Source organism: Pseudomonas syringae pv. tagetis (assembly GCF_022557255.1).
GTDB classification, from domain to species: Bacteria; Pseudomonadota; Gammaproteobacteria; order Pseudomonadales; family Pseudomonadaceae; genus Aquipseudomonas; species Aquipseudomonas caricapapayae.
This window is the reverse complement of record NZ_CP092923.1, coordinates 2,002,973-2,060,643: the sequence shown is the minus strand read 5'-3', so window position 1 is coordinate 2,060,643 and position 57,671 is coordinate 2,002,973. Positions and strand designations below refer to the sequence as shown.

General features: G+C 61.1%; 32 protein-coding genes, 1 other RNA gene and 1 pseudogene (2 of these 34 running past the window's edge). 16 read left to right on the top strand and 18 right to left on the bottom strand.

The genetic code is table 11. The features are described from left to right. Positions 1 to 1,329 carry the 3' portion of an acid phosphatase gene (locus MME58_RS09305; protein ID WP_055006230.1) on the top strand. 357 nt of this gene lie to the left of the window's left edge, so 1,329 of the gene's 1,686 nt are visible here — the last part of the coding sequence; the start codon falls outside the window, past its left edge; its stop codon occupies positions 1,327 to 1,329. Positions 1,330 to 1,336: 7 nt separating this feature from the next. Here MME58_RS09305 and MME58_RS09300 read toward each other — a convergent pair whose 3' ends face one another. After that, positions 1,337 to 2,461 carry a mechanosensitive ion channel family protein gene (locus MME58_RS09300; RefSeq protein ID WP_054985242.1) on the bottom strand — a complete coding sequence of 375 codons (1,125 nt, stop codon included), beginning with the start codon at positions 2,459 to 2,461 and terminating at the stop codon, positions 1,337 to 1,339. A 331-nt stretch (positions 2,462 to 2,792) separates the two neighbouring features. Between MME58_RS09300 and MME58_RS09295 the strand changes: the two genes are divergently transcribed. Further along, positions 2,793 to 3,446, top strand: a complete 654-nt coding sequence (locus MME58_RS09295) for a DUF1826 domain-containing protein (protein ID WP_055006249.1) — start codon at positions 2,793 to 2,795, stop codon at positions 3,444 to 3,446. Between the two features lie 181 nt (positions 3,447 to 3,627). Here the strand turns inward: MME58_RS09295 and ffs are convergent. Further along, positions 3,628 to 3,724: signal recognition particle sRNA small type (ffs, locus tag MME58_RS09290), an RNA gene on the bottom strand. A 226-nt stretch (positions 3,725 to 3,950) separates the two neighbouring features. On the opposite strand from ffs, the gene MME58_RS09285 reads away from it, so the two are divergent. Further along, positions 3,951 to 4,439, top strand: a complete 489-nt coding sequence (locus MME58_RS09285) for a GNAT family N-acetyltransferase (protein ID WP_054985243.1) — start codon at positions 3,951 to 3,953, stop codon at positions 4,437 to 4,439. Positions 4,440 to 4,500: 61 nt separating this feature from the next. Here the strand turns inward: MME58_RS09285 and MME58_RS09280 are convergent, their stop codons facing one another. The 5 genes from MME58_RS09280 to MME58_RS09260 form a co-directional block, all read right to left on the bottom strand. Further along, on the bottom strand, positions 4,501 to 5,667 hold the full coding sequence (locus MME58_RS09280) for a zinc-binding metallopeptidase family protein (RefSeq protein ID WP_055006250.1): 1,167 nt from the start codon (positions 5,665 to 5,667) through the stop codon (positions 4,501 to 4,503). 297 nt (positions 5,668 to 5,964) lie between these two features. Beyond that, on the bottom strand, positions 5,965 to 8,328 hold the full coding sequence (ligA, locus tag MME58_RS09275; RefSeq protein WP_055006231.1) for an NAD-dependent DNA ligase LigA: 2,364 nt from the start codon (positions 8,326 to 8,328) through the stop codon (positions 5,965 to 5,967). 130 nt (positions 8,329 to 8,458) lie between these two features. Further along, positions 8,459 to 9,328, bottom strand: a complete 870-nt coding sequence (gene zipA, locus MME58_RS09270) for a cell division protein ZipA (protein WP_054985245.1) — start codon at positions 9,326 to 9,328, stop codon at positions 8,459 to 8,461. A 250-nt stretch (positions 9,329 to 9,578) separates the two neighbouring features. Further along, on the bottom strand, positions 9,579 to 13,067 hold the full coding sequence (gene smc / locus MME58_RS09265) for a chromosome segregation protein SMC (RefSeq protein WP_055006232.1): 3,489 nt from the start codon (positions 13,065 to 13,067) through the stop codon (positions 9,579 to 9,581). Between the two features lie 4 nt (positions 13,068 to 13,071). After that, a complete protein-coding gene (locus tag MME58_RS09260; RefSeq protein WP_055006233.1) occupies positions 13,072 to 13,731 on the bottom strand; it encodes a GntR family transcriptional regulator in 660 nt (219 codons plus the stop codon). Between the two features lie 275 nt (positions 13,732 to 14,006). Between MME58_RS09260 and xdhA the strand changes: the two genes are divergently transcribed. The 4 genes from xdhA to guaD are packed head-to-tail and all read left to right on the top strand — an operon-like array spanning position 14,007 to position 20,101. Then, positions 14,007 to 15,461, top strand: coding sequence for a xanthine dehydrogenase small subunit (gene xdhA / locus MME58_RS09255; protein WP_055006234.1), 1,455 nt, complete (start codon positions 14,007 to 14,009; stop codon positions 15,459 to 15,461). Continuing rightward, positions 15,454 to 17,925, top strand: coding sequence for a xanthine dehydrogenase molybdopterin binding subunit (xdhB, locus tag MME58_RS09250; RefSeq protein WP_055006235.1), 2,472 nt, complete (start codon positions 15,454 to 15,456; stop codon positions 17,923 to 17,925). Before xdhA ends, xdhB begins: the two co-directional genes overlap by 8 nt. Beyond that, positions 17,922 to 18,791 (top strand): xanthine dehydrogenase accessory protein XdhC, encoded by an 870-nt coding sequence (xdhC, locus tag MME58_RS09245; protein WP_055006236.1) that lies wholly within the window; start codon positions 17,922 to 17,924, stop codon positions 18,789 to 18,791. Before xdhB ends, xdhC begins: the two co-directional genes overlap by 4 nt. After that, the gene (guaD, locus tag MME58_RS09240; RefSeq protein ID WP_054988470.1) at positions 18,788 to 20,101 is read left to right on the top strand and encodes a guanine deaminase; all 1,314 of its coding nucleotides are present in this window, start codon (positions 18,788 to 18,790) and stop codon (positions 20,099 to 20,101) included. The genes xdhC and guaD overlap by 4 nt, the downstream gene beginning before the upstream one ends. A gap of 158 nt (positions 20,102 to 20,259) precedes the next feature. Here guaD and MME58_RS09235 read toward each other — a convergent pair whose 3' ends face one another. Together MME58_RS09235 and uraH are read right to left on the bottom strand one after the other, a co-directional pair. Further along, positions 20,260 to 21,003 (bottom strand): GntR family transcriptional regulator, encoded by a 744-nt coding sequence (locus MME58_RS09235; RefSeq protein ID WP_055006237.1) that lies wholly within the window; start codon positions 21,001 to 21,003, stop codon positions 20,260 to 20,262. 111 nt (positions 21,004 to 21,114) lie between these two features. Then, a complete protein-coding gene (uraH, locus tag MME58_RS09230; RefSeq protein WP_054988472.1) occupies positions 21,115 to 21,468 on the bottom strand; it encodes a hydroxyisourate hydrolase in 354 nt (117 codons plus the stop codon). Between the two features lie 400 nt (positions 21,469 to 21,868). Between uraH and puuE the strand changes: the two genes are divergently transcribed. From puuE to MME58_RS09200, 6 genes are all read left to right on the top strand, one after another. Beyond that, positions 21,869 to 22,798 (top strand): allantoinase PuuE, encoded by a 930-nt coding sequence (gene puuE, locus MME58_RS09225; RefSeq protein ID WP_055006239.1) that lies wholly within the window; start codon positions 21,869 to 21,871, stop codon positions 22,796 to 22,798. Then, a complete protein-coding gene (gene uraD, locus MME58_RS09220) occupies positions 22,795 to 23,310 on the top strand; it encodes a 2-oxo-4-hydroxy-4-carboxy-5-ureidoimidazoline decarboxylase (RefSeq protein ID WP_055006240.1) in 516 nt (171 codons plus the stop codon). Before puuE ends, uraD begins: the two co-directional genes overlap by 4 nt. Positions 23,311 to 23,351: 41 nt before the next feature. Next, entirely contained in the window at positions 23,352 to 24,347 is a 996-nt protein-coding gene (alc, locus tag MME58_RS09215) for an allantoicase (RefSeq protein WP_055006241.1), read from the top strand. A gap of 211 nt (positions 24,348 to 24,558) precedes the next feature. Beyond that, positions 24,559 to 25,071 (top strand): ureidoglycolate lyase, encoded by a 513-nt coding sequence (locus tag MME58_RS09210; protein ID WP_055006242.1) that lies wholly within the window; start codon positions 24,559 to 24,561, stop codon positions 25,069 to 25,071. A 5-nt stretch (positions 25,072 to 25,076) separates the two neighbouring features. Beyond that, the gene (locus MME58_RS09205; RefSeq protein ID WP_055006243.1) at positions 25,077 to 26,351 is read left to right on the top strand and encodes a urate hydroxylase PuuD; all 1,275 of its coding nucleotides are present in this window, start codon (positions 25,077 to 25,079) and stop codon (positions 26,349 to 26,351) included. Positions 26,352 to 26,717: 366 nt separating this feature from the next. After that, positions 26,718 to 27,503 (top strand): outer membrane protein OmpK, encoded by a 786-nt coding sequence (locus MME58_RS09200; RefSeq protein WP_055006244.1) that lies wholly within the window; start codon positions 26,718 to 26,720, stop codon positions 27,501 to 27,503. A gap of 77 nt (positions 27,504 to 27,580) precedes the next feature. On the opposite strand, the gene MME58_RS09195 is transcribed toward MME58_RS09200, so the two are convergent. Together MME58_RS09195 and MME58_RS09190 are read right to left on the bottom strand one after the other, a co-directional pair. Further along, positions 27,581 to 28,489, bottom strand: coding sequence for a DUF808 domain-containing protein (locus MME58_RS09195; RefSeq protein ID WP_054988479.1), 909 nt, complete (start codon positions 28,487 to 28,489; stop codon positions 27,581 to 27,583). Positions 28,490 to 28,634: 145 nt separating this feature from the next. Next, positions 28,635 to 29,141, bottom strand: a complete 507-nt coding sequence (locus MME58_RS09190; RefSeq protein ID WP_054988480.1) for an Lrp/AsnC family transcriptional regulator — start codon at positions 29,139 to 29,141, stop codon at positions 28,635 to 28,637. Between the two features lie 186 nt (positions 29,142 to 29,327). On the opposite strand from MME58_RS09190, the gene MME58_RS09185 reads away from it, so the two are divergent. Beyond that, entirely contained in the window at positions 29,328 to 30,344 is a 1,017-nt protein-coding gene (locus MME58_RS09185; protein ID WP_054988481.1) for a 1-aminocyclopropane-1-carboxylate deaminase, read from the top strand. A gap of 51 nt (positions 30,345 to 30,395) precedes the next feature. Here MME58_RS09185 and MME58_RS09180 read toward each other — a convergent pair whose 3' ends face one another. Next, the gene (locus MME58_RS09180) at positions 30,396 to 31,250 is read right to left on the bottom strand and encodes a LysR family transcriptional regulator (RefSeq protein ID WP_055006245.1); all 855 of its coding nucleotides are present in this window, start codon (positions 31,248 to 31,250) and stop codon (positions 30,396 to 30,398) included. Positions 31,251 to 31,324: 74 nt separating this feature from the next. On the opposite strand from MME58_RS09180, the gene MME58_RS09175 reads away from it, so the two are divergent. Continuing rightward, positions 31,325 to 32,257 (top strand): DMT family transporter, encoded by a 933-nt coding sequence (locus MME58_RS09175; protein WP_122297193.1) that lies wholly within the window; start codon positions 31,325 to 31,327, stop codon positions 32,255 to 32,257. A gap of 29 nt (positions 32,258 to 32,286) precedes the next feature. Here the strand turns inward: MME58_RS09175 and MME58_RS27780 are convergent, their stop codons facing one another. Together MME58_RS27780 and MME58_RS27775 are read right to left on the bottom strand one after the other, a co-directional pair. Further along, the gene (locus MME58_RS27780) at positions 32,287 to 32,991 is read right to left on the bottom strand and encodes a methyl-accepting chemotaxis protein (protein WP_395514274.1); all 705 of its coding nucleotides are present in this window, start codon (positions 32,989 to 32,991) and stop codon (positions 32,287 to 32,289) included. A 201-nt stretch (positions 32,992 to 33,192) separates the two neighbouring features. Further along, positions 33,193 to 34,215: pseudogene (locus MME58_RS27775) on the bottom strand (methyl-accepting chemotaxis protein); the annotation flags it as partial. Between the two features lie 364 nt (positions 34,216 to 34,579). On the opposite strand from MME58_RS27775, the gene MME58_RS09165 reads away from it, so the two are divergent. Then, positions 34,580 to 35,095, top strand: a complete 516-nt coding sequence (locus MME58_RS09165; RefSeq protein ID WP_055006704.1) for a GNAT family N-acetyltransferase — start codon at positions 34,580 to 34,582, stop codon at positions 35,093 to 35,095. 41 nt (positions 35,096 to 35,136) lie between these two features. On the opposite strand, the gene MME58_RS09160 is transcribed toward MME58_RS09165, so the two are convergent. The 4 genes from MME58_RS09160 to MME58_RS09145 form a co-directional block, all read right to left on the bottom strand. Next, on the bottom strand, positions 35,137 to 36,006 hold the full coding sequence (locus MME58_RS09160; RefSeq protein WP_055006705.1) for a TauD/TfdA dioxygenase family protein: 870 nt from the start codon (positions 36,004 to 36,006) through the stop codon (positions 35,137 to 35,139). 94 nt (positions 36,007 to 36,100) lie between these two features. Beyond that, entirely contained in the window at positions 36,101 to 45,262 is a 9,162-nt protein-coding gene (locus MME58_RS09155) for a non-ribosomal peptide synthetase (RefSeq protein WP_082427557.1), read from the bottom strand. After that, on the bottom strand, positions 45,259 to 49,371 hold the full coding sequence (locus MME58_RS09150; protein WP_055006707.1) for a non-ribosomal peptide synthetase: 4,113 nt from the start codon (positions 49,369 to 49,371) through the stop codon (positions 45,259 to 45,261). The genes MME58_RS09155 and MME58_RS09150 overlap by 4 nt, the downstream gene beginning before the upstream one ends. Continuing rightward, positions 49,368 to 57,671, bottom strand: partial view of a non-ribosomal peptide synthetase gene (locus tag MME58_RS09145; protein ID WP_055006708.1) — the 3' portion only. It continues 717 nt past the right edge of the window; the window shows 8,304 of its 9,021 coding nt (coding positions 718–9,021); its start codon lies off the right edge, out of view — the gene reads right to left on this strand; it ends in the stop codon at positions 49,368 to 49,370. Before MME58_RS09145 ends, MME58_RS09150 begins: the two co-directional genes overlap by 4 nt.

Here is a 57,671-nt window from a genome sequence, read left to right as displayed (position 1 = left end):
GTGCTGCAGGTCGGGCCACAAACGGTTGACGGCGTAACCTACCCGGTCGGCGAACAGTTCCAGAAAGACCTGCCCAACGCGCCCTTCCCGCTCAAGGGGCCAAACGGCGAAGACCTGCCGCTGAGCCTGGTGACTCGCGACCTGTGGCATGTCTTTTATCAGAACCAGATGCAGATCAACGACGGCCGGAATGATCGATTCGTGGCATGGGCCGACGCTGGTGGCCTGACCATGGGTAACTACGCACAGACTCAGTATTCGCTGCGCCTGTGGGACGTCGCCACAGAGTTCGTGCTGTGCGACAACTTCTTTCAGGGTGCATTTGGCGGCTCGTTCCTCAACCACCAGTACCTGATTTCCGCCACCGCCCCTATCTACCCCAACGCGGCCGAATCACCGGCGAAATCCCAGATCGCAACCCTGCAGAGCTTCAACCCGCAGGATCCGCGCCTCAAGCCTCTCGACAAGTCGCCTGCCAGTGCGATGGAAGGGCCACCACAGTTCGGCCCCAGCGCCATCACCCCGGATAACTACGCCGTCAACACCATGGCTCCGCCTTACTGGCCCACCTGGCTGCGCGACCCGCAGAACCCCGATTACTCGAAACCGGATCTGCCTAACGTGCTGGTGCCGCAAAGCCACGAGCACATCGGTGACAAGCTGTCGAAAAGAAATGTCGACTGGGCATGGTACGCCGGTGCCTGGCAAGTCACGCTGGACGAGTTCAAGGATTCCACCGGTATCCCGAAGATCCCTAACTTTCAATACCACCACCAGCCGTTCAACTACTTCAAGCAGCAAGGCCCGCAGAACCCTGAAGAACGCAAAAAGCGCCTGCGTGACGGCGGTCTGGGTGACGAGTCAAGCACCAACCGCTTCCTCGCCGATGCCGAAGCAGGCAAATTGCCCGCCGTGACCTTCTATAAACCCCAGGGCAACCTGAACATGCACGCCGGTTACGCAGACGTGGCGGCGGGCGACCGGCATATCGACCGGGTGATCAAGGTGCTGCGCAAGAGCCCACAGTGGGACAACATGGTAATTGTGGTCACCGTGGACGAGAACGGTGGCTGGTGGGACCACGTCGCGCCCCCCAAAGGGGACCGTTTCGGCCCTGGCACGCGCATTCCGGCATTGGTAATTTCGCCGTTCGCACGCAAGGGCAAGGTGGACCATACCGTTTATGACACGGCCTCGATCCTGCGCCTGATTACCCGCGTGCATGGCCTGGAAAAGCTCGACGGACTGAAACGCCGCGACGACGCTATGGTTGCGCGCGGACAGGTGCCCATGGGCGACCTGACCAACGCACTGCACTTCCCCGCCTGAGACTGCTTCAGGTACTCGCGTCGGCTGCTTCCAGTGCAGTCGGACGTGAGGTTTTCACCGGTGGCAGGGACGCCACATACACCGTGCGAGACGGGAACGCAAAGCGCACATCCAGCTCGGCGAACGCCTCCATGATCTTCAGATTGATCGCCTGCTGCACATCCATGTAGACGTTGTAGCTGGGGTCGAGAACGATGAAGACGGTCTCGAATTCCAGCGACGTCTCGCCAAAACCGCGAAAATGCGAGCGGTCGAAACGTGCCAGCTCCTGCGCATTGATGATCGCCTCGACCTTTTTTGGCACTTCCCGTATCTGATCGACAGAGCAGTCGTACGTAAGCCGGAATTCGAAGACAATGCGCCGCTCCTGCAGGCGTTTGTAGTTCTGGATCGTATTGTTGATCATGTCGGCGTTGGCCATCACGATCTGCTCGCCGCCCAGGCTGCGGATGCGCGTGGTCTTCAGGCCGACATGCTCGACCGTACCTGACAGCGCACCGACGACGATAAAATCTCCGACCTCGAAAGGCTTGTCCACGGCGATGGACAGCGAGGCAAATACATCCCCGAGAATATTCTGCACCGCCAGCGCAACCGCGATACCTCCCACCCCGAGGCTGGCGACAAACGCGGTGATGTTGACCCCGACGTTAGACAGCATCGCCATCACCACCGTGGCCCACAGCAATACTTTCGCGCCCCACAGGCTCAACGTGGCCAGCGCACTGCCCTGAAAGGTGCCGTTGGCATTATGGCGAATAAAGTAGCGTTGCAATGCCAGCGCAATCGCGCGGTTCGCCCACAACCCGACCTGCAAGGCGGCAACCACGAACCATAGACTGCTGACCCGCCCGAGCCAGCGATCCGGCAGATCGAGCATGCCGACCCCGATGAGAATCGAGGCCAGCAGCAACAATGTATTACTGGTACCCGACAGCACCTGTACCACGATGTATCGCATATGAGTTGTGGGTGCATCCGCTCGCGAACGCATCTTTCTGAGCACGAATCCGATCACGCCTCTGACCAGGATAAAACTCAGGGTCGACGCGACGATGGCGAGTATCCAGTTAGCGAGCGAAATGCCCAGAAATTGCGAGTCTGTGAAAAATCTGATGATGTCCTGTTCCATCCGGCCCCCGGCTCCACTGCTGCGAGACGCCTGACCGAAAAGCCTGTGACACCCGCAGCGACCTGAATTGCCCCTTGCCGTAAAACGGTTTCAAGCGACGCGTAAGGGGTTAGGGGATGTGTGGGAGTGAGGGTTCAGTTTGATTTGGCTGCTGGCAGGACACTGGAAATCACACCACGGCCTCTCCTGATTGCCGAGCTGGCCGGCATGGAACCATTCTTCTACTCATCGCCACTCAAAAGCCTGCCGTGGCGGAGCCAGAACAACACTCGCCCAACTGGCCACAAGGCTACCCATGGTTAAAGATCACATCACCCCAGAGGAAATATTCATGACCTTTAGCATCCGTGGCGGAGCCGGACCATCGACGTATTACACCCAACCCCAGCCCTTTGATGAGTTGAAGCTGGAACCCGAGAAAATTCAGCAAAAGACTGCAAAGCTCAAAGAGGAAGGATATTTCAGCGTTCGCATGTCGGAGCACACAAAAAGCTATTTGCTTGAGCAAAGCCGTCTCAGTAACCCTGCCTGGCGAAACGAAACCGTCGGTAAAGTCGTTGACCTGCGGACGACCGAGCATGAGCGCTCGGTAACGGCAGCCGCAAAAGACATCGCAGCCTCGCTCACGGGAAGAAAACAACAATTACGCCCCCACGAATTTCAACTGCGGCGCGCCGACAATCCGCGCTCGGAGCAATGGCATCAAGACAGAGCACCGATGAAGGTCATTTGCATCTCAGCGATAGAGGGCCGCGGCACAGAGTTCGTCACGTCGCCGGAGTCAAAAGCCGTGTTTACGAACGGGGAATATGCAGAAATGAACCCTGTGAGCGCTGAGGTGGTCGCACAAAAGACCAAAGAAGCCAAGCAAGACCGCTTCTATTTCTTTGCTGGCAAAGGCATTACCGAAGAAAGCATTCCTAAACTGGTGCATCGCTCACCGAGTGAGACCGGCAGGTCCATATTCATGGCGCGATGGAAGTAAGGCAGTCCACACAGGATTAACCGCCGGGCCAGAGACATCCGGCGGTTTCATCTCCGTGCCGGGCAGACTGTTTTTACAGACGCACGAAGTTCTCGCCAGCGCAGGGCGCAGTCGAAACAGGAACAGGCTGTTGTTTTTACGAGCAGTCCCGTTTAAGAAAGGACCTTGATATAGGTGGTGCCCCCACCAGCCACACCCCGGCACACAATGTTCCCGCTGTGGCTGCTCCCTTCCGGGCCTGACCAGGTTAACGGGTAATCGTTGCGGGGGGACCGATGGGGTCACCATAACGACGCTCACCAGTTGGCGAGCCGCGCCATTGTACCGGTCTGGCGCGAGTTTACAACCGTTGCTTCGGATAAAAATTTCGAGGAGGCTCAAGCACTTGTGTGCCGGGGCTGAAAGGCAAATGCGCATCGGTCATCGGTGGCGGAAATCCTAGAAACCCCCTCGTTCGATCCTGTACCCTGCCCGCCTTACCAATAATCAGCCGGCAGGTTGCTCATGCAGACTCGATTGGTCGACTACCACGACCTCAGCGCCCCTCAACGCCAGCAGCTCGGACACCTTGAGGTCACGCAGGAACAGACACAGTTCTCCGGCGACATTTACACTGCCCTCAACACCCTTTTGGTCAACCCCAATCCGAATGTCTGCGGTTTTGTACTGTTGGGTGATGACAGGCCTGTAGGGTTTTTCCTGCTCAAACGTGGGGACTGCCTGCCGCATTGGGCACAGGAGGATGGTTCGGCGACACTGCATGCCTTGCAGATCGATCATCGTGAACAGGGCAAGGGGCTGGGCAAGGCTTGCCTGCAGTCACTGCCGGCAGCGCTGCGCCTGAAATGGCCGGACATCAACCAATTGATGCTGTCGGTGGATGCAGACAACTCGGCTGCGATTGGGCTGTATGCAGGCCAGGGCTGGATCGATACCGGTGAAGCGTATCGCGGACGGATCGGTTTCGAGCGCAGGCTGGCCCTGAAGCTGTAAGCCTGTACGTGAGCAGACACCTGACACGCCGCTGTGCGCATTGTGTCAGGCAGCGTCTGCATTACTGGGCCTGCAACACCTCGTCAGCCTTGCCACCGGCATCCTGAATCACCAGATGGATGAAGTGCAGTTTGGCGATCACCGCAGGAGGCAGCACGAACGGATAGAAGTCCGGTTGCCCCATACTGCGTGACAGCTCGTTGAGCATGCTGGCCAGTTCGATCCAGGCGTTGACGAACGATAGGAACGCCGGACCACCGGGGTGCTGCGGGTCGTAGAGCACTTCCAGCGGAAACGGCTGATAATCGAGTTCCATATCCCGAGCGCTCATGCCAAAACCCAGCGCAGTATCGACCGCATCCATCATGTGCAGGTAGTGAGCCCAGGTTTCGGCCCAGTCTTCCCACGGGTGCATGGTGGCGTAGGCACTGACGAAGCTTTCCTGCCAGTGGTCCGGCGCGCCGTTCTTGTAGTGGTGATCGAGTGCATCGGCGTAACTGGCGCGCTCGTCGCCGAACAGATTGCGGCAGGCGTCCTGCCAATGGGTATTGGCAATAAGCCGATCCCAATAGTAATGGCCGACTTCATGCCGGAAGTGGCCAAGCAAGGTGCGGTAGGGTTCGTGCAGTTGCACACGCATTGCTTCGCGGTGTGCGTCGTCGGCTTCTTCGATGTTCAGGGTGATCAGGCCATTGGCGTGGCCTGTGGTCGGTAAATTGCCTTCCATATCGACACCGACAAAATCGAAGGCCAGGCCGGTTTCTTCGCCGACCGACTTGGGGATGACTTGCAGCCCCAGAGAAATCAGCTGCGCGACCAGACGCCGTTTGGCGGTCTCGACCTTGCGCCAGCGCTCACCGTTTTCGGCGATAGACAGATCGGGAATGGTGCGATTGAGGCTACACGCAACGCAGAACTCACTGGCGTTGTGCTCCGGAAACAGCCAGTTGCAGGCTGCCGGGGTATCGAGATTGGCGCAACGCCGGTACAGACCGGCACCCGGCTCATCGCTCAAACGCCAGATAGTGGGCTCAGGCCCCGCCTCAAGCGTAGCGATGCGCCCTTGCTCGGGCAGATAGCCCAACGCCGCCGAGCAGGCCAGACATTGGGTATTGGGGAAAAACACCGACTGGCCGCAGGTGCACTGCCAGACCTTGCTGTTACGTTTGGATTCGCCGACAAATGGGGCGGTAATGCGTGAACTCAATTGCTCGAAAAAGCGATACATGGCGATCTCCCGTTGGCCTTGCATGGACTAGATCATGCCGACGCTTCAGGGGTTCAAAATATTATCGAGCAGCGGGGACGGATAGCATCGACGGCGTTTGCGTGGGCGAAAACGGTGCGCCGCACGCTGGTTGGGATGATCGTTCCGCACGCTCCAGCGCAGAAATGCAGTGCGTGACGCTCCACGTCACAGATCTACGCCGCAGCATCACGCTCGATATCGGACGCAGAGTGTCCAGAACGGCATACGACGCGGAGCGTCGCACGATAATCAGGGCATACGGAGCGCAGGCCCTCCTCAATCAACCGCCACGCCCAGCTCGGCCAGGCGTTTGAACAGCGCATCTTCGTCCAGCACGGTCAGGCCCAGCTCGTTGGCCTTGGCCAGTTTCGAGCCGGCACCCGGCCCTGCAACCACGGTGTGGGTCTTGGCCGATACCGAGCCCGACACCTTGGCACCCAGGCTTTCGAGTTTTTCCTTGGCGACATCACGACTCATGCGCTCCAGCGAACCGGTCAGCACCCAGGTCTGCCCGGCCAGTGGCAAGCCTTCGACGGTTTTTTTCTCACTGCGCCAGTGCATGCCGAAGTCCTTGAGCTGTGCTTCGATAGCGCGGGCGCGCTCGGCGTGCGTGCTGTCGTCGAAGAAATCACGTACCGACTTTGCCTGTTTCTCCGGCAGCGCCTGGCGCATGTCCAGCCAGTCGGCGCTGATGACGGCCTCCAGCGTGCCAAACCTGTCCGCCAGTTTCTGCGCAGCGCCCGGCCCTACCGACGGAATGTGCAATTTGTCGATCAGCCCTTGCAGGGTGGTGCTGGCAGCAAACTCAGCCCCCAGCTCACCCTGATCCTGCAATTGCAGACCACATTCGCCCAGCAGCGCATCGATGACGTTACGGTTGTGCTCGTCTTCAAAAAAGCTGTGAATCTCGTAAGCGACTTCCAGGCCCACATCCGGCAGGTATGTCAACACCTCCGGCAGCGCCTGTTTGACTCGGTCCAGCGAGGCCAGCGAACGCGCCAGCACCTTGGCCGTTTCTTCTCCCACATCAGGAATACCCAAGGCATAGATGAAGCGCGCCAGGGTCGGCTGGCGGCTATCGGCTATCGCCTTGAGCAGCTTGTTGCTGGAGATTTCGGCAAAGCCTTCCAGGTCGATGATCTGCTCGTATTTCAGTTTGTACAGATCGGCGGGCGAACCGATGAGTTTTTCATCGACCAATTGCTCGATGGTCTTGTCACCCAGCCCGTCGATGTCCATGGCGCGACGCGACACATAATGGATGATCGCCTGCTTGAGTTGCGCGCCACAGGCCAGACGCCCGACGCAGCGGTACACCGCCCCTTCGGATACGGTTTCCTTGCCCTTGCTGCGTTTGATCAACTGCGTGCGCTCGACATGCGAGCCGCAGACCGGACAGGTCTGTGGGACCTGGACCGGCCTGGCGCTCTCGGGACGGCGCTCGGTGACAACCTGCACCACCTGCGGAATCACGTCACCGGCGCGGCGGATAATCACCGTATCGCCGATCATAAGGCCGAGCCGCGCCACTTCATCCATGTTGTGCAGCGTAGCGTTGGCGACCATGACGCCCGCCACCTTGACCGGCTTGAGACGCGCGACCGGTGTCACAGCGCCGGTACGGCCGACCTGGAATTCGACATCCAGCAGCTCGGTCAGCTCTTCCATGGCCGGGAATTTGTGGGCGATCGCCCAGCGCGGCTCACGGGCGCGGAAGCCCAGTTCGCGTTGCGCAGCCAGGTTATTGACCTTGAACACCACGCCGTCGATCTCGTAGCTCAGTGTCAGGCGCCGCTCGCCGATGTCATGGTAATAGGCCAGACACTCGTCGACGCCATCAGCCAGTTTCAACTCGCGACTGACCGGCATTCCCCATTTTTTCAGTGTTTCAAGTACGCCGATGTGAGTATCGGCGATTTCTGCCGACGTCTGGCCCAGGCCGTAACAGCAGAACTCCAGCGGACGATTGGCGGTGATTTTCGAATCCAGCTGGCGCAGGCTGCCCGCTGCCGCATTGCGCGGGTTGGCGAAGGTTTTGCCGCCGATTTCCAGCTGGCTGGCGTTGAGGCGTTCGAAACCCGCCTTGGACATGAACACTTCGCCACGCACTTCCAGCACATCCGGCCAGCCCTTGCCCTTCAGCTTGAGCGGGATATTGCGCACGGTGCGCACATTGACACTGATGTCTTCGCCCGTAGCCCCGTCCCCGCGTGTCGCACCGCGCACCAGCGCACCGTCGCGATACAACAGACTGACGGCCAGACCATCGAGCTTGGGCTCGCAGCTGTACTGCACCTTGCTGCCTTCACCCAACAGGTCCCCGGCCGGCAGGTCCAGGCCCTCGGTTACCCGGCGGTCAAACTCGAGCATGTCGTTTTCTTCGAAAGCGTTGCCCAGGCTGAGCATCGGCATTTCGTGACGCACCTGCGTAAACGCCGACAAGGCGGCACTACCGACCCGCTGTGTCGGTGAATCGGGGGTCACCAGGTGCGGGTTTTCTGCCTCAAGGGCCTTGAGTTCGTGAAACAGGCGGTCGTACTCGACATCCGGAATGCTTGGCTCATCCAGAACGTGGTAGCGATAGTTATGCTCATCCAGTTCTGCACGCAGTTCCAGGATTCGGGTTTCAACGGCCTTCATACGGTGTTCTCTCAAAAAGCAAAAGAGCAGCCGGGGCTGCTCATCTGTTGGTTCTGTTCTGTTGCGGCCCCGCCCCACTGAAAAGCACGCCAGAGCGCGCTTTTCGTCGGGTATCTGCGCAAGAAAGCGCTTAACCGCGACGCTGGGTCAACGCACGGCGCTCGAATTCAACGATGCGCTGGCGGTAGTGCTCGATCGTCTGTGCGGTCATGACACTGCGCTGGTCATCCTTCAGTTCGCCATCAAGCTCGTGGGCCAGCTTGCGGGCTGCGGCAACCATCACGTCAAATGCCTGCTTGGGATGACGAGGGCCTGGCAAACCAAGGAAGAAGCTGACTGCACGAGTGCTGAAATGGTCGATGTCGTCCAGGTCGAACACACCGGGCTTGACCGCATTGGCCATCGAAAACAGCACTTCGCCGTTGCCTGCCATGCTTTCGTGACGGTGGAAAATATCCATCTCGCCAAAACGCAGGCCGCTTTCCAGAATGTTCTGCAGCAGTGCCGGGCCCTTGAAACCGCCTTCGCTGCGCGAGATCACGCTGATGACCAGTACTTCCTCGACCGGAGGCAGGTCCTTGTCTTCAGTAATGCGCTGGGCAGGCTTGTCGTCCGGGAAATCGTCGTCACGCGCGGTGAACAGGCTCGGCCCGTCCAGGTCCAGATTCAGATCACCCTGCTGCGGTTCGTCCTTGCGCTTCTTGTCACTGCTGCCGCGTTTATCGCTGTTGCTGCGCTTGCCTTCACGCGGGCTCGCACTCATCGACGGCAGATCGTGCTCGTCGAGCTGCGGCTCCTTGTGAGTATCCAGCACACGGGGAGGCCCGAGCACTTCGGCGGTCGTGGCTTCCTCCTCATCCGGAAGATTGGAGAAGCTTCGATCCAGCCTGAATTTCAATTTACCCTTGCTGCCGCGCATACGGCGCCAGCCATCAAAGAGAATACCGGCAATAACTATTATGCCGATGACGATCAGCCACTCGCGCAGACCGATTTCCATGTAATCCAGTGCCTCTAATGAAGAAATCTGAAAATAAGGGCCTAAACCCCTTTAATACGTGGTGCCAAGTCCATGTTCTGACTGGCAATTTGCCCACGCGAAAATAAAAAGTGGTCACTAAACTAGCACGACCAAAGGTAACTTTACACCGTCTGTTACGTCTCTTCGCCGCCCAAAGTGCCATCTATTGCACAACCGTCACATTTTCAGGTCCTTGCGCAGCGATTTCCCCGGTCGATCAAGCGGTCAATCAGGCATCCACCAGCGCCATCGCCTGCTCTACATCCACCGCTACCAGCCGCGAACAGCCGGGCTCGTGCATCGTTACACCCATCAATTGATCAGCCATTTCCATGGCGATCTTGTTGTGGGTGATGTAGATGAACTGAACAGTTTGTGACATTTCTTTCACCAAACGTGCATAGCGGCCCACGTTGGCGTCATCCAGCGGCGCATCCACCTCGTCAAGCATGCAAAACGGCGCAGGATTGAGTTTGAAAATGGCAAAAACCAGCGCCAGTGCAGTCAAGGCTTTTTCACCGCCCGACAGCAGATGAATGGTGCTGTTCTTCTTGCCGGGAGGACGCGCCATGATTGTCACCCCTGTATCGAGTAAATCTTCGCCCGTCAGTTCCAAATAAGCAGAGCCACCACCGAAAACTTTTGGGAAAAGTGCCTGAATTCCGCTATTTATCTGATCGAAGGTATCTTTGAAGCGGTTCCGGGTTTCCTTGTCGATCTTGCGAATGACGTTTTCCAGCGTGTCGAGCGCTTCTACCAGATCCGCATCCTGCGCATCCAGATAGCGTTTGCGCTCGGATTGCTGCTGGTACTCGTCGATGGCGGCGAGGTTGATTGCCCCGAGACGCTGAATACGCCCGGCGATGCTTTCCAGTTGCTGTTCGGCAGCCTGTTCGCTGGCCTCCGGTGTCAGCGTGGCGAGCACGCCATGCAGATCGTAGCCGTCTTCATGCAACTGATCCTGGAGAGCCTTGCGACGCACGGTCAGCGCCTGCCATTCAAGGCGCTGCTGCTCTAGCTGGCCGCGCAACAACTGCGATTGCTGCTCGGCCTGAGTGCGGCGTTTTTCGGCTTCACGCAATTCGCGGTCAGCGTCTTCGAGCGCGTTCTTGGCGATGCGCATTTCGTCATCGACCACCATGCGCCGCTCAAGCAATTCTTCGAGCTTGAGGCGCAACTCTTCAAGGGGGGCCTCGCCCTCCTCCAGGTTCAGGCTCAGTTGCTCGCGCTTCTCGGTAAGCCTTTCGGACTGCATGCGCAGGCGTTCCAGGGCCTGACGCGTCGAATCGTACTGCGCCTTGAGCGACCCCAGGCGTACCGCCAGCTGATGGCTGTGGTCCTTGTGCTGACGCGCATCCTGGCGCACTCGGTCCAGACGCTCGCGCAGCGCATCGCGTTGGGCCTGGAGCACCTCACGCTGCTCGGTATCCTGCGCCATCGCATCCAGTGCATCCTGCAACTGCAGGCGCGATTCGCCGAGGTGCTCGTGCTCGACAGCACGTTGTTCGCCCAGCTCGGCCAGCTCTTCGTCCAGACGGGAGCGACGCAGGGTCAACTGCTCGACCTTTACCTTGACGGCCGACAACTGCGCCTTCAGCTCACTTTGCTGGCGGGTTTCGTCCTGCACACGACGGCGCAGTTGTTCGCGAGCGTCTTCCTGCTGCGACTGTTGCTCACGCAAAACCAGCAACTGCTCTTCAAGTGTGGCCAGCGTCGCTTCGCGTTCATCACGTTCCAACCCCAGCCGTTGCAACTCCTGCCCGCGGGCCAGCACGCCGCTCTGCGCTTCGCTGGCGCGTCGTACGCGCAGAAAGTGCGGCCCTACCCAGTAACCGTCACGACTGACAAGGCTTTGCCCGGCACCGAGTTGCTTGCGTCGTGCCAGCGCCTCGTCCAGGTCCCCGACCGGAATCACCTGACCGAGCCAGGCCGACAGATCAACCGGACTGTCCACCTTCTCCAGCAGGCTGCCCGGCATCCGCACAGTGTCGGTACCGGTGCTCAACAGGCGCAGGTCGCCTTGCTGGAAGTTCGCCAGATCGAGCCCGTCGAAGTCATCCACCAGTACGGCCTGCAAATCCGCGCCAAGCACAGTCTCCACCGCCAGTTCCCAGCCCGCTTCGACATTCAGTCCTTCGGCCAGCCGCGGGCGCTCGGCCAATTGCTGATCGCGCAGCCATTCGGCAGTGCCGGTGTCAGGGTCGAGTGCGGCCTGTTGCAACGCTTCCAGGGAGGCCAGCCGGCCATTGAGACGTTGCAGCTCGCCTTGCGCCTGCTGTTGCGCCTGACTGGAGTGTTGCAGCGCATCACGCAATTGCTCCAGCCGCTCGACCGCCTGTTCTTCACCCAGATGCAGCTCTTCGAGGGTCATGTCACGGGCGGCAAGGTCTTCACCAAGCTCCAGAATGGCCGCATCTTCGGGGTCGGCGGCCAGCAACTGACGCTCTTCGGCCAGCCGCCGCTGACGCTCGGCCAGTCGTTCAATGCTCTGTTCCAGTTGCTGAATGCGCGACTGCTGGACCTGCGCCTGACGCTGCGGCTCGGCAGATTGCTGATTGAAGACGTCCCACTTCTCTTGCCAGCCCTGCATGGCCGCTTCGGCGTCCTCCAGTGCAACGGCCGACTCCTCGGCGGCCGCGCTGGTCATTTCCTGCTCGGGCTCAAGCATTTCCAGCTCTTCGCCGAGGGTAGCGAGTAGCGTGGTGTCGTGGCCAAGGTGAGATTCGGTTTCCTGGCGGGCGCGTTCGGCTTCGCGCAGGTCGTCCTGCAACTGGCGCAGGCGCTGCTGGCCGTGCTGAATGCTTTGCTCGACGCGGGCGATGTCGCCGCCTACCGAGTAGAAGCGGCCCTGCACCAGATTGAAGCGTTCGGACAGATCGTGATGCCCGTCGCGCAGCCTCTCGATACTGGCATCGGCGCTGCGCTGATCTGCCACCAGCGCCTCGAAACCGACTTCCTGATTGCCGATCACGGCCTCGCGCTGACCCACCAGATCATTCAAGGCCTGCCAGCGCAGTGCCGACAGTTGCGCCTTCAACTGCCGTTCTTCGGCTTTGTATTCCTGATACTTCTCGGCGGCCTGAGCCTGCCGGTGCAGACGCTCCAGCTGACGCTCGAGTTCTTCGCGCAAGTCAGTCAGACGTGCCAGATTTTCGTGGGTGCGGCGAATACGGTTTTCGGTTTCCCGACGCCGCTCCTTGTACTTGGAGATCCCGGCGGCTTCTTCGATAAAGTTGCGCAGGTCTTCAGGCTTGGCTTCGATCAGCTTGGAGATCATGCCCTGCTCGATGATCGAGTAGCTGCGCGGCCCCAGGCCGGTGCCGAGGAAGATATCGGTGATATCGCGACGGCGGCATTTGGTGCCGTTGAGGTAGTAGCTGTTCTGGCTGTCGCGCGTCACTTTGCGGCGAATCGAGATTTCCGCATAAGCCGCGTACTCGCCGACCAGAGTGCCATCGGAGTTGTCGAAGACCAGCTCGATACTCGCCTGACTGACCGGTTTGCGGCTGGTGGAGCCGTTGAAGATGACGTCGGTCATCGACTCGCCGCGCAGGTTCTTGGCCGAGCTTTCGCCCATGACCCAGCGTACCGCATCGATGATGTTGGATTTGCCACAGCCGTTGGGACCGACGACGGCCGCCATGTTACTGGGGAAGTTCACCGTGGTGGGGTCGACGAAAGATTTGAACCCCGCCAGCTTGATGCACTTCAGGCGCATGCGGTCAGCCCGCTGCCAAAGCGGACAGCACAAGCTGACAGCTGCGCTGACAGTAGCTGACCAGCACAACGCGAGTCTTCTGCAGATCACGCGCGATCACGGCGGCAAGCAGATCGCCGAACAACGTCAGGTAATCGCTCATCTCTGCCTTGCGCTGTTCAAGCGCCAGGAAATAGCTACGACTCATGGAGGGCTGCAGGTTCTCGACGGTTTCTTCAAGGTACGGGTTATTGGCGAACGGGTAGGCCGCGCGCATCACATTGAAGCTCTCTTCGACAAAGGCCTTGGCGTCCTGCTGCTCGAAACTGGCCTGCAGACGCTGCTGGATCTGCACGAACGGCGCGAGATCCGCCTCGGTCTTCCAGCGTTCGACCACCGCATTGGCCAGCAGAATATACAGCTCGCTCATCAGGCTGCACAGACTGGTCACGTTATGCGCATTGAGCAACGTAACCTGTGCGCCCCGACGCGGCAGGATCACCACCAGATGGCGGCGTTCCAGAATCAATAATGCTTCGCGCACGGAACCACGGCTGACGTTCAACGCCTGCGTGACTTTCTGCTCCTGGATACGCTCTCCAGGCTTGAGCTCACCGCGAATGATCCGCTCGGCAAGATGATGAGCGATTTGCTCAGCGAGGCTGTCCGGGGCCTTGAACGTCATGACTATCCTTCAAAAAAACCAGTTCTGCATGCAAGCCGCGGAGTGTATCGCAACCGGCACGGATGGCGCAGGGCCATAAACGCGGAAACTGGCACGAAATACGCAAAACCTTGAATTCACCCGTATGGGCGATCCAGGGACCAGGGGTCTTTGATCGGCAGATTGCTGAAAAACTCAATTTCCTGACTCTCAAGTCAGAAAAAAATTGACCCAATAAGCAGAGCTGATAGATTCATCGACATGTCTGATGACAATAAATGTGAGGGATTTGCGCCGTGATTCAGTTCCTTTTGAACCAAGAGCTAAAAACCGAGCGCAGCCTGAATCCGAATATGACCGTGCTGACCTACCTGCGTGAGCAGGCACACAAGCCCGGTACCAAGGAAGGTTGCGCCAGCGGTGACTGTGGTGCCTGCACCGTCGTCGTCGGCGAGTTGCACAATGACGCTACCGGGAAGCAGACGCTGCGTTATCGCAGCCTCAATTCCTGCCTGACCTTCATGGCTTCCCTGCACGGCAAGCAATTGATCAGCGTCGAGGACCTCAAGCATCAGGGCCAGTTGCACAGTGTGCAAAAGGCGATGGTCGAGTGTCACGGCTCGCAATGTGGCTTCTGTACGCCCGGCTTTGTCATGTCGCTGTTTGCCCTGCAAAAGAACAGCAGCGACGCCGACGCGCATCAAACCCATGAAGCCCTTGCGGGCAATCTGTGCCGCTGCACCGGTTACCGCCCTATTCTGGCTGCTGCCGAGCAGTCTTGCCGTCAGCGCCTGCCCGATCAGTTCGATCTGCGTCAGGCTCAGACCGTCGAGCGGCTGCGGGCAATTGCTCCACACACACCAGGCGAGCTGAGTGACGGTGAAAAAAGCTGTTTCATTCCGCTGACGGTGGTTGATCTGGCGGACCTGTATGGCAGGTATCCGCAGGCCCGCTTGCTGGCCGGCGGCACCGATCTGGCGCTGGAAGTCACCCAGTTTCACAAGCCGCTGTCCGTTATGATTTACGTCGGCCACATCGACGAGATGAAGGGCGTGGCCCGTTTCGACGACCGTCTGGAGATCGGTGCGGCAACCCCGTTGACCGATTGCTACGCAGCGCTAAACGCCGAATACCCGGACTTCGGCGAGTTATTGCAGCGCTTCGCCTCGCTGCAGATCCGCAACCAGGGCACGCTGGGGGGCAATATCGGCAACGCTTCCCCCATCGGCGACTCCCCGCCTCTGCTGATCGCCCTTGGTGCGCAGATCGTGCTGCGCAAGGGCAACCGCCAGCGCACCCTGGCGCTGGAAGACTATTTCATCGATTACAAAGTCACGGCCCGTCAGGAAAGCGAGTTCATCGAAAAGATCATCGTACCCACTGCCGACCCTCGGCAGGCCTTTCGGGCCTATAAAATCTCCAAACGGCTGGATGACGATATCTCGGCGGTTTGTGCGGCTTTTCGCCTGAGAATGGAAGACGGCGTGATCCGCGAGGCGCGCATAGCGTTCGGTGGCATGGCGGCGATTCCCAAGCGCGCAACGGCCTGCGAAAAGGCCTTGATCGGGCAGTCATGGAGCCACGCAACCGTGGAGCAGGCTTGCACCGCTTTGAGCGAAGATTTCACACCGCTGTCGGACTTCCGTGCCAGCAAGGAGTACCGCCTGTTGAGCGCACAGAACCTGCTGCGCAAGTATTTCATCGAACTGCAGACGCCTGCCGTTGCAACGCGGGTGACTGACTATGTCTGAACATTCCCCATCCATGACCCAGGCCGAAATGCTTGCCGTGTTTCAGCAAGGTCTGAGCACTGGCGTTGGCCGCAGCGTCAAGCACGACAGCGCTGACAAGCACGTATCCGGCGAGGCGGTGTATATCGATGACCGCCTGGAGTTTCCCAATCAGTTGCATGTGTACGCACGTCTGTCCGACCGTGCCCACGCGCGAATCATCAGCATTGACACCACACCCTGCCATGCTTTCGACGGCGTACGCATTGCGATTACCCATGAGGATATTCCAGGACTGAAAGACATCGGTCCGCTGCTGCCCGGCGACCCGCTGCTGGCCATCGACACGGTTGAATTCGTCGGTCAGCCGGTGCTCGCCGTGGCCGCGCGTGATCTGGATGTCGCACGACAGGCGGCAATGGCAGCGATCATCGAATACGAAGACCTGGAGCCGGTGCTGGATGTGGTTCAGGCGATGCGGCAGAAACACTTCGTGCTCGACAGCCACACGCACAAGCGTGGTGATTCAGCGGCGGCTCTGCAAAGTGCTACCCACCGCTTGCAGGGCAATCTGCACATCGGCGGCCAGGAACATTTTTATCTGGAAACGCAGATATCCTCGGTGATGCCGACCGAAGACGGCGGCATGATCGTCTATTGCTCGACCCAGAACCCCACGGAAATCCAGAAGCTGGTGGCCGAGGTACTGGGCGTGCCGATGAACCGGATCGTGGTCGACATGCGCCGCATGGGCGGCGGTTTTGGCGGCAAGGAGACCCAGGCGGCCAGCCCGGCATGCCTGTGTGCCGTTATTGCCCGACTCACCGGCCAGCCCACCAAGATGCGCCTGCAACGCTTCGAAGACATGCAGATGACCGGCAAACGCCACCCGTTCTACATCGAGTACGACGTGGGCTTCGACGACGACGGTCGCTTGCAGGGCATACAGCTGGATCTGGCCGGCAACTGTGGCTATTCGCCGGACCTCTCGGCGTCCATCGTCGACCGCGCCATGTTCCACGCTGACAACGCCTATTATCTGGGCGAAGCCACCGTCAACGGCCATCGCTGCAAGACACACACGGCTTCCAACACGGCCTACCGGGGCTTTGGCGGCCCGCAAGGCATGGTCGCCATCGAAGAGGTCATGGACTGCATCGCTCGCTTCCTCGGCAAAGACCCGCTGGCAGTGCGCAAAGCCAACTATTACGGCAAGACCGAGCGTAACGTCACGCACTATTACCAGACAGTCGAACACAACCTGCTGGAAGAGATGACCGCCGACCTGGAGCAGAGCAGCCAGTATGCCGAACGCCGCGAAGCCATCCGTGCGTTCAACGCGAGCAGCCCGATTCTGAAAAAGGGCCTGGCACTCACGCCGGTCAAATTCGGCATATCCTTTACCGCCAGCTTCCTCAATCAGGCAGGGGCGCTGATCCACATCTACACCGACGGCAGCATCCACTTGAACCACGGCGGCACCGAGATGGGCCAGGGTTTGAACACCAAAGTCGCGCAGGTCGTGGCCGAAGTGTTTCAGGTGGACATCGACCGTATCCAGATCACTGCCACCAACACCGACAAGGTGCCGAACACCTCGCCCACGGCGGCCTCCAGCGGCACCGACCTGAACGGCAAGGCCGCCCAGAATGCCGCCGAAATCCTCAAGCAGCGGCTGGTGGAGTTTGCCGCCCGGCACTATCAGGTGGCGCAAACAGACGTCGAGTTCCGTAACGGTCACGTGCGGATCGGCGACAGGTTTCTGCCTTTCGCCGAGTTGGCACAACTGGCGTGGGTGGGGCAGGTGTCACTGTCCAGCACGGGTTATTACAAGACGCCGAAGATCTTCTACGACCGCAATCAGGCGCGTGGCCGACCGTTCTATTACTACGCGTTTGGCGCGGCCTGCGTCGAGGTCATCGTCGATACCCTGACAGGCGAATACAAAATGTTGCGTACTGACATCCTGCACGATGTCGGTGCCTCGCTGAACCCGGCCATCGACATCGGTCAGGTCGAAGGCGGCTACATTCAGGGCGCAGGCTGGTTGACCACCGAGGAACTGGTATGGAACGACAAGGGCAAACTGATGACCAGTGGTCCGGCGTCCTACAAGATCCCGGCGGTGGCAGACATGCCGCTCGATATGCGCATCAAGCTGGTGGAAAACCGCAAGAACCCGGAAGACACCGTGTTCCACTCCAAGGCTGTGGGCGAGCCGCCGTTCATGCTCGGCATCGCCGCGTGGTGCGCCATCAAGGATGCCGTGGCGAGCCTGGGTGACTACCGTCATCAGCCCGATATCGACGCCCCGGCGACACCGGAAAAAGTGTTGTGGGGTTGTGAGCAGATGCGTCGGAACAGCGCTGCGCGTTGCGCATCAAGCGCGCGCGCCGAGCCGGTTGTAGTTGCACTTCCCACTGTGGGAGCGGGCTTGCTCGCGAAGGCGTCCGTTGGCAACGATGCCGACAGGGAGCAGAAATGAACAACTGGATCAGCGCCCTGGCCGAGCTACAGGCCCGTGGAGAACCCGGCATCCTGGTGACCATTATCGAGGAACTGGGCTCGACGCCGCGCAACGCCGGCTCAAAGATGGTGGTCTGTGCCGAACGCATCCATGACACCATCGGCGGCGGCCATCTGGAATACAAAGCAATGGAAATCGCCCGCGAGATGCTTGCCAGCGGCTCCCGGCAGACGCGGCTGGAGCGCTTCAACCTGGGCGCGAGTCTGGGCCAGTGCTGCGGCGGCGTGAATGTGCTGCTGTTCGAACCGATGGGCGAGCCTGTCGCACAGATCGCGGTGTTCGGTGCCGGTCATGTCGGTCGTGCGCTGGTGCCGCTGCTGGCCAGCCTGCCCTGCCGGGTGCGCTGGATCGACGGCCGTGACAATGAATTCCCAGAGTCGATGCCCGAGGGCGTGTTGAAAGTCGTCACTGACGAGCCGGTCGACGAAGTCGCGCAACTGTCCGTCGGCACTTATTGCATCGTCATGACCCACAACCATCAACTTGATCTGGAACTGACCGCCGCCATCCTCAAGCGTGGCGACTTCGGCTATTTCGGGCTGATCGGCTCGAAAACCAAACGCGTCAAGTTCGAACACCGCTTGCTGGAACGCGGTTTCGACGCCAGCCTGCTGCAACGCATGCGCTGCCCGATGGGGCTGGCAGAAGTCAAAGGCAAGCTGCCTATCGAAATCGCAGTGTCCATCGCAGCCGAAATAATCGCCACTTACAATGTCAGTTTTGGCCAGCACAGTGCCAATGCCGAACCTATCGCCAGACTGCTGCCCGCATCGCGCCGCAGCCAGTCGCAATGGCCGCAGTCAGTCCCAACGAGAGTCCCATGAGTTCAGTTTCCCGCCGTACAGCCTACCGCGCCGCCATCGTTCATAGCATCGCCGACCCCGCCGAGCAGGAGGTCGATGCTTCTTATGAGTACTTTGCCGACGGCCTGCTGCTGATCGAGGGCGGCAAAATCATTTCGGTGGGCCCTGCTGCCGATCTGCTCGGCAGCCTCGACAACGACGTCGAGCTGATCGAGTATCCAGGCGCCCTGATCACCCCAGGCTTCATTGACACCCATATCCACTTGCCGCAGACCGGCATGATCGGTGCCTACGGCGAACAGCTGCTGGACTGGCTCAACACTTACACCTTCCCCTGCGAAAGCCAGTTCGCCGACCCTGAGCATTCGGCGCAAGTGGCGGACATCTTCATCAAGGAGCTGTTGCGCAACGGTACGACCACAGCACTGGTCTTCGGCAGTGTGCATAAAGAGTCGGTCGAAGCTTTTTTCAGTGCGGCGCAGGCGCTTGATCTGCGCATGATCGCCGGCAAGGTGCTGATGGACCGCAACGCGCCGGATTATCTGGTCGACACGCCGGAGTCCGGCTATGCCGACAGCAAGGCGCTGATCGAGCGCTGGCATGGCAAGGGCCGCTTGAGTTACGCCGTAACGCCACGTTTTGCACCGACCAGCAGCCCGGCACAGCTGCGCCTCGCCGGGCAACTGCTCACCGAATACCCTGGCCTGTACATGCAGACCCACCTTAGCGAAAACCTTCAGGAGATCGAGTGGGTCAAGGGGTTGTTCCCGGAGCGCGAGCACTACCTGGACGTCTACGATCACTTCAACCTGCTCGGCGAGCGCTCGGTATTCGCCCATGGCGTGCACCTGTGCGACGAGCAATGTGCGCGACTGGCGCAGACCGGCTCGGCGATTGCCTTCTGCCCGACGTCCAACCTGTTTCTGGGCAGCGGCCTGTTCAACCTGCCGATGGCCGAAAAGCACCAGATCAATGTCGGCCTGGGCACCGACGTAGGCGGCGGCACCAGTTTTTCGATCCTGCAAACCTTGAACGAAGCCTACAAGGTCATGCAAATGCAGGGGGCGCGGCTCAGCCCGTTCAAGTCACTGTATCTGGCGACATTGGGGGGTGCACGGGCACTGCGGCTGGAAGACAAGGTCGGCAGCCTCAAGCCTGGCAACGAGGCTGACTTTCTAGTGCTGGACTACAACGCCACCCCGCTGCTGTCGTACCGATTGAAGCAGGCCAAGGGCATCGAAGAAATCCTGTTTGTGCTGATGACGATCGGCGATGACCGGACCGTAAAACAAACCTGGTCCGGTGGACGGCTTGTGCATGAGCGTGGTTGAACCTGGTCTTCTGCACAGCTCTCGACCCTCACGTTCCAGCCTGGGGATGCAGCTCGCGACGCTCTGTGTCGCAAGAGGACGCGGAACGTTCGGAACGGCATGACAATGGGGGGCGTCGCACGATAGGGAGTCACGAGAGTCGAACTATCCGTGCAGCCTCAACGCCCGGGCTTTTTCCTGCTCATGACATGTGAAAACACTGCCTGCAAATCATCCGAGGCACTGTCTTCGTCGAGGTTGAGTTTGCTGTCGATGCGGTCCATGTGATGCATCATCAGGTCGACGGCCAGCGCTGTATTACGCGACTCGATGGCGTCGATCAAGCGGGCGTGTTCGTCGTAGGAACAATGCGTGCGGTTGCCGGATTCATACTGGGCGATGATCAATGACGTCTGCGACACCAGGCTGCGCTGGAAGCTGATCAGCGGCGCATTTCTGGCGGCTACGGCCAGTTGCAGATGAAACTCTCCGGACAGGCGGATACCTGCGCCACGGTCACCACGGGCAAAGCTGTCGCGCTCGTCGCTGACCAGTTGACGCAGGTCGGCCAGTTGCTCGTCAGTGGCGTGCTCGACCGCCAGTTCAGTGATTGCCTTCTCGACCATGCGCCGGGCAAAAAACACCTGACGCGCCTCTTCAACGCTGGGGCTGGCGACCACGGCCCCCCGGTTGGGGCGCAACAATACGACACCCTCATGCCCGAGCCGCGACAAGGCGCGACGAATGATGGTGCGGCTGACACCAAAAATCTCGCCCAGCGCCTCCTCGCTCAATTTGGTACCAGGTGCCAGCCGCTGCTCCAGAATGGCATCGAAAACATGCTCGTAAACGATATCGTCCTGAGTAACGCTGCGGCTGGCGCTGCGCGGCTGTTTCTTGAGAGGCAGGGACTGGTCGTTCATGGGCACTCGTGCGCAGGTGGGTTACGGCGTCGGGACGGACGCATTGTACACAGGGCAAAACCGCAAACGCGCGCAAAAAAAAGCCCGCAGTGTGGGGCGGGCAAGAGGTATTCAGCTGCCCCGGTACGTCGAGTAGCTGTACGGCGAGATTAACAGCGGCACGTGAAAGTGCTCCTGACCTGCATCAATGCCAAAGCGCAGCACCACCTCATCCAGAAAAGCTGGCTCGTTCAGGACCACGCCGCGTGCGCGGTAGTAATCGCCGGCCTTGAAGTGCAGTTGATAGACGCCGGAGCGATACGTGTCACCTTGCAATAAAGGCGCATCGCAGCGTCCGTCGCTGTTGGTGACCGCGCTGACAAGGTGCAGCAGTTGCTGATCTTCGACACGATACAACTCAATGCGGATGGCACTGCCTGGGCAACCGTGGGCGGAATCCAGTACGTGTGTGGTCAATTTCCCCAAAACTTCACTCCTCACCCTCAGCGATCTTGAAACAGTGCACCAATGGAGTGCTCTGTGCCGTGCGACTGCAACCGATTAAGACACTTTTGAAAAAACCTGTACACAATAAAGTCTTCGCTGAGCGACAGTCGATCCCTACGCGGCTCTTCGGGCATTCAATTGACTGAAACGAAGGGAAGCAGAGGAAAAATATCAGATTTTTTCTGATTATCTGACTACTCAGGCAGGTTTCTTGCTTGCTTTGCGTGTACCAATGCACTTCAGCGAGGAAACCTACAGGGTTACCAGCCAGGGTTACAAGCTGAAAATAAAATTGTATACAATCTGCGCTTTGCAGTGCCGGCTCCGCCATCTGCACCGCACCTGTCTATTGCACATTACGCACAAAAGGAAGCTTGCAGTGAGCGCTGACTATCCACGCGACCTGATCGGTTATGGCAACAACCCGCCTCGTCCACGCTGGCCGGGCGACGCGCGCATTGCCCTGTCCTTCGTGCTGAACTACGAGGAAGGTGGCGAGCGCAATATCTTGCATGGCGACAAGGAATCAGAGGCGTTTCTGTCCGAGATGGTGGCTGCGCAGCCACTGCAGGGCCAGCGCAACATGAGCATGGAGTCGCTGTACGAGTACGGCAGCCGTGCCGGTGTATGGCGCATTCTCAAGCTGTTCAGGCAGTTCGATATTCCTCTGACTGTCTTCGCCGTGGCCATGGCCGCCCAGCGTCATCCGGATGTGATCCGCGCCATGGTTGCCGAAGGTCACGAGATCTGCAGCCACGGCTATCGCTGGATCGACTACCAGAACATGGACGAAGCCCAGGAGCGTGAGCACATGCGCCAGGCGATCCAGATCCTCACCGAGATTAGCGGCGAACGGCCGCTGGGCTGGTACACCGGTCGTACCGGCCCCAACACCCGGCGTCTGGTGATGGAGGAAGGCGGTTTTCTTTACGATTGCGACACCTATGACGACGACCTGCCGTACTGGGAGCCGAACAACCCGACCGGCAAGCCGCATCTGGTCATCCCTTATACGCTGGACACCAACGACATGCGCTTCACCCAGGTGCAGGGCTTCAACAACGGCGAACAATTCTTTCAATACCTCAAAGACGCTTTCGACGTGCTGTACGCCGAGGGCGAAGACGCACCCAAGATGCTTTCCATCGGCCTGCATTGCCGCCTGATCGGGCGCCCTGCCCGCCTTGCCGCACTCAAGCGTTTCATTGAGTACGCCAAAGGCCATGAGCAGGTGTGGTTCACTCGACGTGTCGATATCGCCCGCCACTGGCACACTGAACATCCGTTTACCGGCAAGGCGGCACAATGAGCACGTTTCAGAAGCTGACGCCCTCGAGCCTGGACAGGGATGCATTCATCGCAGCCTTTGCCGACGTCTATGAGCATTCGCCGTGGGTCGCGCAACAGGTATTCGATCAGGGCACAAGCCATGAACTGGATCAGGTCGAAGCTCTGCACGCCCGCATGAGCAGAATTCTGCTCGGGGCCACCCACGCACAACAACTGGCGCTGATCAACGCTCACCCGGATCTGGCCGGCAAGGCCGCCGTTCAGGGCGAGCTGACTCAGGCCAGTACCGATGAACAGGCCGGCGCCGGTATCCACCACTGCACGCCTGAAGAGTTTCAGCGTTTCACCGAGTTGAACGAGGCTTACAAGGCGCGTTTCGGCTTTCCGTTCATCATGGCGGTCAAGGGCAGCGACAGACATAAAATTCTGGCGGCGTTCGAGCAACGCATCCATCACTCGCCCGAGGCCGAGTTCGCTTGCGCCTTGGCCGAGATCAACAAAATCGCACTGTTTCGTCTACAGGCGCTTTGAGCGTCGCCGTTATCCACCTGTTCAGAAGGCAGACAAGAAGCATGAAAGTTTACGCCGCACCGTTCGAGAAGTTCGTGAACCTGGCCGATGCACGCCTGGGCACCAAAATCCTTTCGGTCACCGATGACTGGTTCGCCGACGCCAACCGGCTGTTCCAGCCGACCCCGGCGGTCTGGAAAGAAGGCGTGTTCGACGACAACGGCAAGTGGATGGACGGCTGGGAGTCGCGCCGCAAGCGTTTCGAAGGGTACGACAGCGCAGTGATTCGCCTCGGTGTGGCGGGAACGATCAAGGGTGTGGACATCGACACCTCGTTCTTCACCGGTAACTTCCCGCCGTCCGCGTCGCTGGAAGCGTGCTTCCTGGCTTCCGGCGAGCCGGATGAAAACACCGCCTGGACTGAGGTTCTGCCGTCCGTGGAATTGCAGGGCAACAGCCATCATTACCACGAGATCCATCACGATCAGGCGTTCAGCCATCTGCGCTTCAACATCTACCCCGACGGTGGTGTCGCGCGTCTGCGGGTCTATGGCGTGCCGCATCGCGACTGGTCGAAAGTCAGCGAAGACGAGCAGATCGACCTGGTCGCGGCACTCAACGGCGGCCGATCGGTTGCCTGCTCGGACGAACACTACGGCAGCATGAGCAACATCCTCAATCCTGGCCGGGGCGTGAATATGGGCGACGGCTGGGAGACAGCCCGCCGTCGTACACCGGGCAACGACTGGGTGATCGTGGCGCTGGGTCACAAGGGCGAGGTCGAGAAAGTCATCGTCGATACGCTGCACTTCAAGGGCAACTACCCGGACAGCTGTTCGATTCAGGGCGCTTTCGTCAAGGGCGGCACCGACAGTCAGATCGAAACCCAGAGCCTGTTCTGGCGCGAGTTGCTGCCCAGCCAGAAGCTGACCATGCATGCCGAACACGAGTTCGTCGAGCAGATCAACGCCATCGGCCCGATCACCCATATCCGCCTGAACGTTTTCCCGGACGGTGGCGTGAGCCGCCTGCGAGTGCTGGGCAAGGTGGCCAGATAACAACGCGCCGCAAGGCAACAGGCTATCGTTCCCACGCTCCGCGTGGGAATGCATTTCCGGACGCTCTGCGTCCAGTCCTGAGTGTGTGGCGCGGCGCAGAGTTGTGACGCAGAGCGTGACGAAGTGCATGTCAACGCGGAGCGTTGGCGCGATAGTCATCAATACGAATGTGCAAACGACCCACCCTCAAAACCATTGAAGAAGAACCCGCATGCGCACACTGATAATCGAGCCACTGACCAAGGAAGCCTTTGCGCCATTCGGTGATGTGATCGAAACCGACGGCAGCGATCACTTCATGATCAATAACGGCTCGACCATGCGCTTTCATCGTCTGGCTGACGTGCAGACCGCGCAGCCGGACGACAAGGCGATCATCAGCATCTTCCGCGCCGAGGCGCTGCAGATGCCGTTGACCATTGGCATGCTGGAACGGCACCCGCTGGGCAGCCAGGCATTCATTCCGCTGCTCGGTAACCCTTTTCTGATCGTGGTCGCGCCCGTTGGCGATGCGCCCGAATCAGCGCTGACCCGGGCCTTTGTCTCCAACGGCAGGCAGGGTATCAATTACCACCGCGGCGTCTGGCACCACCCGGTGCTGACGATAGAAAAGCAGGATGACTTTCTGGTGGTTGACCGCAGTGGCGAAGGCAACAACTGCGACGAGCATTACTTTGCCGAGAGCCAGTTACTGGTTCTCGACCCCCACCCACTGGAAGGGTAAAAACCGTGCTGGCACATATGATGGAATGGCTGAATCTGGGCGTGCGCTGGATTCACATGATCGTGGGCGTCGCCTGGATCGGCGCATCGTTCTACTTCGTCTGGCTGGAGAACAACCTCAACCGCAGCAATCCGCGTGACGGGTTGTCGGGGGACTTGTGGGCCATCCACGGTGGCGGTATTTACCACCTGGAGAAGTACAAGCTCGCGCCACCGACCATGCCGGAGAACCTGCACTGGTTCAAATGGGAAGCCTATTCCACCTGGCTGTCGGGCGTCGCGCTGTTGTGTGTGGTGTTCTACGCCAACCCGACGCTGTACCTGCTGGCACCGGGCAGCAGCCTGAGCGGTGCAGAAGGTGTGCACATCGGCCTGGGTTCGCTGTTTGTCGGCTGGTTCATCTACAGCTTCCTGTGCGACTCGCCGCTGGGTAAGCGCCCTGCACTGCTGGGCCTGATTCTTTTCCTGTTGCTGGTCGCGGCGGCTTACGGGTTCAGCAAGGTGTTCAGCGGTCGTGGTGCGTACCTGCACGTGGGCGCGATCATGGGCACCATCATGGTCGGCAACGTCTTCCGCATCATCATGCCAGCCCAGCGAGCGCTGGTCGCCGCCATCGCCGAGAACCGCACGCCGGACCCGAGTCTGCCCGCAAAGGGCCTGCTGCGTTCGCGGCACAACAACTACTTCACCCTGCCTGTGCTGTTCATCATGATCAGCAACCACTTTCCGAGCACTTACGGCAGTGAATACAACTGGCTGATTCTGGCGGGCATCGCCCTCCTGGCGGTGTTGGTGCGCCACTATTTCAATACACGGCATGACAGCCATCGATTCGCCTGGACCCTGCCGGTCGCCGCGCTGGGCATGCTCTGCCTGGCGTATGTCACCGGCCCTGCGCAACCACCGGCAAAAATCGTTTATCAACCGCTGCCCGGCACGGCAGTCGGTGGCCATCGGGCCGATGAAAAGCCCTTGGCACCCGCAGTTGCACCGGTCGAGGCAAAGCCTGCCGACAGCGGTGCGGATTTCACCAAAGTGTACGAAGTGATCCAGCATCGCTGCACGGTGTGCCACTCGGCCACGCCGACCAGCCAGCTGTTCAGCGTTGCGCCTGCCGGGGTGATGTTCGATACGCCGGAACAAATCCAGCAACAGGCCCAGCGCATCAAGGCGCAGGCCGTCACCTCGCCGATCATGCCGCTGGGCAATATCACCCAGATGACCCAGCAGGAGCGCGAACGGGTCGGAGCATGGATCGATCAGGGCGCACCTATCAACTGATAAAGGCAGCGCCGCGCCCCACTTTCGCTCCAGACGCCCTGCGCTGGAGCACTTGAGCCCGGCAGCGCGAGTCAGTATCCTCCGCCGCCGCTGCAAAACCGGACCACCATTCCCCCGTACGTTGAATCTGACCGAACAGCCAACTAGCTGACTGAGCAGTCAGGACTCTCTCGACCCGGAAAAATGACTTGAAACCGACACGTTAGTACCGGTTTGAAGATTACTTGAACTTTTTTCATGGATTGGCGCAGCTCTTGCTAACAACACAAAGCTGACCAGACAGACAAATTACTGCAACCACAGACAAGGCGTCACTCAGAGAACGCCGGTCTGAAAAATCACGATCTATCTCAAGGGGCTTACCGAATGAACCGTACGTTTTCCAGCGTATTACTGGCCAGCAGTCTGCTGGCCGCCGCGCCAGCCATGGCCGGGGATATTTTCCAGTGGCAGAGCAACAGCCTGACCTACCTCAACGGGCGGGACTTTGCGGTCAATCCGGAAAACCAGCAGACGTTCACCTTTGAACATGCTGACAGCTGGAAGTACGGCGACAACTTCTTCTTCGTCGACAAGATCTTCTACAACGGCAAGAAAGATGCGACCGCCGGTGACAATACCTATTACGGGGAATTCTCGCCCCGCCTGTCGCTGGGCAAGATAACTGGCCAGAAGTTCGAGTTCGGTCCGATCACCGATGTGCTGATCGCTGCAACTTACGAGTTCGGCGAAGGCGATAACGAGTCGTACCTGATCGGCCCGGCGTTCGATTTGAAGATTCCGGGTTTCGATTACTTCCAGCTCAACTTCTACCAGCGTCAGACCGAAGGCAACCGTCCGGGCGATGGCGTCTGGCAGATCACCCCGGTCTGGTCCTACACCATTCCTGCGGGTAAATCCGATGTGCTGATCGACGGGTTCATGGACTGGGTGGTGGACAACGACAAGACATCGCGTGGCACTTACCACTCCAACCTGCACTTCAACCCGCAGATCAAATATGACCTGGGCAAGGCGCTGAACTACCCGGAGCGTCAGCTGTACGTCGGTATCGAATACGATTACTGGACCAACAAATACGGCATCAAGGACAGCAGCGCCTTCGAAACCGACCAGAACACCGCGAGCTTGCTGGTGAAGGTGTTCTTCTAAGCGATCCGGTTGTGACTCTCGTTCCCGCGCTCAGCGCGGGAATGCATTTCTGAAGCCTCTGCGCGACGCCCCCTCACTCACTTACTGGCGGTTTTCCAGACCTTGCCAATCAACGTCACCACCAGCACCAGCACCGCTCCGGCAATGATTCCCGCGACCGCATCGATCAGGGTCGGAACAATCATCGACAGCCCCCCCACGGCACCCGCCGCCGCTTCAGTAACGCCTTCGACCCAATGATGAGCGAATGGCAAACCGTGGACCAGAATCCCGCCGCCGACCATGAACATGGCTGCAGTACCGACGATCGACAGCACTTTCATCAAGACCGGTGCCAGCCACAGCAAGGCGTCACCGATCTTCTGTGCCGCAGAACTTGCCGTCTTTTTCAGGTACAGGCCCAGATCGTCCAGCTTGACGATACCCGCCACAAGGCCATAGACACCCACGGTAATCAGTACCGCGACGATAACCAGCACGCCGACCTGATCCATGAATGGTCTGGCCGACACCACGCCCAGCGCCAGAACGATAATTTCCGCCGAAAGAATGAAGTCCGTACGAATCGCGCCCTTGATGCGCTCTTTTTCGAACGCGACCATGTCCACGGATGCATCCGTGGTCGCCTGCTTGCGCTGGTCGTGCTCTTCGCCGGTGTCTGGATGCAGCCATTTATGGGCGATTTTCTCGAAGCCTTCGAAACACAGGAACGCACCGCCAATCATCAGCAAAGGCAGAATCGCCCAAGGTGCGAAAGCGCTGATCAGCAACGCTGCAGGAACCAGAATGGCCTTGTTGAGCAGCGACCCTTTGGCCACGGCCCAGACAACCGGCAATTCACGATCCGCTGAAACACCGGTGACCTGTTGGGCATTGAGCGCCAGATCATCACCCAGCACACCCGCAGTTTTCTTGGTGGCCAGCGCCACGTCGTCGAGCAGGGTCGCAATATCGTCAAGCAGGGTAAGCAAGCTTCCAGCAGCCAAAATGAAAATCCTTGAGCAAGTAAAAAAGCAAACGGCGCTTGGTGAACCACGCGCCAGGGCCAACCGTGTGGCAGCAAACAACTCTGACCTTCATCAGGCGTGAACGTTTGACGCTGCAAGCACCAGACAGGCCACGCCGAACTCTTCAGATGTGCAACTGAGTGGTCGACACCACTTGGCGCAACCCCATGAACGACCGAATCTGTCTGACACCGGGCAAGTACAGCAACTGTTCGGCGTGCAGGCGGTTGAAGCTCTGACTGTCCTTGGTGCGCAACAACATGAAGTAGTCGAACTCGCCGGTGACGACATGAAACTCCATGCAGCCGGAAACCTTCTGCGCGGCGGCTTCGAATTGCGCGAATGAGTCCGGCGTCGAGCGATCCAGTACGACACCGATCAGCACCACCATGCCTGCATCCAGGACATCGCCATTGAGCAGCGCTACCACGCCCTTGATCACACCCGCCTCTTTCAGCCGCTCGACACGCCGCAAGCATGCAGGCGGACTCAGTTTGACCTTTTCGGCAAGTGCCACATTGGAAATGGACGCGTCGCGCTGCAGGGCCTTGAGAATGGCCCGGTCAATCCTGTCCAGCAGCGGAGCCACGTCGATTCCGGACTTTCTAGCGCGTTCATTTATTGCTTTCATAATAAAATTCACACACTAAAAGTTTATTTGATTCAGTTCAGACTAACGTTTGTTTTGTAGATAGACAATTATTTGCAACCACGATAATGCGCCTATTTCCTATGATGGGAGCCATGCCGGGCAGCGCGATAAAGACATCGAGACCCACCTTCAACGCCCGGATCAACTTATCAACGGAGACCCGATATGAACCTGAGCAAGTTCAAGCGCTACCCTCTGACCTTCGGCCCCTCGCCCATTACTCCCCTGAAACGCTTGAGCGAGCATCTGGGCGGCAAGGTCGAGTTGTATGCCAAACGCGAAGATTGCAACAGCGGCCTGGCATTTGGCGGTAACAAGACTCGCAAACTGGAATACCTGGTACCGGAAGCCCTCGAAGGCGGCTATGACACACTGGTGTCGATCGGCGGCATCCAGTCCAATCAGACGCGTCAGGTGGCGGCTGTGGCGGCGCATCTGGGCATGAAATGCGTGCTGGTTCAGGAAAACTGGGTCAACTACTCGGACGCCCTGTATGACCGGGTCGGCAATATCGAGATGTCGCGCATCATGGGCGCCGACGTACGCCTGGACTCGGCAGGTTTTGACATCGGCATCCGCCCAAGCTGGGAAAAGGCCATGGCCGATGTCGTGGAGAGCGGTGGCAAACCGTTTCCGATTCCGGCAGGTTGCTCGGAACACCCTTATGGCGGCCTGGGGTTTGTGCGTTTTGCCGATGAAGTTCGTCAGCAGGAAGAAGAACTGGGCTTCAAATTCGACTACATCGTGGTCTGCTCGGTGACGGGCAGCACACATGCCGGGATGCTGGTCGGCTTCGCTGCCGATGGCCGTGCGCAGCGGGTGATCGGTATCGACGCCTCGGCCAAGCCGGACAAAACCCGCGAGCAGGTCCTGCGCATTGCCCAGAACACTGCAAAACTGGTGGAACTGGGTCGCGACATCACCGCTGAAGACGTGGTGCTCGACACCCGCTACGCCTACCCCGAATACGGCCTGCCCAACGATGGCACCCTTGAAGCCATTCGTCTTTGCGCGCGCCTTGAGGGCGTGCTGACCGACCCGGTCTACGAAGGCAAATCCATGCACGGGATGATCGACATGGTGCGCAACGGCGAATTCCCCGAAGGCTCGAAAGTGCTCTACGCCCACCTCGGCGGCGTACCGGCGTTGAATGCCTACAGTTTTCTGTTCAAGGACGGTTGAGCCAAAAGTGCTCCTGCAGTCGATAGCACCCTTCGACTGCAGTACTTTCTGCTAAACCCGAAAATACTTCTGCAGCGCCTGCGCCAGCAAACTCACCGCCTCATCGGTCTGTGACGACGGCGAGCGCAGGAAGACGATTTCGTGCTCGGGTATCTCAGGCAGGTCATCGAGAATCTGCATGGCTTCCGTGACCCCGCTCCGATCGATTAGGCTGATCGCCAGGCCTGCTTCCACACAGGCTTTGATGGCTTGATTGGACGGGCTTTCGAGGACTACGCGGGTCTTGCGGCCGTTGGCTTTGAGTGACGTCATCATGGCTTCTCGGTAAGGACATTGAGCCGCGTGGATGGCCAGCGGCAACGGGTCCGTGGATGCCAGTACGCCCCTTGCCGGCCCGACCCAGACCGGCTTGGTCGATACCAGAAATTGCGTATCGGCACTCAGTTGCCCTTTGGGTTGCGCGATCACGGCTGTCTGCAACTTGCCGCGAGCAACGTGCTCGCGCAGGGCGTAGCTGGGTGCGGATTTCAATTCCAGCACCACATTGGGCCACGCGGCCGCGAACACCGGCAGGATGTCGCGAATGACATGCACAGCGTACTCATCCGGAACGCCCAGCGTGATGCGTCCGGCCAGATGAGTGCCTTGCAGATCCGCCAGCACCCGGTCATGCGTGGACAACAACTCTGTCGTCGACAACAGCAAGCGCTTGCCCAGCGCCGTCAGCGACACTGCCTGATTGTCCCGGTTGAGCAAGCGTCCGCCTGCCACGGCCTCAAGGCGCTGAATATGCACGCTCACCGCTGCCGGGCTTTTATGAAGTTGCTCGGCGGCTGCGGAAAACTTTCCTATTCGCGCCACCGCGTGAAAGGTGCGCAACAGTTCGATGTCCAGAATGGCGGCCATGGTTCAGTTTTAATGAATAACTCATGCAGTTAATTTTGATTTATTAGACTACGCCGGTTTCGTAACCTGTGTCCATGAACCCACACCTGTCGATTGCTCCGAACGTCTCGCGGCCTGCCTGGCATCAGGCCATCCCCCTTCCCCTGCTTGAAGCGGCGCTGATTCTGACCTGGAGTTCCGGCTTCGTCGGTGCGCGCTTTTCGCTTGAACACGCGCCGCCGCTGCTGGTGGTGTTCTGGCGCTGTGTGGTGGTCACCCTGATCCTGCTTCCCTTCGTCGCCAGGCAATTTAAAACGATCCCGCCTGCCACGCTGTTGAAAAATGCGGGTATCGGTCTGCTGGCCATGACCGGCTACGTCGCCGGTGTCACGCAAGGCATAGCAATGGGCGTACCCGCGGGGCTGGCTGCGCTGTTCGCCGATTTGTTGCCGATGGGCATGGCGCTTCTGGCTGCCGGGGTACTCGGCCAGCGACTTGTCTGGCAAATATGGGCGGGCCTGGGAGTGGGTCTGGTCGGTGTGGTACTGGTCACGTACAGCGCACTTGCGGTGGGAGATGCGCCGTTGTGGGCATATGGTCTGCCATTACTGGGCATGCTGTCGCTGGCCATCGCGACGCTGTGGCAAAAACACGCCACGGCGGCGCGGCCCATGGACCTGCTCCCCAACCTGTGGCTGCAATGTCTTGTATCGAGCATCGCGTTTGCCATCATCCAGGGAACACAGGGCAGCCTGGCCCCGATCCCCAGTACCGGGTTTGCGCTTAGCGTGATATGGACGGTGGGGCTGGCGACGCTTGGCGGCTACGGGCTTTACTGGGTGTGCCTACGCCGCGCAACGGCTACCCGCGTCGCCAGCGTGCTGTACCTCAGCCCACCGGTGACCATGCTCTGGGCCTGGGCAATGTTCAACGAACCGTTGTCCTGGCAGATAGCGGCAGGCATGGCAGTGTCAGGCATCGGGGTGTGGATGGTGGTCCGGGCGGAAGAGCGCCAGGTCACCTCGTGACGCTGTCACGAGGCGCCTGACGCCGGGGCTCAGATCCTGAAACGCGCAACCATGCTCTGCAAATCGCTACCCAGACGCACCAGTTCTACAGTCGACGCTGCACTTTGCTCGGAGGCAGATGCGGATTGATCAGCGATGTCGCGTACGCTGAGCACGCTGCGGTTGATTTCGTCGGTCACTGCGCTCTGCTGCTCGGCAGCGGCAGAAATCTGCTGGCTCATCTGTTCGATCGTACCGATGGACTGATTGATCTCAACCAGCGCCTGCTCGGCCTGACGAGCCAGCACCACAGTGCCTTCGGTGCGTTGCAGGCTCGCATCCATCAGGCCCGATGCGGCACCTGTGCCCTTTTGCAGGGCCTGGATCAGCGCTTCGATTTCGGTTGTGGAGTTCTGCGTACGCTGAGCCAGCGAGCGTACTTCGTCAGCCACCACCGCAAAACCGCGCCCCTGCTCGCCCGCCCGTGCGGCCTCGATGGCGGCGTTGAGCGCCAGCAGATTGGTCTGTTCGGCGACGGCCTTGATCACGTCAATCACGCTGCCGATCTTGCCGCTGTCTTCGGTCAGGCGCTGCATGGCTTCGCCCAGTTGCTTCACTTCACCGGCCAACTGGCCGATTTCGCGAGTGGCATGCTGCACCACACTGCTGCCGTGAGCGGCACGCTCGCTGGCCTGTTTGGCGGCCAGTGAAGCGTCTTCGGTGTTGCGCGCAACTTCCTGCACGGTAGACGCCATTTCGTTCATGGCGGTCGCCACCTGATCGACCTCGTTTTTTTGCAGAGTGACGCCCGCGCTGGTCTGTTCGCTGACAGCGGACAGTTGCTCGGCCGCCGTGGCGATCTGCGTCACGCCGTTGCCAATGCCGCCGATCAGGCCGCGCAGTGAAACGGTCATATGCTGCATGGTGTTCTGCAACAGACCGAGTTCGTCCTGGCGGGTGGTGCTGGTGTCGTGAGTCAGATCACCGTCGGCGATCCGGCGCGCTGCAATCACGGTGTCGTTCAACGGCACGGTGATCTGACGGGTGATCAGGAACGCGGCGAAGATGCCGATCAGCAGCACCACCAGCGCCACACTCAGCAACTGAACAACGGCAGTGCCCTGTTCTTTTTTGGCGCTGACCACTTGCTGTGCCATCAAGTCGTCGGCCCGTGCAGCGGTGCCGATGGATTGCTGTTGCAGATTGCTACGAACCTGATCGGTTTGCTGCAGCATTTCCGAAATTGACGCCATCAGCACTTTGTACTGTTTCAGCGCGTTCAGTGCGGTGTCCACGGCAGCGTTCGCTTCATTGGGCAACTGGCTGCGCGCAGCCGCTACCTGGGCGATCAGTGCGTCGGCAGCGTTGTAGGTGGCCTGACGGTTATCGGCGGTCGGGATACTCAGATAACGGCGAAACACCAGGCGGAAGTTGGTCATGCCATTGCGCAAGTCGCCGGCAATCTTGACCTGTTTGATGCCGGTTTCATCCGGAGCCCGCAACGTGTCGTCGATGGTCTTTTGCAGCAGGTTTTCGAACGTGGCACTGACATCGTCCGAGACCTTGATCAAGGGTTTCAAGGCGTCATCAACTTTCTGGTTGATGCTGACCAACTGATCGAAGGTCTGCTTCAGGCCGCCCACCTGTTCCTTGATGTCACGCAGCCTGGCCAGGTTGCTCGACACCACGAACACTTGCAGACCTTCATCGACACTGCGGCTCAACGTATCCAGAGCACTGGCGTAGGTCTGTATCCCGGCAGGGCTTGGGCCTGTGGCATAGGCTTGTGCGGCGATCCGGGCATTCAGAACATCCGTCTTGATTTCAAACACCTTGCCACTTTTGCCAAGGCGCTCGATCAACAGGTTGGTACTGGAGTAACCGATGGCGGTGACGGTCAGTACGCCCAGCAAAATAGCGGCAAAGCCCAGCCCCAGTTTTTTGCTGACTTTCAAGTTGTCCAACCATTTCGCGCTCATTCAGTGTGTGCCTTTGATTTTTCGGGATGCCCGTAAATCGGCGCTGAAAGGCTTAACTTGATAGACAGCGTGATTGGAATAACTGATGGGTCGATAGAGCAGACCGTGTACCCCTTGAATTACGGGGCAAGGAGCAATGATTAAGATTTATTTAACTGCTCAGGACAGTCGTGTTTCGGATGACTGGCAAGGTAGCCTGCCCGGAATGCCATTTACGCGTCACCGATGTGCTGAAGGGCGAAACCGAGCCTTGCCACGCAGCGATTGCCGCGAGCGTGGCGATAAAGTGCACACGCATCATTGATCATTGGCCGCATGCCGAGTACAAAACCCAGTGCCTTTTTGATCGTGCAAGGAGCAACGGATGCTGGAACTGAACACCGAACGGCTGTACCTGCGGACCCTGGTCGACAGTGACTGGCGGCTGTTTCTGAGGCTGCACTCCGAACCTCAGACCATGCAGTACGTATTTGGAGAAATCGAAGAAGAGCAAATCCGCAAGGGCTTCGATCATCGCCTCCCGGTCTGGACGCCGCAGTCCGATCACTGGCTGTGCCTGGTGGTCATCGACAGGCACAGCCGCGTGGAGCTTGGGGTCAGCGGCTTTCGCATCCTGTCGCCTGGCCATGCCGAAGTGGGCTGTCTGCTGCTGCCGGAACATCAAGGCAAGGGCTTCGGCACAGAGTCACGCCGCGCAATCATCGACTACGCCGCCGACATCGGGCTTGAGTCACTGGAATCGACCGTGACCGATGGCAACATCGCCTCCTGCAAGGTTCTGGAAAAGTGCGGTTTCTCTTTCGAGCGCCGAGTCCCGCACGCCTATCAGATCGGCGACCAATGGTTCGACGACCTGATATACCACCTGCACCTGAGCTGATGAGCCCCCAGCCCGGCGTTCGCCGTCAGGCTGCAAGCAGCTCAAGCCTTGGGCCGCCCTCCCAGAATCGTCACACGCTCACCATAGCGCGAGTGCGGAAAGTAATCCCAGACTGCGTGGTGCTGGGTGCAACGGTTATCCCAGAACACCAGTGTGTTCGGCTCCCAGCGCACGCGGCAACTGAGACAGGGCTCTCGTGCGATCAGCTCGAACAGCATGTTCAGCACCGTGCGGCTCTCTCCTGCGGACAGTTGCACAATATGTGAGGTGAACCCGGAATTGACAAACAGGCTGCGGCGTCCCGTTTCAGGGTGGCGCACCACCACCGGGTGCTCGCTTTTCGGAAGGTTGGCAGGCGGCTGATAGCCTTTCCACGGGATCTCGCCATCGTGAATGGCCGTCAGTTCGCCGAGAAACCGTTGCATTGCCGGTGAGAGCATTTCAATTGCCAGGTGCATGTTGGCAAACAGCGTATCGCCACCGGTTCCGATGGCGGGCGTCTCTTTGACATACAGCATCGAGCCCATCGACGGTTCCGGGTCAGCGGTGCCATCGGTGTGCCACAGCTCGCCGGCGGCGAAGCGCGACTGGGCGTTGGCGCGAACCACGACCAGTTCCGGATCATCGCCATCGATACTGTCTACCGGCAAGGTGCGTAGCGGACCGAACAGGCGGCCAAAGGCTTTGTGCTGTTCGACGGTCAGATGCTGGTCGCGAAACACCAGGACATGATTTTCCAGGAACGCCCGGCGGATTTCCTCCAGTTGCTCCTCGCCAGTCGGCTGCGAAAGGTCCACACCGCTGACTTCTGCACCAATGATGGGTGTCAGGCGATTAACAGTGATGCTGTGATAGGGCGCACGAGGTGTGCCTGCGATACCTTCGATGGCCTTGAGTGCCAGTTGATCCATGATCCGTCACCTTTGAATTGTCGGCATGGCCGATCACCATGCCCGTGATTCGTTTACGCGGTCAGCCCGCCTGAAAAGTCTGCTGCCCACACGTTCAACCTTCTGCCGACAACAGGTCAGCGTTGATCATCTCGGCGATCACCTGAGCCCAGGGCGCGGTGACGATGCCGTAATGATCGGTGTCCAGTGGCTGCCAGCCCGACCGTTTCGGCAACAGCCCTTGCCAGGCCTGCTGCAGATCCGCCATCCGCCAGGCGCTGCCCATGCCGTAAGGGTTGGGATGCGTGGCAATGAACAGCCGCGCGCGGGTGCACGGCAGTGACAAGGGTCGATGATCGACCATGCTGGCCATGTTGTTCCGGCAGCAGACGATCAGGCTTTGCAGGTAACGCGGCGTTTCTTCTGTAGCTGCGGTGGTGCTGTCCGGCAAGTCTGTGCGGCGTGCAGAAAACTCGCGCTGGAAAACCTGCTGGATATGCGCTTCGTCGATCTTCGCCAGCTCTGTGCCAGCATCCGGCGCGGGCGGGTCGATCAGGTACAGCAACGGCTGCTCGCAGTCGTCTGCCAGCAGACTGCACATCGCCTGCGCCACCCACGCGCCAAATGACCAGCCAGCCAGTCGCCAGGCTGAACCTGACGGGCAATGGGCCTGCAACGCCTTGAGATAAAGCTGCGCCCGTTCAGCCACACTGATGTTCGGCAGCTCAGGCAGGCGCAACGCCGGATCGGCGATCACCCACACCCCGAGATCAGGGTGCAGCGCCGAGGCCAGCTCGCGGTATGCCTGCACATCGCCACCCACCGGGTGAATCAGATACAGTCGTTCGCGGCCTGCCCCCGCATGCCACTGGTCGATCCGCACTGCGTCAGCCCAGTGCTCGTCGACTGCCGCCGCCCCTTCCCCTGCTGCCTGCTGCACCAGCGTCAGCACCTCGAGCAGGCTGACCCTGTGGCTGAACTGTGACAGCTGGAAGACCACGCCTGTCGCGGCCTGCAGTTCATCGATCAGGTCCAGCAGGGTCAGGGAGTCGGCACCCAGTTCGTAGAACGAGTCATTCTCCTCCAGGGCGCTCACGCCAAGCCACTTGTACAGACAGCCGTGCAGACGCTCACGCAGACCGGTTTCTGCCGCAAAGGCCGGCGCGGCTTCAATCACCGTCGAGTCACTGCCGCCATGTCGCGCCGGGTAGAACTGACGTGCAGTGTTCAGTTCGGTCGTCGAGATCAGTAATTGCGGCAGTTGAGCCGTCAGGGCTGCATCGAATACCCGGCAGCCCTCCTGCGCCGACATGCCGACCGCCAGGTGCCGCTGATGCGCTTCATCACAGATGCCAGCGGCAGCGGCCATGCCGATATCGCGCCAGATGTCCCAGTTGATGCCCAGACGCACGCAGCCATTTTCGGCGTTCGGGCGGTAATAGGTGAAACCATCGAGCACTGCACTGGCGGCGGCGTAGTCCAGATGTCCGGCACCGCCGAACAGTGCCGACATCGACGAGCAGTACAGCACGAAGCCCGGTTTCATCTGCTCGATCAAGGCTTCGACCGCCAGCATGCCGCGGGTCTTGCTTGCCATCGCTTCGGACAGTACCCGAGCATCGCGCTGACGGATCAGGCTGCCCGCTCCGGTCCCCGCAGCGTGAATCACACCGTCGAACTGCCCGTAACGCTCGCGCAGTTGCTCAAGCACCCCAGGCCAGCGCGCCAGATCGGCGATGTCCGCCTGGACGCTGTCGATGCGCGAGGCATGAGCGTGCAGGCTTTGCGCAATCTCACTGCGGCGCGACAGCAACACCACCCGCCGCTGGCTTGATTGCAGCAAGTGCTCACACAAGGTACGCCCTATACCACCTGTGCCGCCGAGTACCAGAAACGTGCCATTTGCCGGTAGCAGATTCGAAACGGCCGCAGGCTCCGCAAGCGGACTGGCCTGCAGCTGTGGTTGCCAAAGATAGTCGTCACGGATGGCCATACGCCGTGGCAGTGACATTGGGTCGGCGAGCAGTGCCGCCAGTTGCCGAGCCTGGGTGTCCAACCGCGCCGCAGGGAGATCCAGCCAGTGACAGCGTATCGGGTACTCCTGCGGGGCTACCTCGGTGACGCCAGCCAGTGCCGCCAGTTCCGGGCGCAGGACCGTGCCATTTACCGGGCATGCCTGCCAGGACAGCAGCCAGAGCCGCAAAGCTGTCTTGTGCTCGCTCGCCCCCCAGGCTTGCAACAGCGCGCTGACCGTGTCCAGACAGGCCCATTGCGCGGTTGCCAGGCTTTGCTCGCCGACTACCCCGCCTACCGACAGCGGCAAGGCATGCAGCCAGTCCAGTTCGGTTGCAGTGTGTCCATTGTGTTCCAGCGCTGCGATCAGTCGGCTGAACGCTAGCGGGTCCAGTGGATCCAGCTCATAACGGCTCGGGCCAAGCTGCTGATAGCCGTTGCCGGCCTGAACTTCGACAACCTGCCGGTAAACGCTTTGAAGGCTATCAAGCACCGCAGCCTCCATGCGCTCGTGGGCGCAGACCACAAGCACGCCACGAAGCTCGCCATTCGTTTGCGTGCCCAGACGACGTACCCGCAGCCATTGACGCTGGTAAAACCAGTCGGCCATCGGCTGGCGGTCAGCGGTGTGCGGCGATGGCTCGACGTGGGCGGATGGCTTGAAGCGGAAAGTCTGCAGATCGAATGCAGAGGGTGGCAAGTTCCACGGTGGCGGTGCCGAACGAGTCGGCGCGTCGATACTGGCCCCCGCATACCAGGCCTCCAGCAATGCTTGCGGTGAATGCTCACTGGCGTTCAGGCGTGCATCCGTGATCGTCACCTGTTTGATCGCCGAGGGTTGCAGGCGCAACGCCTGACCCGGCTGACAAATCATCGCCAAGCGCCAGCGCAGTGCACGTCGACCGCTTTGCAGGTAACGCAGCAGCGCCGTCTGTTGCTCGGGAAAGGTGTTGAGCCATGCTTCTATCGCCCTTACGTCGTGTTCCAGTGCTGTGCGGCTGTGCGCGGACAGCAACAGGCACGGCGGGCAATCCTCTGTCATCTCTGCCTGCGGTGGCGGCGCGCCGACAATCACATGCGCGTTGGTGCCACCGATGCCGAAACTGCTGACCCCGGCCAAACGTCGACGGCCCTCGGGCCACGGTCGTGAGGCACCGGGAATGTAGAACGGTGAATGCTGCAGATCGACTTGCGGGTTGATCCGGGTAAACCCGAGGTTGGGCGGGATCACCCCGTGATACACCGCAAGCGCTGCACGAATCAGCCCGACCACACCCGCCGCCGCGCCCAGATGGCCGATCTGGCTTTTCACTGACGCCAGTGCGCAACTGGCGGCAGGTGCGGCACCGAAGGCCTTGCTCAACGCGGCCACTTCGATCGGGTCGCCCAGCAACGTGCCGGTCCCATGAGCCTCGACGTAACCGATATCGGCACCCGTGACGCCGGCCTTGCGCAAGGCCTCGCTGATGACTGCGCTCTGCCCCGCCACCGACGGCGCGGTGTAGCTCATTTTGGCTCGACCGTCGTTGTTCAGCGCCGAAGCCTCGACCAGCGCGTAGATCCGGTCGCCATCGGCCTGGGCGCGAGCCAGCGGTTTAAGCACCACCACCCCATAACCACTGGCACCGATGGTCCCGCTGGCGTCGTCACTGAACGGCCGGCACAGCCCGTCGCGAGAGAAAATGTGTTGCGGGCGGTAACGGTAGCCATCGGTCAGGGTCGGGTCGATCAGCACCCCGGCGGCCAGCATCACGTCACTGTCGCCCTGGCGCAGCATCGCCGCCGCAAGGTGCACGGCAATCAGCGAGCTGCCACACGCCGCCTGAACGCTCAAGGCCGGACCGTCGAGGTCCAGGTGGTAAGCCGCCTTGGTGGCCAGGAAATCCTTGTCGTGGTGCAGCGCCATCTGAAAACCGTCCGGCAGATCGGCCTCGGCCGTTTCGCGCAGCATTTGCTGGAAGTACGTGGTTTCGCCACAGCTGGCGATCAAACCGATGCGCGGGCCATCGGCTGTTGGCGTGATCGCAGCATGTTGCAAGGCCTGCACGCAGCCCATCAACAGGTGGCGCTGTTGCGGGTCCATCAAGCGCGCTTCCTGAAGGCTGATGCCGAAATAATCGGGATCGAAATCCAGCAGGCCCGCCAGTTGACTGCGAGCGCCGACCAATCCATCGGCGGCATCAAACAGCTCGATGCCCAGCTCGTTTCCTTGAACCATCGCCCAGAAATCGGCGAGATTGCCGGCTCCCGCCACGTTCACCGACATGCCGATGATTGCCATCGGCTGCTCACCGGCTTCAGGCGATTGCAAACGGGCCACGGGAGCAGATGGCGAGGCCGCAAGGTGCTGCGCCAGAAGGCGCACGGTGACATGCTCGAACAACGCTGCCATCGCCACCGGCTGCGGCAGTTCCTGATTATAACGGGCATGCAGGCGCATCAGACCGAGGCTGGTGGCACCGGCCTCGAAGAAGGTCTGATCGGGCTCGATGTCGCGACCGATAACCGCAACGAACAACTCGCTCAATTGCTGTTCGAGCGCACTCAGTGCTGGCACAGGAAGCGCCGTGCGGGGCCGTTGCAGCACTTCGCCCAGCGCGCTCAGCGCCTTTCGGTCGATCTTGCCGCTGGGCGTCCGCGGCCAGGCCTCGATGCACCGGTACTCGTCGATTCGCACATGTGCAGGCAGGTGCAGCATGACCTGCCGATCAAGCTGAGGCACATCGGGCCGCGTACCTTCGGTGTGCAGCCAGGCAACCAGGCGTGGCGGCTCGCCCTGCATGGCTACCACGGCATTGCTGACCTGCGCGACCTGCATCAGTGCGGCTTCGATCTGCCCCAGCTCAAGACGCTGGCCACTGACCTTGATCTGCTGATCATCGCGGCCAAGGTAGTGCAAGCACGCATCGACACCCATCTGTGCCAGGTCGCCGGTGCGATAGAACAGGGTTTTGCCCTCGGGCTGCGGCAATTCGACAAAACGCGCGGCATTCAGTGTCGGGTCAGCGAGGTAGCAGCGCGAAATCATCGGTCCGGCCACCAGCAGATAACCCTGGCTGCCACTCGGCACCGGGCGGTCGTATTCATCCACCAGCAGCAGGCGCGCGTTGTTCACCGCCAGCCCGATGGGCGCTCGCAGCGGCCAGTCCTGAACTTCTGCGGGCAAACGCCAGGCGCTGACCACGTGGGTTTCAGTCGGGCCGTAATGGTTGAACAGACGCGCCTGCGGCATGCCGCCAAACCAGCTGCGCAGTGCCTCGGTACACAGCAGTTGTTCGCCTGCCGTGATCACTTCGCGCAGTGCCTGGGGGTAAACGCCCTGGCTGACGGCGGTCTGCGCCAGATGCTGCAAGGCCACGCACGGCAGGAACAGCCGTTCGATGCGCGCCTGCAGCAGGTAGTCCAGCAATGCCGGGGCATCCTGTCGCCAGAGCGGGTTGATCAGGTGATAGCAGCCGCCACCGCAGAGGGTGCTGAAAATCTCCTGAAACGACACATCGAACGACAGCATCGAGAACTGCAGAGTCACCGACCTGGCCGGCAAATGCCCTTCAGTGCGCTGCCAGTGCAACAGGTTGCACAGGGTCCGGTCCGGCACCTGAACCCCTTTCGGGATACCCGTCGAGCCGGACGTGAACAGCGTGTACAACGGTCGCTCACCCGCATGACGGCGACGTTCGAACGGCCGTGCCGCAGCGCTCAGGTCGACCCGATGACGAACCAGCCGGCCGGCACTCAACCGATCCAGCGCCGCCTCGGTTGCGCTGCTGTACAGCAGGCAACACGGCTGTGCCTGCTGCATGACCTGGTGCTGCACCGCCAGCGGATAGCCAGGGTCAAGCGGCACGGCCGTCAGGTTGAGTCTGGCCAGCGCCAGCAAGGCGACGATATGCTCGACCGACGCGTCGAGGTACAGCACCACTTGCAGCGCTGCGTCAGTGCGCTCCGGCTGCGGACATTGCTCGATCAGGGTGGCCGCCAGCGTGTCAGCCAGCGAGTCCAGTTCGGCATAGCTCACACACTGCCGATCAGCGACCAGTGCCGGGGCGTCCGGTGTGCAACTCACCTGATACTCGAACCAGTCGGCCAGGGTGCCGAACGGAGCCTCATCGCGGCCACCCTGACTGGCAGGCGGCAGGCTGAAACGGTAGGGCGTGAGCAGATCGTCGAGGAGGGTCGAGGGTTTTTCCAGGAGCAGATCAAGACCCTGTTGAAACACCTGCTGGGCGGCGACCATTTGCCCGGCATCGAAGTAGCTGCACTGGTATTCCCACCAGCATTCCAGCTGTGCACCGGCATCGACGACCGACAAGGTCAGCGGGCATTTGGCCTGCACGGTTTCACTCAACTCCAGCGTGGCTCGCAAGCCGGTCTTAGCAAGCCGGGCATAGTCGGTGTTTTCCAGCACGAACATGAAATCGAACAGCGCACTGCCGGACGACAACCGCAGGTCCTCCACCAAATCAGCCAGCGCAACGTCCTGCAAGGCCAGTACCTCCCGCACCGTGGCGGTCTGATGGTGCATCTGCCGGTCGAGCGCCATGCGATCGTCGAACGCCGTCGGGATCAGCACGGTGTTGGCGAACATCCCGATCGCGTCTTCGAATTCGGTCAGCGGGCGGTTGGAGACCGGGCTGGCAATTCGCGGCCGTTCACAACCGGTCAGCGCATACACGCTCCAGGCATAGACGCTGAACAACACTTCATAGCGGGTGACGCGTTGCTGACTGCAAAACCGATCCAGCGCAGCACTGCGCGCGACGCCCAGCGGCTGGCGGTACAGCCGTGCCTGCAGGCCTGGCTCACGGACCGGCACCAGCGGTGACGAACAGGCTTGCTGTCGACGATGCAGCGCGGCCAGGGCGCGGCGCTGGTCGCGATAGCGCGGGTCGACACGCCATTGCCGTTGCCAGAGCGCGAACTCCAGCGTACTCAGGCCGTTCGGAGGCTCGGCACTCGCCCGCCCGTGCAGCGCATCGTCGTAGAGCTGCACCAGATCATCGAACAACAGGTTCATCGACCAGCCATCGACGACGATGTGGTGCAGGTTCATCAGCAAGCGACAGCTGCCATCGGCAAACGGTAACAGCCAGGCCTGACACAGGGCTGATGTCGCCAGATCGAAAGGTGTATCAAATACCAGCGCCGCGAAGCTGCGCCAGGTCTGTTCACTGAACGCGCCCACATCGAACGTCCGGCACAGCGTATCGCGGTCGCAGACCTGCTGATGCAGCCCGTCGGTTGCGGACACGAATGCGCTGCGTAACCCGCTGTGGCGGGCCAGCAGACGCTGCACGGCTTCGGCCAGCGCGGGCAGTTGAATGCCTGCCGCCAGATGCAGGATGAGCGGCACGTTGTAGGCCGTTGCCTGCGGCGTACGTTGCTGTAGCAACCACAGGCGACTTTGCTCGGCAGTGGCTGGCGCACGCCCTGCCCTGTTGACCGGTGGCGCGGGCGGATAGGCAGACGCAGCGCCCTGCTCATCGCTCAGGCGCTCGGCCAGTACGGCGAACGATTCGCTCAGCAAAGCGCTCAGGGCAACCTCCCGCTGCCAGTGTGTGCGGATTGCCGAACGCAGGCGCATGGCCTTCAGAGAGTCGCCACCACTGCCCAGCCAGTCGTCGTGGCCATTCAGTTCAGGTTGTGCGAGCAGTCTGCGGGCCTGGCTCAACAGCCAGTCCAGCGCGGGTGAGTGCTGATCGTCATGCGGCGAGTCGGCGTCCGCTCGCCACGGCTTCAAGGGCCGGGCAAGCAGCGCACGCTGGTCGATCTTGCCGTTGGCCGTCAGCGGCAGGCGCTCCAGCGTAAACAACTGATGCGGGCGCATCCACACGGCTAAATGTTCGCGCAGATGCTGGTCAAGGTCGCGATAGCCCAGCCCCTCGCGTGGCACGATGAACGCCAGCAACTGGTGGTCTTCGGCAGCCTGCCTGCGGGTACAGACATGCACCTGCGCCACCTGCGGATGCTCCAGAATGCGCTGCTCGACCTCGCCCGGCTCGATGCGAAAACCCCGTACCTTTACCTGGCGGTCAATCCGGCCCAGGTACTCGATCAACCCCTCGGCATTGACTCGAACCTGATCGCCGGTTCGGTAATGCAGCGCTTCCCCGCCGTCGGATACCGGCAGGCGCACGAAACTGTGCGCGGTTTCAGTGGGGCGGTTGCGGTAACCCCGTGCGACCCCGCTGCCACTCAGATAAAGCTCGCCCGCTTCGCCGGGAGCAACCGGACGCTGTTGCGGGTCGAGCACGCGCACGCCCGTATCCGGCAAAGGCTGGCCAATCGGCACCGCGTCACCGACAAAGTCTCGGGCAATGGGATGGCACAGCGCGAAGGTGGTGCATTCCGTGGGGCCGTAGACGTTGAAGATCCGGCAGCGGCTATCGGGATTGGCCTGATACCAGGCACGGACCGCAGCGGCACTGACCTGCTCGCCGCCGATCAGCACCTGACGCAGGCTGGCAAAACAGTCAGGGGTATCTGCACTCAGCGTGTTGAACAGTGAAACGGTCATGAACAGGCTGTCGACCTGCTGCGTTTCCAGCACGGTTGCCAACCGTCGTGCGTCCTGCAGGTCGGCATCCGCGATGATGATGCAGCAGCCGCCATTGAGCAGCGGTGCCCACAGCTCGAAATTACAGGCATCGAACGCCGGGTTGGACAGGCAGGCGAAACGGTCGCCTTCGCGAATGTCGATGTAGCGGTCGGTGTGGGCCAGACGCAACAGGCCGCGCTCGCCAACTTCCACAGCTTTGGGTGTGCCGGTGGTGCCCGAGGTGTAGAACAGGAAACTCAGCTCGGCGAAGTCCTCGGGCACAGGCTGTGGCGGCTGATCAGGGTAATCCAGCAGAGTCTCGACGCTGACGTGCCAGCCCCGTTGCGTCGACACGGCAGAAGAATCTTCGCCCAGGGTGACGAGCCCGACACAGCCTGCATCGTCCAGCATCAGCGTGCGACGCCGGGCCGGGCTGGCGCGATCCAGCGGCACCACGACTGCCCCCACTTTCAACGCAGCGATGATTGTGGCGACCCATTGCCAGCCACGCGGCATGCACAAAGCCACCGGATCGCCGCGGCCTGTGCCTTGTGCCAGCAGACCCTTGGCGATGCGCTCGCTGGTGCCGGCCAATTGCTCGTAGGTCAGCCGTACGTGCTGGTCGATCACTGCCAGCGCGTGGGGATTGCGTGCGACCTGCCCGGCAAAGCCTGACAGCAGGGTCGTGGGGTGCCGGGCATTATTTTCCTGGTGCCTGCTCATCATTGCGCCTCCTGCGTATCGAAACGTTGCAGCTCTTGCCTGAGCGTCTGTGAGACCCGGTGCACCTCGGCACTTTCCAGCATGTCCCAATGGCCGCCGTGCACCAGCCGGGCCCGATAGCCATTGCCCGCACGGCGACGCCAGAACCTGCGCAGCTCATGCAACTGCGTGCGGCTGAAACCTTCGCGCGCCTGAATCAGCACGATGCGCCCGGCTTGCGGCTCACATTCGTAAGCAGCCATGGCCAGACGGTTGTGGTTATAGAGGTGGAAGTAACGCTCGACCTGCGCGTCTTCGATGCCGGGGTACATGCCGTTGAAGCGCACCAGTTTGTCGCGAAACTCAGCCATGTCCACGGTGCCGATCTGTTGCCGGAACCCCGGATCATCCGAGCCCTGGGTATCGAGCAGCACCACCGTGACCTGACGATTGCCGGCAGCCGTCAGGCGCCGGGCCATTTCGTAAGCCACCAGGCCGCCGAACGACAGCCCGGTGAGTATCAACGGTTGCGAGGTCAGTGACGCGATGCGCCGCAGATAGGCGTCGGCCATGGCCTCGACGGTTGGCTCGGTGCTCTCTCCGGGATTCAAGCCCGGTGATTGCACCCCGTACACCCCGATTGTTTCCGGCAGCTCCTTGGCCAGCGACAGGTAGCAGAACGCAGTGCCGCCCGCCGGGTGAATGCACACGACATTGCGCTGCCCGGCACCGCGCCGGAATTCGATCAGATTGCCCTGTGCCGCGGTCAGGCTGGCCCCGGTGCGCAGCCAGCCGCCCAGCGCCTCGATGGTCGGCTGGCCGATGATCACCCGCACCGGCACCTCGACACTGAACGCCCGGCCAATCTCGTAAGCCATCTTGATTGCCGCAATCGACGTCCCGCCGACATTGAAGAAGTTGTCACGGATGCCGATTTGCGGCACCAGCAGCAGGTCTTTCCAGATTTGATACAGCGTCAGTTCGATATGGTCTCTGGGGCTGCCGATATTGACCTGCCGATCGACCAGGTCCTGATCGGCCAGCGCCGCAAGCGCCACACGGTCGACCTTGCCATTGACCGTCAACGGCAAGGCGTCCAGCCACAGATAAGCGCTGGGCATCACCGCGCTGGACAGCGTCGTCGCCAGGTGCGCACGCAGCGCCGCTTCATCAAGGGCGCTGTCGGTCACGCAGCACGCCACCAGGCGCTGGTTCTGCGCGGTATCGCCGACGATCAGCGCCACACTGGCGCGAATGCCGGGAAACAGGTCGAGCCGCGCTTCGATTTCACTCAACTCCAGACGGATGCCGCGCAGCTTGACCTGAAAGTCATTGCGACCGAGAAACTCCAGTTGACCGTCTGCGCGATAACGCGCCAGATCGCCGCTGCGATACAGGCGGTCACCAGCAACGAACGGGTTGTCGATAAAGCGCTCGGCAGTGAGCGCGGCCAGGCCCAGATAACCCCGCGCAACGCCGACGCCGCCAATGTGCAGTTGACCGGTCACACCCGCCGGGACTGGCGCGTCGCGCTCGTCGAGCACGTAAAAACGCGTGTTGGCAATGGGGTGGCCGATGGGCAATCGACGTGTCGGCACCTCGGCACCGGGGTCCAGCGTCCAGACGCTGCTGATCACCGTGGTTTCGGTCGGACCGTAGACGTTGTGCAGGCGCGCATGCGGCAGCCGTTCCTGAAAGAGTCTGGCCAGAGCTGGCGACAATTCGCCGCCGCCGCTGAACACATCCATCAGGGTGTGACAGGCGCTGACCTCTTCGACTTCCAGAAACAGTTGCAACATGGCTGGCACGAATACCATCGCGGTGACACGTTGCTCACGCACCACCCGGGCCAGATAACCGGGTTCGAAATGGCCGCCGGGACGCGCAATGACCAATCGGCCGCCGGTCAGCAACGGCCAGAAGATCTCCCAGGCCGAAGCGTCGAAACCGAACGGAATCTTGTGCAGCATGTTTCCCGATTCGCCACAGAACTGCTGACACCACAGCAGCAGGTTGCTCAGCCCGCGATGCGTGACCATTGCGCCTTTGGGCAGACCGGTAGTGCCGGAGGTGTAAAGCACATAAGCCAGATGGTCGGCGTTCACTCCGACGCGCTGCGGATGTGGATTGTCCGACGAACATTCGCCCCACAGCACCGCGTCGGCCTGTATGTCGATAATCGGTACTTCGCAGGCCGCACCGTGCAGCGCCTGACGCAGTATTTCGCGGGTCGGCCCCAAGGCAAGCAGCACCGCCGGGGACGTGTCATCAAGAATATGGCGCAGGCGTCCCGACGGGTAATCCGGGTCCAGCGGCACGTAGGCACCGCCAGCCTTGAGCACCGCCAGCAAGGCCACTGGCAGTTCCAGAGAGCGTTCGATACAGACCGCCACGCGCACATCCGGGCCGACGCCGAGGCTGCGCAAGTGCTGCGCAAGGCGGTTGGCCTGGCTGTTGAGCTGGCCGTAGCTCAGCGACTGGCCTTCGAAAATCACTGCGCACTCGTCCCGGCGACGCGCGACCTGAGTCTCGATCAAACGATGCACGCAATCGACAGGCTGGGTCAGCGCCGCCGGACGGTTCCACTCGTCGAGAATCTGTTCGCGCTCCGCAGCGGTGATCAGCGTGAGTGCGCCGACCGGCTGCTTGGGGTCCAGCGCGACCTGCTCGAGCAGTTGCCGATAATGCCCGCTCAGGCGCTCGATGCTGGCCCGCTCAAACAGATCGGTGTTGTACTCCACCAGCAGGTTCAGCAGACCGTCGCGCTCGACCCACTCGAAAGCCAGATCGAACTTCGCCGTAGCGCTACCGGTGCCGTACGGCGTCATGCTCAACGCCGGCATGTGCGCAGGAGTGCCCGGGGTGTTCTGCAACACCATCATCACTTGAAACAACGGCGAATAACCGCTATCGCGCGGCGGGTTGACGGCCTCTACCACCCGGTCGAACGGCACGTCCTGATGGGCGTGAACATCCAGCAGGGTGGCGCGTACCTCACGCAACAGTTCGGCAAAGGTCTGCTGCGGATCGAGGCGCTGACGAATGACCTGGGTGTTGACGAAATGGCCGATCAGCGGCTCGATCTCGGGACGGCTGCGGTTGGCGAACGGCGTGCCGATGCACAGGTCCCGCTGACCGCTATGACGCCACAGCAATACCGACAGCGCGCCGATCAGCACGTTGAACAGCGTGCCCTGGGTGTGTCTCGCCAAGGCATTGAGCGCGCGCAAGGTGCTGCCGTCGACCGTCGAGCTGAACGTGGCCCCGGCGTAGCGCTGCACACTCGGGCGTGGTCGGTCGGTCGGCAGCGTCAGCATCGGTGGCGCGTCGGCCAGCGTGCGCTGCCAGAAAGCCAGCTGCCCGGCCAGCGCCTCGCCGCCCAGACGCTGTTGCTGCCAACAAGCGTAATCGGCGTACTGCACCGCCAGCGGCGGCAGACTGGACGCCTGACCGCGCAGAAAATCACCATACAAGGCTGCAATTTCATGAGCGATCACGCCCATCGACCAGCCATCGGCAATGATGTGGTGCACGCTGTACAGCCAGAGGTACTGCTCATCGGCCAGGCGCAGCAGCGAGGCACGCAACAATGGGCCGCTGGCAAGATCGAATGGCGCTTTGGCCTCGTGATCGACAGCCGTTCTGACCTGCGCTTCTCGCGCCTCCGGCGCCAGGCTGCGCAGGTCGACGACCGGCATCACCAGCGCCATCGCCGGGTGCACGATCTGCCGTGGCTCGCCGTCTACGCTGGCGAATGTGGTGCGCAATATCTCATGACGCGTGATCAAGGCGTTCAGCGCCTTCTCCAGCACGGGCACCTCCAGCGTGCCCGTCAAGACGACCGCCGTGGGCACGTTATAGAACGCATTGCCCGGCTCCATCTGATCGAGAAACCAGAGCTGGCGTTGCGAAAAAGACAGCGGCAACGCCATTTGCCCGGCGGCCCGGCGAGGTATCGCCGCCGGGTCCGTGCCGCTCAGCAAGGCAATCAGCTCTGCCTTGTGCTGCTTGAGCGCCTGCAACATCTCGTCATTCAGAAACCCGCGCGGTGCCTTGCAGCGCAGTTTGTCACCGTCCACTTCCAGCACCACGGCATGGCGACCGAACAGCTCCAGCAATTGATAGGCGTTCATATCTCTATCTCCTCCATGTCGCTGGCTTCGTCCGGTTGATCCGCAGCAGAGGCGAACGCCTCGACCTGCCTGTGGCGTTGTTCGGCGGCGGTGCGCAGGCCGCCCACCATCGAGTAGATCAATTGATGATTCGCTCCCAGGTCGAACAGCGCCGACAACTGCTGCTCCTCGATTGAACCCATTCCACACAGGCCAAGGCCCTGCTCGACCGCCGTCATGGTCAGCAATTGCGCCATGCCGCCGGCTTCGATGTGGCAGAAGTCGCGACTGCGCTCGCCATACAACGGTCGGATCGCTGCCATGTCGGCGACGAAGAACAGCGAAAACGCAGCGTTTTCATACACGGGGCGATTGACGAAATAATCGTAGGTGTCGGGGTCCAGCACATCGCTGTCGAGCCGCAGCAGGCGATGCCGAATCGGATCGTAGTAATAAGCCCCCGCCGCAACGCCGGCCACCCGCTGCGGTTTGACGTACAGGTAGCTCTGGATCGGGTACAGACCGCCCGCAGACGGAAACTGGTATTTGACCTCGCCGTCCAGTTGCCCTTGCGCCAGGCTGGCCAACAGCCCGGCAAATGCCTGGGTCGGAATCGGCCGGGCAGCAAACTGGCGTACCGAGCGGTAATCACTGAACCGTCGGGACAGAGCCGGATTATCCGGCCGCGCAAGGTCCAGCGTCGGAACGTGCGGATCGAACGCCCGGCGCCCACGCTGATCGGCCTTGAAGCGGGCGCGCTGCTGCGGATCTTCAATCACCTGTTCGGGCGCAAACGTGCGTTGCCGGACGCTGTCGATCACGCTGCCGTCGGCAAGACTCTGGCGGTACATGCCGAGCAGATTGAACAGGGTTGGCTGCGCCAGCAACTGCGCGACATTGGGGCGGAAACGCAGCTCGCCGGACAGCGCATTGCTGATCCTGACGATGTCGATCGAGGTTGCGCCCAGGTTCAGCAGATTGGCGTCGGCAGCAATCGAAGGCCGCTTGAGCACGCCCTGCACAATCGTCACCAGTTGTTGCTCCTGTGGCCCCTCGACTTCAAGCGCAGGACCGGATTCCAGAGCCTGCGACGGTTCGGGCAGGCGTTTCTTGTCGACTTTGCCGTTGGACGACAACGGCCACTCCTGCACGAAGGTGAACGAGGACGGCACCATGTAGGCGGGCAGTTTGTCTGCCAGGTACTGATTGAAATCACTGGCCTGCAACGCTGGATCGGCCTTGAGTACGTAGCCTGCAAGCCGTTTCTCGCCCAGCGCTTCGCCGAGCACGCGGACCACGGCGCTTTGCACACCGGGATGGCGATTGAGCGCAGCTTCGATCTCGCCCAGCTCGATACGATGCCCCTGAACCTTGACCTGGGTATCTTCCCGACCGAGAAACTCGATATTGCCGTCGGGCAGCCAGCGCCCCAGGTCGCCAGTGCGGTACAGACGCTCGCCCGTCAACGGGTGAGCAAAGAAACTGCCGGCACTCAGGGTTTCATCGCGCCAATAGCCTTTGGCCAGACCGATACCGCCGATGTACAACTGACCGGCCACCCACGTCGGGCGAACCTGCAACGCGTCATCCAGAACGTAAAAACGCTGGTGATCCAGTGCCTTGCCATAGGGAATACTGCGCCAGGCGGGATCGACCTGTTGCAGCGGATACTGAATCGACCAGATGGACGCCTCGGTTGCCCCGCCGAGACTGATCAATTGCAGCGTTGGCTGTAGCGCCCAGGCGCGTTCGGGCAGCGTCAACGCAATCCAGTCGCCGGACAGCATCGCCACCCGCAGGCTCGACGGTAACGCGCGACGCTCGCTTTCGGCATGCTCCAGCAACATGCCGAACAAAGCGGGCACTGAATTCCACAGGCTGATCCGATGCTGCTCGATCAGCGCCAGCCAGTGCGCAGGGTCAAGTGCCTGCTGCGGGTCGAGCATCACCACCGCAGCGCCTGCTGCCAGGGTGCCGAAGAAGTCATAGACCGACAGGTCGAAACTCAGCGACGAAATCGCCAGCACCCGGTCCACCGCGCCGACGGCAAAGCGCCGGTTGATGTCGAGCAATGTGTTGACCGCACCGCGATGATCGATGACCACGCCCTTGGGCATGCCGGTCGAGCCGGAGGTGTAGATCACGTAGGCCAGGTCATCTGGCGTGAGGTGCACAGCGTGCAGTTCGGGCTGATCGACACTGACCGGTTCGGTTACGCTGATCACGCCGACTTGCGCAGGCCACTCGATGCGTTGCAGCACTGCTGGCTGAGTCAGGGCCAGGCTCGCTTCGGCACGTTGCAGAATGTGCTCCAGGCGCTCCGTCGGCAGCGCCGGATCGAGCGGCAGGTAGGCACCGCCTGCATAGTGAATCGCCAGCGTCGCCACGACCTGTTCCCAGCCGCGCTCCATGACGACCGCGACCAGTTTATTGGGCACCACTCCCCTGCTCTGCAGCAGCGCCGCCAGGTGCCGTGCTTCTGCCCGCAGCTGTCGATAACTCAACTGGCGCTGCACTCCGATCACGGCCGGTGCATCCGGGGTGGCAAGCGCCTGACGGTCAAACAGCTCGTGCATCAGCGCTGAATCGACAGGGCTGACATCGGGTACCGGCAATCGCGCCAGCGGTATCAGGTGCACCGTGCCGGCGCTCCAGGCAGCCGGTTCAAGCAGTCGGTCCAGCAGCGCGTTGTAGGCGTCGAACATCTGCTCGATCATGCCCGCCGGAAACAGTTCGTCAATGCTGTCCCAGTTGAACAGCAGGCGCCCTTCAAGCTCCAGCAACGTGTGGTCCAGCCACACCTGCGGGGTCTGAGTGATGCTGTGCATGTGCTCGGCGCCCAGGGCGTCGGCCAGATTGAATTCGGCCAGTTCCGGCGCAGCCTCCGACAGGGTGCTGTTGAAGACAATCGGCATGGCGGTCTGCTGCACGCCACGCGCCTGAGACAGTTCGCGCAGCACCCTGACCCCGCTGACCACGGAATGATCGATGTCTTGCCAAAGCCGTGCCTGCACGGCACGCGCCTTGTCGGTGAAGCTTGCGGCCGCATCAAGGCTGACTTCCAGCAGGATCAGCGAGGTGAAGTCGCCGATGATCTCATCGACATCCGGGTGCAAGGGCATGCGGTTGAACAGCGGCAGGCTCAAGGTGAAACGCGGCTGCCGACTCCACAGCGCCAGCACTTCACTGAACGCCGTCAGCAGCATCACCGACGGTGTCACCGCGAACTGTCTGGCGAGCTCCTTGAGCCGCGACCACTGCAGCGCCGACAGTTCGCGGTCGCGGCGGGTAAAGTGCGGCTGGCTGATGCTTTCCGGCTGGCACACCAGCGGCAGATCCGGTGCGGGCGCCAGTGTGGCCACCTTTTCGCGCCAGTAGCCCAGCGCCTGCTCGTAGCGACGGTCGCTGCGCAAGCGGTGTTCGGCCAGCACGTAGTCGCGAAAGGTCAGACCCGGCTCAGGCAGATTCAATTGCGGCTCGGCATAAAACGCCATCAGTTCGCGAGCCAGAATCTGCGTGCTTGCAGCGTCCACGATCAGCGCGTCGAGGCTGATATGCAGATGGCAGATGCCGCCATCGAGCAACGACAGACTGAACTCGAACAACGGCCAGCGACTGGCGTCCAGCACCTGATGGGACTGACGTTCGCGAGTGACTTGCAGGCCCTGCTGCGCAGCATCGACGGACAGGTCGCGCAGATCGCTGCGTGGCATGTGATAAGTCGGCACGCTCTCGAGGATCTGCTGCGTGCCGTCGCTGAGGAACACCACGCGCAGCATGTCATGACGCTGGATCATGCGGTTCAGCGCCCGTTCGAAACGTGGCACATCCAGGTCGGGAATGCGCAGCTCTTCGTAGCCGTGGGCGCTGACACCGCCGAGGCTGACTGAAGATTCGCGACCAAACCAGTACGCCTGCTGAATATCGGTCAACGGAAATGGCGCGTAACGTGCGTCGCGATCAGCTTCGATCGGGGTAAACGACGTTTCCCCCGGATGATCTTCGCCACGCCCGAGCCGTACCTGCTCTGCCAGGTCCATCAGCACCGGGGTCTTGAACAGGCTGCTCAGGGACAGCTGCGCGCCCATGCGCTGGTTGATCATGTAGATCATCCGCGTGGCCAGCAGCGAATGCCCGCCCAGGTCGAAAAAGTTGTCGTGGAGGCCGACCTGCCCGGACTTGAGCACCTCGGCCCAGATCTGCACCATCTGCCGCTCGGTCTCGTCACGCGGGGCCACGTAAGTGCCTGAGCTCTGGCGCTCGGGCGCAGGCAGCGCCTGACGGTCAAGCTTGCCATTGCGGGTCAGCGGCAACTGCGCCAGTGACACCCAGGACGTCGGGATCATGTGTTCCGGCAGGTGGCGGTGCAGCGCGGCACGCAGGGTGTCGGCAGTTGCAGGCCCCACCACATAGGCCACCAGACGCTTGTCGCCCGCCACATCCTCGCGCAGCAGCACGACCGCTTCCTGCACGCCGGGCTGTTGCTGCAGAAGGCTGTCGATCTCACCGAGTTCAACGCGAAAGCCGCGCAGCTTGACCTGCTGATCGATCCTGCCCAGGTAGTGCACGTTGCCGTCAGCGTGCAACCGCGCCAAGTCACCGCTGCGGTACATGCGCGCGCCAGGTTGCGGGTCGAACGGATCCGGCAGGAAGCGTTCGGCGCTCAGGTCCGGACGATTCAGGTAACCACGGGCCAGGCAGGTGCCGGCGATGTACAGCTCCCCCGCCACACCGACGGGCACCGGATTCAAGTCGCCGTCCAGCACGTACAGCCGCGCATGGGCGATGGGGCGGCCAATGGGCGGCGCATCCGGCCACTGGCCAGCTTCTGCGCAGTTCAGGCTGAACTGGCTGACCACGTGGGTTTCGGTCGGACCGTACTGATTGTGCAGTCGCGCGCCGCCAAGGCCGCAGACAAAGGCACGCAGTTCGTCATTGATGAGCAGCGCCTCGCCAGCGGTGATGATTTCGCAGCCACCCGCTGGAATCGGCGCGTCGGTCTCGGTCAGGCCAGCCAGTTGCTGGAGCACGGCAAACGGCATAAAAGCCCGCTGTACGCCTTCGGTTACCAGCGTCGGGCGCAGCGCAGCAAGGTCCTTGCGAGCGGTTTCGCTCATCAGCACTAGGCTGCCGCCCTGACACAAGGTGCTGCAGATTTCCTGAAACGAAACGTCGAAATTCAACGAGGCAAATTGCAGCACGCGTTGCGACACAGGCGTTTGCTGCAGTTGCCAGGCAATCAGGTTGTCCAGCGCCGCACGGCTGTGTGCCACACCCTTGGGCCGTCCGGTGGAGCCGGAGGTGTAGAGCACGTAGGCCAGATTGCCGGGGCTGACGCGAACCTGCGGATTGGAATCGGAACACTGCGCCCACAGCTGCGCATCCACGTCCAGACAACAGACCGACAGTGTGTCGCGCAACGGCGGCAGACCTGCGCGCAGCGAGGCCTGAGTCAGCAGCAAAGACGGTGCAGCATCACCCAGCATGAATGCCAGACGCTCGGCCGGATAGGCGGGGTCGAACGGTACATAAGCGGCACCGGCCTTGAGAATGGCCAGCAGGCCGATGACCATCTGCGGCGAACGCTCCAGGCACAGCCCCACGCGCTGCTCGGGTTTCACGCCTTGCCGGATCAGATGATGGGCCAGTCGATTGGCCGACTGATTGAGCTCGGCATAGGTCAGCGTTTGCCCATCGGCAAGCACTGCCTCGGCACCGGGCACGCGTTGAGCGATGTCCTCGAAACGCGTTACACAATCGGGCAGCCCCGAGGTGTTGCCTTCAGTGCGGTTCCAGTCGTGGACGATCTGGCGAAGCTGCTCGGCGTTGAGCAGGTCGAGCGTCGCAAGCGGTTTTTCGCTGTCCTCAACCATCTGCGTGAGGATGCGGCGCAGGTATTCGCCCATCTGCATCACGGTCTCCGGCTCGAACAGCCCGGACGCGTATTCCAGGCCGCCTACGATTTGCCCGTCACGCTCGCTGAGGGCCAGTTGCAGGTCGAATTTGGCCACTGGCTGGACGCTTTGCAGCACGCTGACGTCGAGCCCGGACAATTCCAGATCGGAATCCTGATGCTGCTCCCAGGCGAACAGCACCTGAAACACCGGGCTGTAAGCCAGACTGCGCGGCGGGTTGAGCAACTCCACCACTTGATCGAACGGCAAATCCTGATGTTCCTGAGCGGCAAGCGCAACGCTGCGCGCCTGTTGCAGCCAGCTTGCCACTGTCGGGCTGCCGGTGCGGGTCATGCGCAAGGCCAGGGTGTTGACGAAGAACCCGATCAACCCTTCCAGCTCCTGCTGGCTGCGGTTCGCCGAGGGCACACCGATGACCACATCGTCCTGCCCCGACAGGCGCATCAGCAGCAGCGACCAGGCCGCCAGCAGGTTCATGAACAACGTAGTGCCCTGCTGCGTAGCCAACACTCGGAGCCGTGCCGTCAGCGCACGGTCAAAGACCAGCGGCACGAAGCCGCCGCGGTAATCCTGGGCCGCCGGACGTTTGTGATCGGTGGGCAACGCCAGCAGTAGCGGTGCTCCGCTGAGGGTTTCACGCCAGTAGTGCCGCTGCGCATCCAGCACTTCGCCGGACAGCCACTGGCGTTGCCAGGCCGCGTAGTCCACGTACTGGATAGGCAGGGGCGGCAGTGGATTGGCATGTTTGTGCAATGCCGCTTCGTACAACAATCCCAGTTCACGTGTCAGCACGCCCATCGACCAGCCATCGGAGACAATGTGGTGCTGGGTCAGCAATAACACGTGATCGTCGTCGGCCAGCCTGACCAGGCTGACGCGCATCAACGGCCCCACCGCCAGATCGAACGGCTTGCTGCCCTCTGTGTCGATCAATACCAGCAGACGCGCCTGGGCATCGCGCTCGCCGCGCAGGTCGATGACTGGCAACGGAATGAACGCTCCCGTCGCCACGCGCTGCCGCCCCTCGCCCTCGACCGCGAAAAACGTGGTGCGCAGCGCTTCGTGGCGGGCCACCAGTTGATTGAAACTGCGTTCCAGCGCCGCCACTTGCAACGGCCCGCGCAGGCGCAGGTTCAGGGGCATGTGGTAGGCCGCATTGCCGCCTTCCATTTGCGCCAGAAACCACAGGCGCTGCTGGGCCGACGACAGCGTGTGTGCCCCGCTACGCGCTACAGCCGTGATTGGTGGGCGTGGGTTGCCCTGCCGAGTGGAGCTCAGTCGTTCGGCGAACTGCTGCAGCACAGGGGCGGTAAACAGGGCTGAGGGTGACACGTCCAGATGCAATGTCTGCCGGACCTTGGCCAGCACGCGCATCACCAGCAGCGAGTGGCCGCCGAGCGCAAAAAAGTGATCCTGGCGACCGACCCGCTCGACACCCAGCACCTCGGCCCAGATGGCCGCGAGGGCCATTTCTTTCTCGCCTTGCGCAGCTTCGAAGACGTGCCGATAGAATGCGTCATCCCCAGGCTCAGGCAATGCGATGCGGTCCAGCTTGCCATTGGCGGTCAGCGGCAGCGCGTCCATGCGCACGAACGCAGCAGGAATCATGTAGTCCGGCAGGCTGAGCTGCAGATGCTGGCGCAGGCCTTTAGGCGTCAACGCTGCGCCGGTCTGTTCGCGAAAGTAGGCAATCAGCCTGGGCACGCCCGCGCCGTCCTCGCGCAGCACCACCACGTTGTCACGAACACCGGCAACCTCGGCCAGACGCGCCTCGATTTCACCGAGTTCCAGGCGCAGGCCGCGCAGCTTGGCCTGCGAGTCGTTGCGCCCGAGGAACTCCAGATGGCCGTCGGCCCGACAGCGGGCCAGATCGCCAGTACGGTACAACCGCTCACCGGCCACGAACGGGCTGTCGATGAAGCGCTCGCGGGTCAATTCCGGCAAATTCAGGTAGCCACGCGCAACCCCCGCGCCGCCGATGTGCAGTTCGCCGGTCACGCCTTGGGCAACCCTGCCACCAGCGGCATCGAGCAGGTAAATCCGCGTATTGGCCAACGCCCGCCCGATGGGCAGCACCGCGTCGACATGGCTGTCGGCCTCGAACTCGAAGCAGGTGCTGTCGATGCTCGCTTCGGTGACACCGTAGGCCTGGACAATCTGTACAGGCTCGCCACACAACCGGCGCAGCTGGCGCGCGCTGTGGGCCGTCCAGATGTCCGATCCGCAGACCACCGTGCTCATGAACGACAGGTCGCGCCCCGTTTCCTGCACCCAGACCAGTAGCGGATTGAGCACGGCCGGTACGAAGTCCGCAAAATCGATGCGTGCCTCGCTCAACAAGCGATACAGCGCCGGCGGGTCCATCAGCGTATCGCGCGGGCACAGAACGAGCGTGCCGCCAAACCC

Coding starts and splice junctions, on each gene's coding strand:
- MME58_RS09300 (WP_054985242.1), bottom strand. CDS start 2,461: ATGGAACAGGACATCATCAGATTTTTCACAGACTCGCAATTTCTGGGC.
- MME58_RS09295 (WP_055006249.1), top strand. CDS start 2,793: ATGACCTTTAGCATCCGTGGCGGAGCCGGACCATCGACGTATTACACC.
- MME58_RS09285 (WP_054985243.1), top strand. CDS start 3,951: ATGCAGACTCGATTGGTCGACTACCACGACCTCAGCGCCCCTCAACGC.
- MME58_RS09280 (WP_055006250.1), bottom strand. CDS start 5,667: ATGTATCGCTTTTTCGAGCAATTGAGTTCACGCATTACCGCCCCATTT.
- ligA (WP_055006231.1), bottom strand. CDS start 8,328: ATGAAGGCCGTTGAAACCCGAATCCTGGAACTGCGTGCAGAACTGGAT.
- zipA (WP_054985245.1), bottom strand. CDS start 9,328: ATGGAAATCGGTCTGCGCGAGTGGCTGATCGTCATCGGCATAATAGTT.
- smc (WP_055006232.1), bottom strand. CDS start 13,067: ATGCGCCTGAAGTGCATCAAGCTGGCGGGGTTCAAATCTTTCGTCGAC.
- MME58_RS09260 (WP_055006233.1), bottom strand. CDS start 13,731: ATGACGTTCAAGGCCCCGGACAGCCTCGCTGAGCAAATCGCTCATCAT.
- xdhB (WP_055006235.1), top strand. CDS start 15,454: ATGTCTGAACATTCCCCATCCATGACCCAGGCCGAAATGCTTGCCGTG.
- xdhC (WP_055006236.1), top strand. CDS start 17,922: ATGAACAACTGGATCAGCGCCCTGGCCGAGCTACAGGCCCGTGGAGAA.
- guaD (WP_054988470.1), top strand. CDS start 18,788: ATGAGTTCAGTTTCCCGCCGTACAGCCTACCGCGCCGCCATCGTTCAT.
- MME58_RS09235 (WP_055006237.1), bottom strand. CDS start 21,003: ATGAACGACCAGTCCCTGCCTCTCAAGAAACAGCCGCGCAGCGCCAGC.
- uraD (WP_055006240.1), top strand. CDS start 22,795: ATGAGCACGTTTCAGAAGCTGACGCCCTCGAGCCTGGACAGGGATGCA.
- alc (WP_055006241.1), top strand. CDS start 23,352: ATGAAAGTTTACGCCGCACCGTTCGAGAAGTTCGTGAACCTGGCCGAT.
- MME58_RS09210 (WP_055006242.1), top strand. CDS start 24,559: ATGCGCACACTGATAATCGAGCCACTGACCAAGGAAGCCTTTGCGCCA.
- MME58_RS09200 (WP_055006244.1), top strand. CDS start 26,718: ATGAACCGTACGTTTTCCAGCGTATTACTGGCCAGCAGTCTGCTGGCC.
- MME58_RS09190 (WP_054988480.1), bottom strand. CDS start 29,141: ATGAAAGCAATAAATGAACGCGCTAGAAAGTCCGGAATCGACGTGGCT.
- MME58_RS09185 (WP_054988481.1), top strand. CDS start 29,328: ATGAACCTGAGCAAGTTCAAGCGCTACCCTCTGACCTTCGGCCCCTCG.
- MME58_RS09180 (WP_055006245.1), bottom strand. CDS start 31,250: ATGGCCGCCATTCTGGACATCGAACTGTTGCGCACCTTTCACGCGGTG.
- MME58_RS09175 (WP_122297193.1), top strand. CDS start 31,325: ATGAACCCACACCTGTCGATTGCTCCGAACGTCTCGCGGCCTGCCTGG.
- MME58_RS27780 (WP_395514274.1), bottom strand. CDS start 32,991: ATGGCGTCTACCGTGCAGGAAGTTGCGCGCAACACCGAAGACGCTTCA.
- MME58_RS09165 (WP_055006704.1), top strand. CDS start 34,580: ATGCTGGAACTGAACACCGAACGGCTGTACCTGCGGACCCTGGTCGAC.
- MME58_RS09160 (WP_055006705.1), bottom strand. CDS start 36,006: ATGGATCAACTGGCACTCAAGGCCATCGAAGGTATCGCAGGCACACCT.
- MME58_RS09155 (WP_082427557.1), bottom strand. CDS start 45,262: ATGATGAGCAGGCACCAGGAAAATAATGCCCGGCACCCCACGACCCTG.
- MME58_RS09150 (WP_055006707.1), bottom strand. CDS start 49,371: ATGAACGCCTATCAATTGCTGGAGCTGTTCGGTCGCCATGCCGTGGTG.